Raw genomic sequence first — 55744 nt, 5'->3', positions numbered from 1 at the left:
GTGCCGCCGCGCATGGAAAGCCTGGTGCCGGAGCAGTTCAAGTCGCCGCTTCTCGCACAGCGTCTTTCGACGAAGGTGCTGATGTACAACGAGGAAGCTTATCCCAACGGCTCCCCCGTCAAGAACCTCTGGGATCTCACCAAGCCGGAGTGGAAGGGCCGCGTGATCATGGTCGATCCGCTGCAACGCGGCGACTACCTCGACCTCATGACGGAGATCGTCCTGAAGTCGGACGACATGGCCAAGGCCTATGAGGCTGCCTTCGGCAAGCCGATCGCGCTTGGCGAGGGTATCGACAATGCCGGCGAGCAGTTCATCACCGATCTCTTCGCCAACGATCTCGTCCTGGTCGGCTCGACGGACGACGTCAACAAGGCGATCGGCGCGAAGGGCCAGAAGAACCCGCCCATCGGCTTCACCAGCTATTCGGATCGCCGCGACAATGAAGACGAGGGCTGGGCCTTGCAGGTCGCCAACGATATCGTGCCGTCGAACGGCATCGTTTTTCCGGCCTTCCTTGCGCTTAACGCCACGGCCGCCAATCCTGCCGCGGCACGCCTCGCCATCGATTTCATGATGGGCGACGACAGCGACACCGGTGGCGATGGCTTCAAGCCGTTCTACGTCGCCGGCGACTGGCCGACCCGCACCGACCTTGCCCAGCATCCCGACGCCATTCCGCTTTCCGACTTCAAGAGCTGGCAGATCGATGCCGCCGAAACGGCTAAGATCCGGGCGAATGTCGCTGATTTCGTCCTCGCGCTGCAATAACCTGACGGGACAGGACGGGCGCCACTGCGTCCGTCCACTCCGGAGTTCCGCATGATACTCCCGCTTCGCCGCCTTAGGCCGCCGCTCGCCCGCTATGGCCTGACCGCTGCCATGGCCCTGATCCTCGTTGTCCTGGTCGCCGCTCCCCTTGCGACGATCCTCATCCAGACCCTTCAGCCCGGCGGCGGCGCCTGGGCGGATGTTCTCGCCAGCCGCCTGTCGCAGAACCTGTTCTGGCGCCCCGCGGCCAACACCATGATCATCGGGCTCGCCGTTGCCGGCGGCTGCGTGCTGCTCGGCGGATTCCTCGCCTGGCTGGTGGTGATGACCGATGTTCCGGGCCGCCCGCTCATCGCCTTCATGGCGACGCTTCCCTTCATGATCCCGAGCTTCGCGACCGCGCTCGCCTGGGGCAGCGTTTTCCGCAACGGCCGCGTCGGCGGCGCGGGAGGCCTCCTCGAAGGTCTCGGCTTCAGCGTGCCGGATTGGTTGTCCTGGGGCATGGTGCCGACCATCGTCGTGCTGATCGCACACTATTATGCGCTCGCCTTCACGGTGATTGCCGCCGCCCTTTCGACGGTCAACGGCGATCTCGTCGAGGCCGCACAGATGACGGGTGCGTCGCGCAAGCGCATCCTGTTCGGCATCGTGCTGCCCGTCGTCACGCCGGCCGTCATCGCCGGCGGGTCGCTCGCTTTTGCCGGCGCCGTGTCGAACTTCGCGGCTCCCGCCCTGCTCGGGCTGCCGGTCCGCATGCAGACACTGTCGACCCGGTTGTTCGGCATGATCGAGATCGGCCAGACGGAGCGCGGTTATGTTCTCGCTATTCTGCTGATCGCGATTTCCGCAATCTTCCTCGGCATCGGCAACCGCATTCTCAACAGCCGCCGCAGCTTCGCCACCATCAGCGGCAAGGGCGCGAGGCCCCGTCGCTTCGCCCTTGGCGCGATGCGGCTGCCGCTTGCGCTCCTTGCCTGGATCGTCTGCATCCTAACCACACTCCTGCCGATCCTGCTTCTTCTCGCAGCCAGCCTCGCGCCCTCGTCCCTATCGCTGTTTTCCGACTGGACGCTGCATTACTGGGTCGGCGCGGCGGACCCCGCCTTCGCCCGCGGCCAGCCCGGCATCTTCCACAATCCGCAGCTGATCTCGGCACTGACGACGACGCTGATGCTTGGGGCCGGCGTGGTGTTCGCCGCCAATGCCCTCGGCCTGCTTATCGCCGTCGCGCTGACGCGCCAGAAGGTTCCGGTGCTGAGCAATGCAGTCTCGCAATTGAGCTTCCTGCCAATGCTTCTGCCCGGCATCGCATTCGCGGCAGCCTACATTGCCCTCTATGGCGCGCCGATCGGTCCTCTGCCCGCCCTCTACGGCACCAAGCTGCTGCTTGGCCTGGCGCTGACGGCCGCGATGCTGCCGTTTGCCGTGCAGACGGGGAGGGCGACCGTGGCGCAGATTTCCGGCGATATCGACGAGGCGGCGCGTATGACCGGGGCCGGTTTCTTCCGCAGGCTCTGGGCCATCACCCTGCCGCTCGCCGCGCGCGGACTTGCCGCCGGCCTGCTGATCTCCTTCGTCAATGTCATCGGCGATCTCGCGATCACCGTGCTGCTCTACACGCCGACATCGCCGCTGCTCGCCGTCCTGTCCTACAGCTATGCCTCCGACGGGTTCCACCAGTTCGCCAATGCCGTCACCCTCGTCATTCTCGTCATCTCCATGCTGGCCACCTGCGCCGCCACGCTGTTGCGCGGCCGCCGGCGCCAGACCTTTGCGTGAGAGCCCGCCCGTGATTTCGCTCAACCAGGTCTCCAAATCCTTTGCCGGCACCCGCGTCGTCGACGATGTCAGCTTTTCGGTGCCGGAAGGTGCCTTCCTCGTGCTGCTCGGCCCGTCCGGCTGCGGCAAGAGCACCATGCTTCGCATGCTGGCGGGTCTTGAACAGCCGACCGGCGGCCAGATCCGGTTCGGCGACACGCTGGTCGCCGATGGCGGTTCCGGCTTCGCCCTGCCGCCAGCGCGACGTGACGCCGGCCTCGTCTTCCAGTCCTATGCGCTCTGGCCGCACATGACCGTAGCCGGCAATATCGACTGGCCGCTGAAGGTCGCACGGCTGCCTGCCGAAGAGCGTCGCGCACGCATCACCGAAGCCATGGAGATGCTCGGGATCACGCAACTCGCCCAGCGCTACCCGGGCGAAATCTCCGGCGGACAGCAGCAGCGCGTGGCGCTTGCCCGCATGATCGCGCCGCGCCCGAAGGTGATGCTGTTCGACGAGCCGCTCTCCAATCTCGATGCCACCTTGCGCGTCGAGATGCGGTTCGAGCTGCTGAAGGTGCATGCCGCGACCGGTGCCACCTCGGTCTATGTCACGCATGACCAGGTGGAGGCGATGACCATGGCGAGCCATGTGGCGGTCATGAATCACGGCCGGATCGAACAGTTCGATGCGCCGGAGCGCCTGCTCGCGGAACCGGCATCGGCCTTCGTCGCCGGTTTTGTCGGTACACCGGCTGCCAATCTCATCCCGATCGACGACGGCAAATGGCTCGGCACCATCGCGGACGCAGCCCTGCCGGACATCGCGGGGCACGCCATGGTCCGGGCCGAGACCATCGAGCTTGCCGACGAGGCGGGGCCGCGCACGGTGAGCGTGACGCTTGCCGAAGTCGTGCCCATGGCCGGCCGCCGGCTCGTGACGGGGGTGGTGAATGGTGTCCGTATCACCGCCATAACGGACAGTGCGGACCGGTTACCACCCAATCTCCGCTTCCGGCTGCCGCCCGCAGCCGCAGCGATTTTCGACAGTGAAGGAAAACGTATTTCATGAAACGCATTCTCCTGGTGCGACACGGCGAAAGCGAGTGGAACGCCATCCGCCGCCTGCAGGGACAGGCCGACATCGGATTATCGGCGCTTGGCGAACAACAGGCGCGCACGCTCGCTCCTATGGTTACGACCTATGCGCCGGACGTGGTGCTGACCTCCGACCTGAAACGGGCGGTCGCGACTGCAGCACTGCTTGGCTATGCGGATGCCGTGCGCGAACCGCTGCTGCGCGAGCAGAGCGTCGGGAACTGGACGGGCGCAGAGATCGCGACGCTCATGGCCGAGACGCCGGCGGCCTATGCGGGCTGGCGGGCCGGCACTTTTGCGCCGGAGAACGGAGAGATCTGGGCCGATTTTCGCGCCCGGATTAGGCAAGTAATCAAAGCTGCAATCGATATGCCTGAAGAAACGATCCTGATGGTCTGCCACGGAGGCGTGATCCGGGCGGCGCTCGACAGCACCCTCGGACTTGCACCGGCGCGGATCATCCCGGCTGGCCCGGCCAGCCTGACCATCCTCGCCTTCCCGAAGGGGGAAGCAAGGCTAGAAGTGTTCAACGCGACAACATTTTCATCCGTTCTCGACGCGCCGGATTGAGTGGAGCAACGGTTCGGGATTACTCCGGGGCTGTTTCGCGTGAGCCCGCACCGCGCATATCGCCCGGTAGCACGCCAAATTCCGCTCGGAATTGTCGCCGGAAGTGGTGCGGATTTTCGAACCCGATCGATGCGGCTATGTCTGTAATCGGCAGGCGCGTGTTGAGAATCCGGTTCTTGGCCAGGTCCATCCGCCTTGCCAGAACGTAGCGATGGGGAGCCAAGCCGGTGGTTCTGCGGAAAGCACGCGCGAAATGGAAAGGGCTGAGGCCTGCCTCCGATGCGAGATCGTCAAGGGTCAGGACCCGCGCGACGTCGCTTTCGATCTTCTCGACCACCCTGGCGAGGACGGAGGCGCGAAGCTGGCCCTTGGGGTGGGGTGCCTTCCCTGGGCCCAGCAGATGCCGGACCAGGGCATGTTCGAGGCTGCTGGCCTCGATGGGCGACAGTGTGCGCTGCCCCAGACACGCCTGTCGCAAGACGTGGGCGATGCCCAGCATGAGGGGCTCGACGGCGAATTGCTGACGTCCCTTGTGCCGTCCGAGCGTCGGTTCGAGGGGCACCTTGCGACCGATTTCCTCGGCTACCGCATCCAGCAGCGTCGTATGCGGATACATTTCCAGCGTATCGCTGTGTTCGGGCACGCTCAGGAGCGTCGTGGGTTCCTCGCCGATCACATAAAAGCCCCCGGCGGCAACCTCGACATCGTAGGTCCGTCCCGATTGTTCCAATGCGACACGGTCGTGGCAGGAGAAGACAACTTCGAGCCGATTGGCGCGCGTGCGGGATGCACCCTCGAATGGCGGCATCCAGGCATAGGTGGCCTGGAGGCGCGGCAAGGAGAGCCCATGACGTTTCTCACCCGAATAAAGCTGCCGCGCCCGCGATGGTGTCATTCCGTCCCCCGAGAAGAGCAAGAACCGAGCCTGTGAAATGGGCCGCAGCATGCCATCCTCGCGGCATGCGACCTCAATCTGGACAGCGTGCAGCGCCATTCTGTCCGTGATCCCAATAACCGAAGGAGCACCGGTATGTCACGCTTTCGCGTCCGCAACGTCTGCATCCCGCTCGATGGCCTCGGCACCGGTGAGGGGCAAGGCGTCGCCGCAATCGTCCAGCAGCGCCGTAACCGTAAAACCGCTGAGGCATAAAGATATGGTCCGCTTCAAAAATATCCTTGGCTTCATTCTCCTGCTGATCTCGGCCGCAGCAGGCAGCATTGCGATGGCACAAGGCTCGGGCGAGCGCTTCGCCGGCGAGGCGAGCCTCGGCGCGCAGCCTGCGATTCCGATCCATATCGAGTTGCACAGATCGGGCGAGACCGTGACCGGAACGGTGTCGATCCCGGGCGCCACGTTCGAACTGGTCGACGCGGCGGGCGGAAACGCGATTGCCGGGCGCTTCCAGGGCCAGGGCGGAAGCGGCGCCCTCACCTTGAACATCGCCGGAGACGACCTTACCGGTGCCTTCGATCTTGCAGGCCAGCCCGGAACAATCACGGCGCATCGGACCACCGCGGACGCTGAAAGCTTCTTCAGGCCTCCCGAGCAGCGGCTCGACCTGACGACCGCCCAATGGATGGAAGATCTCGACCGGCTGGTGACAATCCTCACCAGCGAGCATGCGTCTCCCTTCCATCGGGTGTCGCGCGCGCAGTTCGAGCAACAGGCATCGGAATTGCGCGCCGCGCTTCCCAAGCTGGACGGTCCTGCGGTCGCCGTGGCGTTTCGCAGGCTTGCGGCGCTGATCGGCGATGGACATACGTCGGTGGTTCTCCCAAATGGGCGGCCGCGCCTGCCCATTGAATTCTATTGGTTCGAGGATGGGCTGCGTGTCACGGGCATTTCCGGATCACAAAGCAGCGCGCTCGGCGCCAAGTTGGTCGCTGTCGATAATGTGGCTGTCAGCGACGTCACTGAGCGGCTTCGCGCTCACATCCCGCAGGCGGAGACCCAATGGCATTTTCGCGCAGGCGTGCCGGCTCTGCTGGCCAATCCGGACGTTCTTCGGGCGATCGGGCTGGGGGCGGGGCCTGCCTATACGTTCAACTTAGAGACTGAGGACGGCGCGCAAAAGTCTGTCGACATGACCGCGGCAACCGACACGGAGGCAGATGCCACGCTGGGTGGGAATGCGCCGCTCTGGCAACGGAACGAGGAGCAAGCCTTCTGGAGTGAGCGGCTTGCTGACGGCAGTGTCTATGTGAACTGGCGATCCTATGATGGTCTTGCCGACAATATGGCGGCGCTGCTGCGAAGGCTGGACGCGGAGCACCCGCGCAGGCTGATCATCGACCTGCGCGACAATGACGGCGGCGATTTCAATATCGGGCGTATTTTCGTCGAAGAGATAAAGCGCCGCGCCTCGCTTAACCGGCGCGGCGTTCTCTACGTGATGATCGGCCGCAAGACATTCTCTGCGGCGATGACGAATGCCGCGGATTTCCAACGCTCGACAGAGGCCGTTCTGGTCGGCGAACCCGCCGGCGCGGCGCCGAACAACTGGCAGGAGGTGCGACGGTTCACTTTGCCGAATTCGGGCCTCAGCGTCGGCGTCTCCACACGCTATTACGAATTCCTTCCCGGCAAGGCGGATCTCGTTCCCGATCTCAGCATGCCGCCCGAGCCGAGCGACTGGGGCAGCCCGGAAGATGCCGGTTTGCGGCTTGTCCTGGCCCAGCCGGTTCCGTAGGTGTTCGACATGTATTCATCCGAACATGACGTCGTCATCGCGGGAGGTGGCCCGACGGGGCTGATGCTGGCGGGTGAACTGGCATTGGCGGGCGTGGATGTCGCCATTGTCGAGCGGCGCATGAACCAGGACGTCGAGGGCTCGCGCGCAAGCGGGCTGCATCCGCGATCGATCGAACTGCTCGACCAGCGTGGTATCGCCGACCGCTTCCTCTCGCAGGGAGAAAAGCACCGCGTCGTTCTGTTTGCCGGTGCTGTTCTCGACGCCAGCGACCGGTCGACCCGTCACAACTACACGCTCGCGCTGTGGCAGGCCAAGATCGAGCGCGGCCTCGCCGACTGGGCGTCCGAGCTGGCGGTTGAGGTCTATCGCGGTTGTGAGATAACGGGCTTCGTGCAGAATGATACGTGCGTCGATGTCGCGTTGAACGATGGACGGACATTGCGATCGAAATATCTCGTCGGCTGCGACGGTGGCCGCAGCCTGGTCCGCAAGACGGCCGGCATCGACTTCCCGGGATGGGACCCGGCCATCAGCTATCTGATCTTCGAAGCCGACATGGCGGACGAACCTGCCTTGGGCATGCGGCATGGCGAAAGAGGCGTCTATGCGCTTGGAAGGCTGGAGGACGGCAAACGCGTGCGCGGCGTCGTGACCGAGCGACGGCTCGAACGGGGCGACAAACCCACGATCGATGCGCTTCGCGGGGCGCTTATCGCCGCTTACGGATCGGATTTCGGCGTCCACAACATCACCTGGCTGTCGCGATTCACCGATGCGGCGCGCCAGGCCGCTTCCTACCGGGAGGGGCGCGTGTTGCTGGCCGGTGACGCCGCCCATGTGCATTCTCCGGTCGGCGGGCAGGGCCTGAACATCGGCCTCCAGGACGCCGTCAATCTGGGTTGGAAGCTGGCACAGGTGGTCAAGGACATCTCGCCGGACAGCCTGCTCGACACCTACCATGCCGAGCGGCATCCGGTCGGAGCGGCATTACTCAAACAGACCCTGGCGCTGACGGCGCTCAATCGCGGCGACGAGCGAACGAATGCCTTGCGCGAAATGATGGCGCAAGTCATGCAAATGGACGCGCCGCGCCTCTGGTATTGCGCAGTGATGTCCGGCCTCGATATTCGCTACGACCTCGGCGAAGGCCACCCGCTGCTCGGCCGCCGCATGCCCGATCTTGATATTCTCACCGTCGACGGGCCAACGCGGGTTTTCGCGCTTTTGCACGATGCGCGGCCGGTGCTGCTCAATCTCGGAGAGCCCAACACTCTCGACATTACGGGCTGGGCAGGTCGCGTTAAGCTGATCGACGCGAAATTCGAAGGGGTGTGCGATCTTCCCGTGATCGGCGTGGTACAGACTCCCACCGCCGTGCTGATCCGGCCCGACGGGCACGTCGCCTGGGTGGGAGACGGAAGCGCTACAGGTCTCGATGACGCACTGAGAAGCTGGTTCGGCAAACCCACTATCGTTTAGAATGGGGCTGCGAGAGTGTTGGTCGGCCTGGCAGATTTATCCAGATCCCCGGCCCCGATCGTGCTTTCGGCAATGCGATGACTCGTTCGCAAGTTCATATTTTATTAAATTTGTTTGCAAACACTCATTTCGGGGATGGGTAAAAACTCGGGGGATGCGCGTTGTTGTGCGAAAGAACTCGGACTGGAGACAGCCATGCCCACCGACCAGCATACCATCCTCGTCGTGGAGGACGAGCCGCTGATCCGGCTTGTTCTGATTGAGGCATTGCAAGATGAAGGTTACCTTGTGCTCGCTGCCTCCAGTGTCTTGGAGGCGATTGGCCTTATGGGAAAATTTCCGCATATAGATGGTCTTGTGACGGATGTGGATTTGCCGGGTGGTTTGAGCGGCCTTGATTTGCTCGAGCTGTTCAGCCAGTGCCGGCCGACCGCCGCCCAAATCGTTGTCTCAGGCGGGAATGATCTGAAGGAAGGGCATATGTCGGCTCGTGCTCGGTTCTTCTCAAAGCCCTACAGCCTTGATGATATCGTTGCCGAACTCGACTGCCAGATCACAGTGACCAGCGCGATCCTGCACCGGCAGACCCGGTAGCCGCAGCTAAACGCGACCGGGCAGGTCAGCGACGATCGAAATGGGTGCGTAGTGATACGTGCGTCTGTACGGTCGCGATGCCGGGCGTTGTTGCGATCTGGCGGCGTATGGTGTCAAGTTCGGCGTTCGAGCCGCATTCGACGAGCAGCATCAAGTCTGTGGGGCCGGCGAGCGACCAGCATGTCACGACGTTCGGGATTCCGCTGAGGTGCGGCACGATATGGTCGCAGTTGCGGCCCGGCTGGAAGCCGATCGCGATGAGCGCCTCGACACCCGGTCGTTCCCTCTCCGTACCGAGTTTCACGGTGTAGCCGGCGATCACGCCGTTTGCCTCCAGCCGGCGGATGCGCTCGTGCACCGCGCTGCGGGAGAGGCCGACATGGCGCGTAAGCTCGATGAGGCTCATGCGGGCGTCGGCGCGTAGCGCCCCTAGGAGCAGCCTGTCCTTTTCGTCCAAATCGTTCATCCGGATAACTTTCCCTTAAGCCGGACGAATGTCCGGTCATCCGTCACCTTGCTGCGCGAAAGCGGACGGAAAAGCAACTAGCGTCGGTCATCGTTTGAAGGAGAGATATCGATGCCGACCATACCGCAATCCGCCGTGCTGATCCCGATCGACATGCAGCAGGCGTTTGATGAGACCGCGTGGCCGCAACGTTGGAACAGCAAGGCGGATGAGAACGGCCTTGCCTTGCTCGGCGCGTGGCGTGCCACGGGGAGGGCCATTATCCACGTTCGCCATGACAGCGTCGAACCGAATTCCACGCTGCGGCCGGAACGGCCGGGCAATGCCTTTCGCGCGGGCTTCGAGCCGCAGGCTGGCGAACCCCTGGTGACGAAAAGCGTCAATGCCGCCTTCATCGGCACCGATCTCGACCTTCGCCTGCGCCGCATGGGCACGGATACGATCGTGCTTTTCGGGATTTCGACCGATATGTGCGTGTCGACCAGCGTCCGCGTGGGCGCGAACCTGGGTTACCGGATCATTCTCATTGAAGATGCCTGCGACTGCTTCGACCTGCCGGACGGGGAGAGCGGGACGATCGCCGCCCGCGACGTGCATCGCGCTCATATCGCGACGCTGCGGCACGAGTTTGCTACGGTTTTGAGAACGGGCGATGCCCTGTCGATGGTTTTGCCATAGGTACTTTGCGACGGTCGGAACCCAGTCGAAATGGCAGGCCGGACCGCTCCCGGGAGCTGTTTCTCACGCAAGGGGATGATCCCCTTGGACGAGAACCGGGAGCGAACTGGACGTAAACGTCAGACGGCGATGCGGCGTGCAGCCTTGTCGCAGGCTTTGCGATCCGAGCCGAACTGAGCCACGATCTTCGTGGCGTCCTCGACGCTGATGCGATGCTTTTTCGCGAGTGTCTTCACGTCATAGCCCTTCGCTGACGCAGACGCGTCATTCATATTGCTCATGGATTTTCTCCTTGGGGGTTAGGAAGGCGGTAACGCCGTGCGCGACGCGCTCTGTTCCTCTTCGCATATATGGTGCCTGTGCGCCATTCCCACAAGTCCAACCGCGGCTGTCGTCGAGCTGTAATGCCGCGCCGGACTTCCCGATTGGTTTTCGACCGCGGCCTCGACTGTCCGTTTAGCCCTTGTCTTTGCCGTCAATAGTATGATTGACTTACGATAATGACGTCCGTCCAGGCGGATGGCGAAGGTCTATTGTCAGAAACGGGGAACGCCAATGAACAGGGAAAAGACAATGAACCGCATGCGTCCGCTGCTTGCCGGCGCGGCCTTCTCGCTGCTGCTCGTCTGCGGTGGCATGGCACCGGCCTTCGCGGAAACGCCGGCGGACACGCTGGTCCAGGCCTGGGCGATCGACGATACGATCACGCTCGACCCGGCCGAATCCTTCGAACTGTCGCCGGCGGAATTCATCGGCAACGCCTATGACATGCTGGTGCGCCTCGACATCGCCGACACGACCAAGGTCAAAGGCGGCATTGCCGACAGTTGGACCGTCTCCGACGACGGCCTCACCTATACGTTCAAGCTGAAGCCGGGCATCAAGTTCGCCTCCGGCAACCCGGTCACCGCCGAGGATGTCGCCTGGTCCTTCGAGCGCGTCGTCAAGCTCGACAAGAGCCCCGCCTTCATCCTCACCCAGTTCGGCCTGACGGGCGACAACGTGACGGAAAAGGCCAAGGCGGTCGACGAAAACACCTTCGTCTTCACCGTCGACAAATCCTATGCGCCGAGCTTCGTGCTGAACTGCCTGACCGCGACTGTCGGCGCCGTGCTCGACAAGAAGCTGGTTATGGAACACGCCGAGGCCAAGACGCCGAGCGACGAATACAAATACGACACCGATTTCGGCTATGGCTGGCTCAAGACCAACTATGCCGGTTCCGGACCGTTCAAGATCCGCGACTGGCGCGCCAACGAAATCGTCGTGCTGGAGCGCAACGACAATTATTACGGCGAAAAGCCCGCGCTGACCCGTGTCATCTACCGCCACGTCAAGGAAAGCGCCACCCAGCGGCTGATGCTGGAGGCCGGCGACGTCGATGTCGCCCGCAACCTGGAGCCGGGCGACCTGGAGGCCGTGTCGAAGAACGCGGATCTCACGACCGCCAGCGCGCCGAAGGGCACGGTCTATTACATCAGCCTCAACCAGAAGAACGAGAATCTCGCCAAGCCCGAGGTTCGCGAGGCCTTCAAATATCTCGTCGACTATGACGCGATCGGAGCGACGCTCATCAAGGGCATCGGCGAAATCCGCCAGACCTACCAGGCCAAGGGCGTGCTCGGTGCGCTCGATGCGAGCCCCTACAAATTCGACGTCGCGAAGGCCAAGGAACTGCTGGAGAAGGCGGGCCTGAAGGACGGCTTCTCCGTTACCTTCGACGTGCGCAACACGCAGCCGGTGACGGGCATTGCCGAATCCTTCCAGCAGACGGCCGGGCAGGCCGGCGTGAAGATCGAGATCATCCCGGGCGACGGCAAGCAGACGCTGACCAAGTATCGCGCCCGCAATCACGATCTCTATATCGGCCAGTGGGGCATGGATTACTGGGATCCGAACTCGAATGGCGAAGCCTTCACCTCGAACCCGGACAATGGCGACGATGCGTCGGTCAAGACGCTCGCCTGGCGCAACGCCTGGGATATTCCGGAGCTGACCGCCGAATCCAAGGCGGCCCTTCTGGAGCGTGACAACGCCAAGCGTGCGGCAATGTATGAAAAGCTCCAGCAGCAGGCGCTGGAGACCAGCCCCTTCGTGATGATCTTCCAGCAGATCGAAGTCGCGGGCGTGCGCGGCAAGGTCAAGGGCTATACGCTGGGGCCGAGCTTCGATTCCAATCCGCTCGCGCCTGTCTCCAAGGAATAACCTTCCTTGAGCATGGCTGAAATGCGAAAGCCGGCAGGGCGCGCCAAACGGCGCGCCTCTGCACGGCTGAAATCGGTGGCGGGCTTCCTCGTGGTGGTCGCCACCACCTATCTCGGCCTGCTCGCGGTCACCTTCTTCATCGGCCGCGTCGTGCCGATCGATCCGGTGCTGGCGATCGTCGGCGACCGTGCGCCGGCCCATGTGATCGAGCGCGTTCGGCAGGAAATGGGGCTCGACCTGCCGTATTACCAGCAGTTCTGGCTCTACATGACCGGCGTGCTCAGGGGCGATTTCGGCACCTCGGTGCTCACCACGAATCCCGTCATGGCCGACATCCGCCGCGTCTTCCCGGCAACCATGGAGCTTGCCACGGTCGGTACGCTCATCGGCGCGCTTTTCGGCATTCCGCTCGGCGTGCTTGCCGCCGTCAAGCGCGGCAGCCTCGTCGACCAGGTGGTGCGCATCGTCGGCCTCATCGGCTATTCCGTGCCGATCTTCTGGCTGGGCCTGCTGGCGCTGCTCGTCTTCTATGCCCGCCTCGGCTGGACCTCCGGCCCCGGGCGCATGGACGTGGTGTTCGAATATACGTTCACGCCCGTCACCGGCTTCTTCCTGCTCGACGCGATCATCACCGGGGACTGGGCCGCGTTGCGCGATATCGTCTCGCACATCATCCTGCCTGCCTCGCTGCTCGGCTATTTCTCCATGGCCTATATCAGCCGCATGACGCGCTCCTTCATGCTGAACGAGCTTGGCCAGGAATATATCGTCGCCGCGCGCGCCAAGGGCCTGTCGGAGACGCGGATCATCTGGGGCCATGCGCTGCGCAATGCGGCGGTGCCGCTCGTCACCGTCATCGCGCTCTCCTATGCCGGTCTGCTGGAGGGGTCTGTCTTGACAGAAACCGTCTTCGCCTGGCCGGGGCTCGGCCTCTACATCACCAATTCGCTGCAAAATGCCGACATGAACGCGGTGCTCGGCGGCACCATCGTGATCGGCTCCGTCTTCATCGCCATCAACCTTTTGTCCGACGTGCTTTACCGCATGCTCGACCCGAGAACGAGGACACGATGAGCGAGACCGCAATGACCCGCCGCGAATGGCTCCTGACCGACCGGCCGCAATCGCGCCTGCAAGCCCGGCTCGGCCGCACCTATGTCGCCTGGCGGCGTTTCACCGCCAACCGGCTCGCCGTCGTCGGCCTGCTGATCATCCTCGGCATGGTCTTTCTCGCCATCTTTGCGCCGCTGCTCGCCCCCCATTCGCCCTATGTCGGCGATCTCGCCAAGTCCCGCCTGATGACGCCGGGGCCGGCGCATTGGCTCGGCACGGACGACCAGGGGCGCGACATCCTCTCGCGCCTCATCTACGGTTCGCGCCTCACCTTGCAGGTCGTGCTGCTCGTGGCGGTCATCGCGGCACCCATCGGCCTTCTGGTCGGCACGGTCGCCGGCTATGCCGGCGGCTGGGTGGATGCGGTGCTGATGCGCATCACCGATATCTTCCTCGCCTTTCCCAAGCTCGTGCTGGCGCTCGCCTTCGTCGCCGCACTCGGGCCGGGCATCGGCAATGCGATCATCGCCATCGCCATCACCTCCTGGCCGCCCTATGCGCGCATCGCGCGGGCGGAGGCCCTGACGGTGCGCAACTCGGACTACATTCTGGCGGTGCAGCTGATGGGCGCCTCGCCCTGGCGCATCGTGCTGCGCCATATCATGCCGCTCTGCATTTCCTCGCTCATCGTGCGCGTGACGCTCGATATGGCGGGCATCATCCTCACCGCCGCCGGCCTTGGCTTCCTCGGTCTCGGCGCGCAGCCGCCGCTGCCCGAATGGGGCGCGATGATCGCCTCCGGCCGCCGCTTCATCCTGGACCAATGGTGGGTCGCCGCCGCACCGGGCTTCGCCATCCTCGTCGTCAGCCTGGGCTTCAATCTGCTCGGCGACGGCCTTCGCGATGCGCTCGATCCGCGTGGGAGCGGCCAATGAGTGCGTTGCTCGAGGTTGAGGATCTGCGCGTTTCCTTTCCCACCCGCACCGGCGTCATCGAGGCCGTGCGCGGCGTCTCCTTCACGCTCGGCCGCGAGCGGCTCGGCATCGTCGGCGAATCCGGCTCCGGCAAGTCGCAAACCGGCCGCGCCATCATGGGGCTCACCGCCGAGCACGGCGTGATTGATGCGAAGCGCCTGGAATTCAGCGGCATCGACCTTCTCAAGGCCTCGAAAGCCGAGCGACGGGCGCTGCGCGGCAAGCGCATCGCGATGATCTTGCAGGATCCGAAATATTCGCTGAACCCGGTCATGACCATCGGCCGGCAGATCGTCGAGACGCTCCGCACGCACGAGCGGGTCGGGAGGGCGGAGGCACGCAAGCGCGCACTCGACATGCTCGCAGCCGTGCAGATCCGCGATCCCGAGCGCGTCTTCGATCTTTATCCGCATGAGGTTTCCGGCGGCATGGGCCAGCGCGCGATGATCGCCATGATGCTGATCGCCGGTCCCGAACTCTTGATCGCCGACGAGCCGACCTCGGCGCTCGACGTGACGGTGCAGCTCGACGTGCTCGCGATCCTCAACCGGCTGGTTGCCGATCGGGGCATGGGCCTGATCTTCATCTCGCATGACCTGCGGCTCGTCTCCTCCTTCTGCGACCGCGTCATCGTGATGTATGCCGGCCGCATCGTGGAGGAGTTGCCGGCGGCAAGGCTTTCCGAAGCCCAGCACCCCTATACCCGCGGCCTGCTCAACTGCATGCCCGAGATCGGCGCCGACCGGCACCCGCTGCCGGTGCTCGACCGAAGGCCGGAGTGGAGAACATGACGGCGGCTCTTTCTATCGACGCGCTTGCCGTTGCCTTCGACGATTTCGTGGCACTGGAGGATGTAAGCCTGTCCGTTGCGCCCGGTGGCTCCTTCGGGCTGGTGGGTGAATCCGGTTCCGGCAAGTCGACGCTGCTGCGCGCTGTCGCCGGCCTTGCGCCCGCTTCCGCCGGCACCATCGCGGTCGACGGCAAGGTCCTCAGCGCCAAACGCGACAAGGCCTTCTATCGCAAGGTCCAGATGGTCTTTCAGGACCCCTATGGCTCGCTGCACCCGCGCCAGACGGTGGACCGGCTGCTGCTCGAACCGCTTGCAATCCACGGCTTCGACGATGCCGAAGGCCGCATCGTGCGGGCGCTGGACGAGGTGGGGCTCGGCTCCGGTTTCCGCTTCCGCTATTCGCATCAGCTTTCCGGCGGCCAGCGCCAGCGCGTGGCGATCGCCCGCGCGCTGATCCTCGAACCCTCCATCCTGCTGCTGGACGAACCGACGTCGGCGCTCGATGCCTCGGTGCAGGCCGAAGTGCTGAACCTGCTGGAACAGCTGCGCGCTGCCCGCAATCTCACCTTCGTCATGGTCAGCCACGACCTCGCTGTCATTACCCACATGTGCGACCGCCTGATGGTCATGCAGAACGGCCGCACGGTGGAACAGCTCACCGCCGCGGATCTCGCGGCGCGCAGGGTGACGCAGGATTACACCCGCGGCCTGCTCGCCGCCAGCGAAGGTTTCCGGCGCGACGTTTGAAGGGCCTGCCGGGCGTACCGGCAGGCCGTTGGTTATGCCGCCTGGCGGACGATAACGCCGAGCGCTGTTGTGATCAGGCGGGCAAAGGTCAGCGCGCCGATGCCGTCGACGTCCCGTTCCGGCATGAACTCGACGAAGTCCATGGCGGCGATCCGACCGCGCCCGGCGGCGCCCTTGATGAGATCGACGGCCTGGTAATAGCTGAGGCCGCCCGGCGCGCGGCCGATGACGCCGGGAACGATCGACGGGTCGAGCGCGTCGGCGTCGATGCAGATGATGATGTTGCTGCCTTCCGGGATGAGATCGAGCACGGCGCCGACGCCCTGCCGGTGCAGCTCGTAGGCGGTCACGAATGTGACGCCCCAGGCGAGCGCATCCTCGTAGTCGCTGGTTGCCGCCGAGCCGATGCCGCGCGCGCCGACCTGGATGATCCGCTCGACATGCGGCATTTCCGATGCCCGTCGCATGGTAGAGGACAGGCCCAGGCGCTCGCCCATGTGGATTTCGCGCCAGTCGATATGGGCGTCGATCTGCAGGATCGTGAATTTCTCCCCGCCCGCCGAAGCGCCGATCGCCTCGATCATCGGTATCGGAATGGAATCGTCGCCACCGATGAGCACCGGCACGGCGCCGCGCGCCCGCACCTTGCTGACGGCCTCGGCAATCCGCGCGCGGTTGCCGGGAGTGTCGGCCTCGTCGAAGGGCAGGTTGCCGCAGTCGACGGGCCGCAGATGCGGAGCGGGGAAGACGGGGCCGCCGTGATCGAAGTCGTGGCGGTCGACATTGGCGGTCAGCGCACCCGTCGCCTTGCGCAAGGCGTCCGGCGCGTTGCGGCAGTAGGCGCCGACCGAGGCATAGGGTGTCGCGCAGGGCGCGCCGATCAGCGCCACGGGCGCGGAAAGCGCATCGAGGTTGTCGCAGGCCGCGTGGCCTAGGAAGGTCGCGGTTTCGGCTGCCGCGCCGAAGAGTGCGCCGAGATCGGGCTTTTCATTCATGGATGGTCCTCCTGTGTTGCGGCGTTCAGCCGGAAAATGCTCTGGATGGATGGGGGTGGCGGCGATCAGCCGATCCGGCTTTCGAGATAGCCGGCCCAGCGCCGCTGGATGAGCTGGAAGCCGGAGACCAGCACGAATGTCAGCGTGAGGTAGATCGCGGCGGCCGTCACATAGGGCTCGAACTGGATGTAATAGTTGAGGGTAATCCTGCGCGCGACGCCGGTCGTCTCAAGCAGCGTCACGGTGCTGGCGAGCGCGGTTGCGTGCAGCATCATGATCATCTCGTTGCCGTAGAGCGGCAGCGACCGGGTCAGCATACCGGGAATGAGGATGCGAAAAGCCTGCGCCCGGCGCGACATGCCATAGGCCCGCGCCGCCTCGATCTCGCCCACCGGAATGTGACGCAGCCCCCCGGCGAAGATCTCCGTGCTGTAGGCGGTCGTGTTGAGCACGAAGGTGAGCAGCACGCAGACCATGGGGCTCGAAAGCCACGGCCAGAACACGCTGGCGCGGATGAGCTCGAACTGGGCGAGGCCGAAATAGACGAGGAAGAGCTGCACGAGCAGCGGCGTGCCGCGGAAGACCAGCGTGTAGCTCAGGATTGCATAGCGCACCGCCGGAACCCGGCTGTTGCGTAGGAAGGCCAGCGGCACGGCGAGCACGAAGGACAGGGCCAGCGAAACGACCGCGAGAAGCAGCGTCAGCTTTGCCCCTTCGGCGTAAAGGGTGAGGTTTTCGGTGATGACGTCCCAGTTCATGGCGCAAGCTCCCGAAGGCCGATCTCGAAGCGGCGCGCCAGCAGCGCCAGAAGGATGAGGGAGAAGACGGTCACGAACAGATAGAACCCGGCGGCGATGAGATAGAAGGTGAAGGGCATGCCGGTCGCCTCCGCGGCGCCCTTCGCGCGAAACATGACGTCCTGCAGCCCGATCAGCGAAACCAGCGCCGTCGCCTTGGCGAGCACCAGCCAGTTGTTGGTGAAGCCGGGCAGGGCGAGACGGATGAGCTGCGGCAGGATGATGCAGACGAACATGCGCCGCCGCGTCAGGCCATAGGCGACCGCCGCTTCGATCTGCCCCTTGGGAATGTTCTGCAACGCCGTCTTGAACGTCTCCGTCATATAGGCGCCGAAGATCAGCCCGAGCGTGGCGATGCCGGCGACGATCGGTGGAAACTCGATGCGCGCGTCGATACCCATCGCGTCGAGCCACTGGTTGAGCAGGGCCGGCAGGCTGTAATAGATCAGCAGCATGACGACGAGGTCCGGAATACCGCGCACCACGAAGGTGTAGGCCGAAGCGATCGCCCTGAGCAGCCGGTTGCCGGAAAGCTTGGCGAAGGCGGCCCCCATGCCGAGCACCGTCGCCACGATGAGCGAGGCCACGGCCAGCAGCAGGGTCGTCGACCCCGCTGCCAGGATCGTCGCGGTGAATGCGGCGACCATGCCGGTCATTGACCGAAATATTTGGCGTTGATGGCGTCGAGCTTGCCGTTCTCGCGGATGATGGCGAGCCCCTTGTTGACGTTCTCGACGAGGGCCTCGTTCTTCTTGTTGATGGCGATCGCCACCCCTTCGCCGAACTCCTTGGCGTCCGCACCGGTCAGCTGCGGCCCGACGAGTTCGAAATCCTTGCCCGCATCGCTGTTCAGGAAGCCATGGATGACCTGGGCCTGGTAGCTGATATGCAGGTCGGCGCGGCCGGCCGTAAGCTCCAGATAGGGCGCGCTGCCGGTGTCGTAGCGCGTGATGGTCGCCGTCGGATAGTGGCTGGTGACATAGGCGTCCATCGGCGTGCCGGTCTGCACGGCGATCGTCTTGCCGGCAAGCCCCTCGGGCGTGATGTCGAGCGCAGCACCCTTCTTGGCGACGAAACGGAAGATTGGGCGGTCGTAGATGTCGCTGAACGCGATGACCTGGCGGCGCTTTTCGGTCACGGTGAGCTGGGAGATCAGCGCATCGTACTTGCCGTCGATCAGGCCGGGGATCATGCCGTCCCAGGCGGCGTTGAAGATGTTGCAGTCAAGTTTCGCTGCCTCGCAGACGGCCTGCATCAGCTCGATGTCGTAGCCGACGAGCTTGCCTTCGGAATCGATATATTCGAACGGCGGGAACGTGGCGTCGGTCGCGATGTCGAGCGTTTCGGCGGCCTTTGCCGTCGTCAGGCTCGCGGCCACGATCATGGTGGCGCACAGGGATTTGAGCATAGCCTTCATTGTTCCGTCCTCTCGGGTTTGGTTATTGTCTGGATTTTGGGGATCGCCGGCGTTTAGTGCTGGAGCCGGCCGGCCAGGAACTGCTGCAACCGCGGGCTTTTCGCCTCGGTGAAGATGACGTCCGGCGTGCCCTCTTCCTCCACCCGTCCCTGGTGGAGGTAGACGACGCGGCTGGAGGCATGGCGCGCAAAGCCCATCTCATGTGTGACGACGATCATCGTGCGCCCTTCCTCCGCAAGCGCCTGCATGACGCGCAGGACCTCGCTGACGAGCTCCGGATCGAGCGCCGAGGTCGGCTCGTCGAAAAGCATGACGTCCGGGTTCATGCTGAGGGCGCGCGCGATTGCCACGCGCTGCTGCTGGCCGCCGGAAAGATGGGAGGGGTATTTCTCCAGGACCTCATGGTTGAGGCCGACCTTCGCCAGGTTGGCCTTCGCCCGCTCGATCGCGTCCTTGCGCGAAAGGCCGAGCACGCTGACCGGCGCCTCGGCGACATTCGACAGCACCGACATGTGCGACCACAGGCAGAAATTCTGGAAGACCATGGCAAGCCGGCTGCGCATGCGGCGCAACTGGTGCCGGTCATTCGCCCGCAGCATGCCGTCGCGATCCTTGACCGTCGCCAGCACCTCGCCGTCGATGGCCACGGTGCCGGCACTCGGGCGCTCCAAAAAATTGATGCAGCGCAGGAACGTGCTCTTGCCGGAGCCACTGGCACCGACGACGCTGATGACGTCGCCGGCCTTCGCCTGGAGCGAAACACCCTTCAGCACCTCATGCGCCCCATAGGACTTGTGAATGTCTGTCGCGCTGAGTTTCAGCATCGGATCCCTCTTGGCGAGGCGGCTCGAACCGCTCTTCTGCTCAATTCTTTTGCCATCTAGGGACATGGATGCATTTTGCGCAAATGACGATTCTTCACCCGATACATGATGTGAAATCATGTATCCCTAAGCCGTGTCGGGCGCAGCCCAGAAGTCGGTGGAATAATTTATGATTTCCCGTCAGCTTTTGCGTGGGCGAGACCCGTCAGGGAAGAGTTTCCCAGGAGGCATCGCGACCGAAGCGTGCAAGCAGCCAGCGCAGGAAAAGCCGTGTGACGGAGCGGCCGAGGCTCGCATTGTTGCAGACCACATGCCAGCCGCCAAAGGCGTCGATGGAAAAGGAGAAGGGTTTGATCAGCACGCCGCGCTTGAGGTCCGACGCCGATAGCGTGTCGCTCACCAGCGCAACGCCGGTGCCGTGGATGGCAAGGTCGATCGCCATGCCGAGGTCGCTGCAATAGAGATGACGGGCCTGTTGGGCGAGATCGGGCTCGCCGGCTTCGGAAAACCACCGCCGCCACTCCGACCCGTCGTCCCAGTGCAGCAGCAGGCAGTGGCGAAGATCGGCAGGCTGCGTGATCGATCCGCCAATGCGCTCGAACAGCAGCGGGCTGCAAACCGGCGTGACATTGACATGCGCAAGAAGCGCGGACCAGCGATCCGCCCACCCGCCCGGGCCGAAGGAGATGCCGACATCGATGTCGCCGAGCTCGTGCACGCGTTGGTTCTCGACCAGGCGGATATGGCATTCGATCGAGGGATGGTCCTGGCAGAAATCGCTGATGTGTCGGGCAAGCCATGTGTTGGCGAACATGGGCGGGCAGGCGACGTCGAGCCGCCCGCCGACCTGGCTGGCATCGGAGAGGCGCATCGTGGCGGCGAGGATTTCCTGAAGCGCCCCAGACACCGTCTTTGCGAGGATGCGGCCAGCATCCGTCAGCGCCACGCCGCGTCCGGCCTTGGCGAAGAGATCACAGCCAAGCGCCTCTTCGAGACGGCGGATCTGATGGCTGACCGCACTGTCGGTCAGGTGAAGCTCGGCCGCCGCCTTGGCAAGGCTCTGATGGCGCGCGGCCGCCTCGAAGGTTCGCAGCGTCGGCAGGGGAAGGTTGCGCAGGTCGGCCAACGGAATCAACGAACATGTGAAGGAGGATATTGCGCGCGACGATACGCGCAGTTCTAAGACCGCGCAACGCGCTTCACGGCAACACCAAGTCAGGCGCGATGAAGGAGCGCCGCCGCCTCATTTCACCATGAAGCGTGAGCTGAACGGCAGGCTTGCCGCGCCGACCGCCTTGGGGGCAGCATAGGTCTTGCCGACGATTTCGTCGATGGTGGGATTTCTTCTCGGACGGGATCGTACAGCGCCGTGCAGATGCTGGCCGGGATGAAGGAGGAGAAGCAGCAGACGGCATAGGCAAACTCGTGGTCGGCGTCGGCGCGCCCTATCCGGCACCCCATCGCCGCTTGCCCCATGCCGGACCTCTGGTTCGAGGGCATGTTCGGCGACGGCTATGAAAAGTCTAAGGCGCTCGCCGATTTCATGAAGGTCGAGTACCTGTCGGCCGGAGACCACGTCTCGACCGACGGCGTGGATGGCATCGACTTCTCCGCCGAGACCAACATCACGCTCGGACACGCGATCGCCGACAAGGTCGCGGCGTTGTTCTGAGCAAAGCCATTCCGGCACCTCCCCTGCCGGAGTGGCTTACATTTCCAGCCACTTGCCGAAGAAATACGCGATCTGCTTATGCCACCAGGGCCAGTCGTGGCTCGCGTCCGGCCCCCAGAAATCGACCCAGGCGGGAATGCCCTTCTCGCGCAACACGGCCTCCAGGTGACGGGTGTCCTCGATCATCTGCTCCTCCCAGGCGCCCTGGCCGCAGCAGAAGAAGAGGCGGCGCGAGCGGATCCGGTTAAGGAGATCGCCTTCGGGCATTCCTGCGAGATAGTTCACCGGCGAGTTGAAGTAGATCTGGCCGTCCAGTGCATCGCCGAAGAAATGCCGGGTCGAGTAGACGCCGCTCAGTGCGATCACGCCGGCGGCGCGGTCGGGGAAGCGGAACAGGAAGTTGCTGGCGTGGAAAGCGCCCATCGAACAGCCAGACAGAATCGGCAAGCCGCCGCCAGCGGCAAGGATTTCCGGCAGCAATTCGTCGTTGATATAACGGAAATAGGATTCGTGGCGGGCGATGCGGGCCGCAAGGTCGTGGCCGTTGGAAAAGAAGCTCTCGCCGTCGATGCCGTCGGCGGTCCAGAGCCTGATTTCGCCGGCCTCGATGCGGTCGGCCAGCGCATTGACGCCGCCGGAATCCTCGTATTGGTAGAAGCGTCCGTTGGACGTGGGGAAGACCAGCACCGGCCGGCCGGCATGGCCGTAGGTCTTGAACTCCATCTCCCGCGCGAGGTGATGGCTGAAGCGCTTGTGATAGTGGACCTGCACCGTATTAACGCTCCACATCCTGGATGAAGCGCACGATGGCTTTCACCTCTTCAAAATCTTCCGAACGGAACTGATAGGCGAAATTGCCCATAGCCCGGCTGAACACATCCTCGATCGGCGCGCAATGCACGATCTTCTTGCCATGGGCCGCCATAATCGCCCCGTGGTCGTTGACGTAGCGAATGTGATTCTTGCGGCTGGCATAGCCGGTATAGTAGCGCCCCGTGAAGGGGCCGGCGACCTTGTTGTTGACGACCATGCCAGCCCATTCGCGATAGACGTCCATATCGTAGGAGTAGTTGATGGCATCGGTCATCCAGGCGCCGGGCGGGCGCATGTTGACCTCCAGCGCCACGATGCGCTCGTCCGACCGAGTCTGGAAGAACTCGATATGGAAGAACTTTTCGCGGATGCCGAAGGCCTTGACGGCGGCGCGGCCGGCATTTTCCACCGCGGGATCGACAAAGGGCAGGCAATAGTAGTTGAGATGGGAATCGGCGTTGACCACGCCCATGATGCTCTGTTCGAAACGGTGGCTGGCGGCGAAGACGATCTCGCCGTCGCGGTTCACCAGCCCGTCATAGGTCAGGATGATGCCGTCGATGAACTGTTCGGCGACATAACGCACACCGGGCTTTTTCGCCGCCTCGAACGCATCGAGGTCCGCCTTGTCGCTGATCTTCAGCGTGTTGCTGGCGCCCGACCCCTGGTCCGGCTTGATCACGATGGGATAGCCGACCTCGGCGATGAAGGCCTCCACGCCGGCCCGGTCGACATAGCCGTGCTGGCGGATCGTCTCGACGCCTGCCTTCTTGAAGAAGGCGCTCATCTTCGACTTGTGCTTAAGGTTCTCTATGAAATCGCTGCGGATGCCGGGAATGTTGAAATCAGTGCGAATCGCCGCGTCCTGCTCCAGCCAGTGCTCGTTGAGCGATTCGAACCGTTCGATGCGGCCCCAGCGATGGATGAAATGGCCCATGGCGCGCAGCACCTGGTCGGCATTCTCCATGTCCGCGATGCGGTAATATTCGCTGAGGGCGTTCTTGAGCTTCGGGGCGAGGCGGTCGAAGGGCGCGTCGCCGATCCCCAGGATCGTGGCGCCGGCCTGCCGGAGGCGATCGCAGAAGTCGGCATTGTTGGCGGGAAAGTGCGGAGAGAAGAACACGAATTTCACGAGGAACTGCTCCGGGAGGTGAAAGGGAATATTAGTCGAGGTCGAAATGAGAGAAAAGTGGGGCTTGGCGCCACAATCGCAGCGCAAAACCGTTTTGTCCGGCCCGCCTAGAGGCAACCGATCGCCGCGTTGACGGCCTCGATCCGGCGCGGGCGGGCGCGTCCTTCGGCGCCGGCGCGAAGGCTCGCGTGCACCATGATGCGGTGGCAGACGGCCGGCACGGCGGCGTGGTTGAACTTCGGGCTGCGGGCGTGGGCTGGGCGGGCGTCGCGCTCGTCATGACGGCGATCGCCTCTTTCTGCCGCACGCTGGTCGGCATCCCGGCCCGCGCATCGTCGAGGAGCATCTGGGCCTCTTCTGTGGCCTCCTGGTGGTCAGCTTCCTCATCGGCAATGTCTTCCTGCTGGAGCTGAACATTCCGCTGATCGGCCTCTGGGTGCGGCTCTACCGTTTCGAGCCCGCGCCGCAGCTCATCGGTTTCGTACTCGGGCCAATGATGGAGGAGTATTTTCGCCGCACCATGCTTTTGTCGCGCCGTGATGCGCTGGTGCTGTTGGAGCGGCCGGGTTTGGCGCTGCTGCTCGCTGCCGCGCTCCTGTTGTTTGTCGCAGCTTTGGTGCCGGTTTCACGCTGGAGGGCGATTATCCACCGCCAAACGCATGGGAAGACGGCCTGAACTGATTTTTTCCAGGCTGCGTCCTGCCCCTCGGCGGGTTGCGCCTATACTGTCGGCACGGTTCCGCCATCGATGACGTATTCCGTCCCCGTTATCGCCGAAGCTCGGTCGGAGGCAAGGAAGGCGATGAGGTTGGCGACTTCGTGCGGCTTTGCCGGCCGGCCCATCGGAATGCCGCCGAGCGCATCCATGATGATCTTCTTGCCGCCCTCATAGTCGGTGCCGGCTTGCTCTGCCAGGCGTTCGGCCAGACGCACCGCCGCCTCGGTCTCGATCCAGCCCGGCGACACCCGCGCCACGCGCACGCCCTTGGGAGACACCTCTTTCGACAGGGCCTTGCTGTAGGTCGAAAGCGCGGCCTTCGCCGCCGCATAGGCAGTCGTCGACTCCGGCAGGGGGAGAACCCTCTGGATGGAAGAGACATGGATCACGACGCCACGTCCCTGAGCGACCATTTCCGGAACAAGCTGCCGATCAAGCCGGATGGCAGGGAAGAGATTGAGATACAGCTCCTTGTGCCACTCGGCATCGGTCAGCGCTGAAAATCCGCCGCCCGGCGCCGAGGAGCCGCCAAGCATATGCACGATGATGTCGACGCCGCCAAGCCGCTCACGCACGGCGTGGGCCACGGCGGCACAACCTTCCTCGGTGGTGAGATCGGCAGCAATGAAGAGCTCTTCAGGCAGGGCCTCGGGCCGGGCGCGGGCGGTCGTGAGCACCTGCGCACCGAGCTCCCGGAACAGTTCGACGGTCGCGGCGCCAGCGCCCTTCGTTCCAGCGGTGATGAGGGCGCGTTTGCCTTTCAACGTGAGAAATTCGGTCATCAGCCAATCTCCAGTCCGACGATCCTGTCGTCCTTGACGGTGAAGGAAAAATCGAGCGTCACGGGGTTGTTGGGAAATTGCCCCGTCACCGTCGCACGGACGGAAACGTTGTCACCCGCACCTTTCGTCTCGATGGGCTCGGCGACGTGACGGTACTTTTCCTTTGCTGCCACCCACCAGCTACGGATCGCGCCCACACCTTCATGGCGGGAGCCCTCGTCCTTAACCACGGCGCTCGCGGAGAACACCGCAGCCAGGGCATCCGGGTCGTTGCGCCTGTCGGCGTCGAAATAGGCTTTCACAACGTCAGGCATATCCATCGCTTCTTCCTCATCTGTATGTTCCTCCTAGATAAGGCTCGACGATTGTATGAATAAGTGGGATAAACCGGGATGACGAATTGAACGGATCGGGACAATGGAGCGTGCTGGCCTGAACGACCTGAATGCCGTCATCGCAATTGCGCGCAGCAGAACGTTTCGAGCGGCCGCCATCGATCTCGGGATGTCCACGACCGCGCTGAGCCATGCCATCGGAAAGCTCGAGGCAAATCTTGGCGTGCGCCTGTTCAATCGCACGACGCGCAGCGTCTCGCTGACCGATGCCGGCAGGCTGTTCGTGGAACGGGTGGGGCCTGCACTTCAGGATATCCATGGCGCATTGGATATGGTGCGATCCCAACGGGAGACGCCCTCGGGGACGATACGGATCAATGCCGCCCCGTTTGCCGCGCGCGAAATCATCTCGCCGCTCGTCATTGAATTTCTTCGCCGCTATCCGGACATGAATGTCGACCTGGTGACCGAAGGGCGGTTGATCGATATCGTTGCCGATGGTTTTGATCTGGGCGTGCGGGTTGCCGGCCTGGTTCCCAGCGACATGATCACCGTTCCGCTCGGCCGCCCGCAGCGATATGCTATCGTCGGGTCTCCCGACTATTTCAGGCACAACGGAAAACCGCGTGTCCCACCGGACCTTCTCGGCCACAAATGCATCCGTGTGCGCTTGCCGGACGGCGCGCTTTTCCGATGGCGTTTCGAGAAGGACGGGGAGACGGTTCAGATCGACGTGCGGGGGCCTATCATGCTCGACGAAGTAAGCCTCGCGCGAACCGCCGTCATGGAGAATATCGGCATTGGTTGCTTCATGGAGCAAGGCGTCCTCGCCGATATAGAGGCAGGCCGTCTGGTCCGCGTGCTGGAGGATTGGACGCCGCCCTTTCCAGGGCTCTGCCTGTATTATCCCGGCCGCCGAAATCTATCCGCCGGCGTTAAGGCTTTTCTCGCCTTAGCGCGTGAGGTGGCGGGGAAAAGTGTCGCAAAGCGCCGGAACAGGCGTATGCAATAACCTTAAGACTGCAAAGCGTGGTGATCAGTTGCCGTTGCCGGCAGATGCGAAGATGCAGAGCGGACCTGCCCGTTTTAAAGCCGGGCCTTGCAAAAGAATGGCCCGGTAAAAGGGATTATCCGCCATTATAATAGACCGATGTGGCGTGCTTTATTTCGTATTTTTTGTTCATAATCCGCACGGTGCGATATAGCGTTCCGGCATGGCTTCGCACCCATTTTGCCGCAGAGGCTTCCCCGGTTCGACACGGCCATGGCAAGGGCGACCCGATCTCTAGCAAGCGGGTCGACGAACCCATCGGTCATGCCGGAATCAGGCGCTCCATGAGGGCTTTCAGATCGCGCGCCACGGCAAAGCTGTTGTCCTGATGCTGCCGATTGCAGAAGAGTTCGCAACTCCACCAGCCGGCATAGCCTGTCGATTTCACGGCATCTACCCAGCTTTGAAGGTCGAGCACGCCCTGTCCGGTGGGGACGTCGCGCAGCACCGGTTCGTTCGGTATGCCGCCGGTATAGGGCAGGGAATCGCAGAGGTGCACACCGTATATCAGGTCCTTGTCCAGTCGTGCGATCCGCTCCGGCGTATCACCCGAGGTATAGGAGTGCCAAAAGTCGATGACGATCCGCACATTGTCCCGCTTGCACAAGTCGAGGATCCGCTGTTGCGCATCCAAGGTGTTGAGCGGCGTCCACGACAGGGCTTCGAGATAGACGATCAGTCCGTGGGAGGCGGCGATGTCGGCCACGGCCTGAAGGTTGGCGGCCGTCTGTTCGGTCTGGATATCCGTTGGTAGGTCGATCAGGCCGCGGTAGAGATGTGGATAGCGCTCCGCGGCGCCCGGCTCGAAAACGCAGATATCCAAAGGGCCGGTGATGGCTTCGATCCCTCTCGCGCCCGCCGCGGATGCCAACACGCAAAGTTGTTCGGCTTCGCGCAGCATCTGCCGACGGGCGTCGCCCTGTCGTTCCAGATCGATCAGAAAGCCGATGCCGGGGAGGAAAAGGCCGTCGAGGCGCGCCTTCAACTCCGGCACGGTGAAGCCGGCATCGAGAAACGCGCCGATCTTGTTGCCGGAGGTTTCAAGGCCATCGAACCCGATAGTACGGGCGATTTCGATGTCGATGGCCAAGGTGTTCGATTTGGATGCCATCGAATGAAAGATGAGTTGGTTCTGGGTTCTGGTCATGGCCGCCGGCCTCCTCTGTTTGTTCATTACGGGCTGCTGACAGAAATGTGGCGCCTGCGTGCCGCTGCCTGGACGGCTTCGGCGGCGCGCAGAGCGATGACGTTGTCGTCGGCAAGAGACATCCATGTGCCTGAGCCTTGGGGCAGGGCGAGGAACGCTTCGATCGTGGTCATGTGCTGGTCGCGTTCGCGCACCGGAATAAGCTCGTTCCGGCCGTTCAGGCGGCGCACCAGGGCGCCGGACCCTCTGCCGCTGAGGGTTCCGTGCGCAGTGAGCGTGCCGCGGTCACCGGCGAGCATAACGATACTTTCGAACTCCGCGGTCGTGAAACTCTCGTAGGATTGAAAGAGCGCGCCACTGGACAGACGGATCGCGTAGGATACCTGGTCGCCGTCGGGACTGGCCGGCACGGAAGAAAGGGCAGTCACCGCCGCCGGTTCCTGACCGGTGAGAAATCGTGCCAGATCGATGCTGTCGACGGACATTTCAAGAAGGGCGGCGCCGCGATCCATCGTCTCGTCGATGTGACGGTTGGGCGGAAGCTGAAATGGTGCGCCTCGCGCGATGAGAAGCGACTGCAACGTGCCGATCTCGCCATCCTGCAGCAGCCGGCGCATGGTCTGGTGGGGCGAGAGGGTGCGGAAAGGCTGGTTGAGGGCCAGGAGGATGCCGGCCTTCCTGCATTCTTCGGCTAAGTTTGCCGCGATGCGGCTGTTGCCGGCAATCGGGCCGTCGCACAGGACGTGTTTTCGTGCCGCCGCCGCAGCCAGGATATAGTGCTTGCGGCGGTCCCGGGCGGCGCTGACATAAGCAAATTGGACGCGCGGATCGCGAAGGGCCGGCCGCGCATCGACGGCGATGCCGGCTATCTGCATGTCCTGCGAGAAGTGTGTCGCATACTGCCGGTTCCGACTGACGACCCACAGGGGCTGATGCCCAACCGAACGGATCGCCGCCACCATGTGCTCGGTTGCAATGGTGCCGGTGCCCATGACCGACCATCCAAGTTCTTCCCCGGAATGCACCGCACGTCCTCCTCTTCATCATCCGGAGATTGACCGGTCGGCAGGCGCGCTACAACTTCGCAGACAATTGATGTCTTTAGCGATATGAAGTACAATCAGCGTCACAGTGCGTCATGTCGGGGGCTTTAATGGAACAGCTGGGAAGAGATGGGGCCGCCTTGGCGGCGAACCTGAGAACGCTGTGCGAGCAGCACGGCTCCGTGGCCGCCGTCTGCCGCAAGATCAATGTCAACCGGCAGCAGTTCAACAAGTACCTGTCGGGCGCGCATGTGCCGTCGGCGGCCAATCTGAGGATCATCGCGAACTATTTCGGCCTCAGCGTCGCCATGCTCTTTGCCGACCCGGAGGAGTTCCGCACGCTGGTGGAAGGCAACTTCTTCCATGCGATGGCGACCGCCCGCCAACTGCCGGAGTTCTCGCGCTTCGTGTCGGAGATGATCGTGGAGAACAATGCCGATCACAACGACATCGTCGGGATCTACGACCGCTATCAGTTCTCCTCGATCTACAAGGGCTTCGTGCTGCGCTCGGCCTTCTGCATCTATCGCAACAAGGAATTCCTCCAGCACTATTATGTCGAGCGTTTCCCGAGCTTCGACGACCCGAAGAAGACGGAATATGTTTTCAAATATTACGGCTTCTGCTTCCCCGTCGCTGACCGCCTCTTCACAGCGGATTTCGAGGGCATCCAGTCGAACGAATTGACCTTTGGCGTCTATGCGCAGGTCAAGCGGAACGCCAAACGCTTCATGTTCGGAATTTCCAGCGGCATTGCCGCGACCGTCTTCCGCCAGCCCTATTCCACGAAGGTCGCGCTGCACTACCGGGGGCCGGGCCTGCTGCGCCGCGAGCATCTCAAGGAGCTGACGGTCATGGACCGCAACGATCCCAGCATTCCGCGCGAGGCGCTGCAATATCTCGGCGACGGCTCCGACATGATCCAGATGAGTTGAAGGCCATCCGTCAGGGGTGCAGTTCGACGGCGAGCCAGACGCTGTCGGTATCCGCATAGTAGCGGTGCCAGGGATAGGTCCACTGGTTCTCGCCGGTCACCCGGCAGAAGGGATCGTGCGAATAGCCGATCGGCATCACCACGTCCTCGTAGAGCGTCGTCGCGTCGCGCGCCTTGAATTTCTGCATGCGGCCCGATCCATGGATCTGCGTATGCGTTTCCAGGAATGGGTGCTCGTTATGGATGAAGCAATCCGTGTCGCCGGGCGACCACCAAAGATTGAGCTTCAGCGTGAAGGTCTGCGGCGCTTCGGCTGTCGCGCATTCATTGGTGAAGACGCGGGGGTCGAGGGTGACGGTGCCGATCTCGTCCTGCGCCGAGATGTAGAGCGGCGTGTCGCGGGGAAAGCTGCGGATGCGGTTGCCCAGCCAGTCCCAGCCACGAAACATGCAGCCACCGAGATTGGTCGGCCTGACGACCTTGATGATCGCGGCGCGATCCGCCGAGCGGATGCGGCCGCCCTTCAGCCAGGTCGACTTCCACGCCGGTACGATGGCTGGATGCTCGTCGCCGGTGACCATCGTGGAGGGGCTGATATTGACCACTATGGCGTCCGTCACGTCATAGTCCGCGACGTTCTCGACAAGCGTGGCGGAAATGAAGTCGTCTGCGAAAGCCAGGTCTCTGCTCAGGTTCTGCACGGCGGTGCCTCTTTTGTCTGTCCGTGTTCTGAGAAAGCCATAGCGCGCGCCGCGAAAAAAGTGCGCGCCGGAATTAATTTATTCGCATGATGGCGCGGCTCCAGCTTCACTTTGCGAAGGATGGCACTGTTCGGGATCGCCTGCCGCTCGCCACCGGGATGCCAGCGGACCGCTGCAAATTGACCGCGTCGGCGGCGGCGCGGCCGTCGCGATCATGAACCCTGACGCAAAACTGCTTTTGAAGTGCGTCATCTCGCGTCAGTGTTTCGATGGCTGCGAACTTGCGAGTTTGCCCCGCTCGGCGGAAGAATAAGCCTATCGCTGGAGGGCGTCCCCGTCCTGCTCACAAGATAACGAGATTTCAGAGGGTCGATCAATGATGCTGACAGGTGGCCAAGTCGTCGCGAAAGCGTTGAAGGAATATGGCGTCGAATATGTGGCGGGCGTGCCCGGCCATGGCATCTGGTCACTGTTCGACGCGTTCCTGCAGGAGGGATCGGAAATCCCCTTCATCCAGGTGATGCACGAGCAGAGCGCGGTTCACATGGCCGACGGCTACTACCGCGCCTGCGGCAAGCCGATGGCTTGCTCCACCTCGGTCGGTCCGGGCGCGGCCAACACGATCATTGGCCTTGCAACCGCCTATTGCGATTCCACTTCGCTCTTCTACGTTTCCGGCTCGCCCCAGACCTATATGCATGGCCACGGCACTATGCAGGAGCTGGAGCGCCAGCAGGACAATGCCTTCCCGCGCATCACCGAGCAGGTGACCAAGCGCGCCTGGCAGGCCAATTCGGTGCAGGTCCTCCCAAGCATTATGCACCGTGCCTTCAGCGAGTTGCTGACGGGCCGCCCGGGTCCGGTTCACGTCGAGGTCCCGATGGACGTTCAGGTCGAGGCGGCGGATGTCACCATCCATCCGCTCGGCAAGCGCCTGCCGGTCGGCGTCGCCTATCCGGATCCGAAGGCCATTGAAGCCGCGCTGAAGGTTCTTCTCTCCGCCGAGCGCCCGGTCATCGTTGCCGGCGGCGGCGCGATCACGGCCAATGCATCGGCAGAACTGACGCGCCTTGCCGAAAAGCTCGGTGCCGCCGTCTCGATCACTTGGAACGGCAAGGGCGCCATTTCCGAAGATCACCAGTTGTTCATCGGCGCCGTCGGCCAGACGGGCACGACCTGCGGCAACAAGATCACCGCATCGGCCGACGTCGTCGTTTCGGTCGGCTGCCGCTTCACCGACTGGTCGGCCTCCTCCTATGCCAAGGGCGTCTCCTTCTCGATCCCCTCGGCCAAACTCATCCATATCGACCTCGACCCGCGCGAGATCGGCAAGAACTACGAGACGGAAGTCGGCATCGTCGCCGATGCCAAGGTGACGCTGGAGGCGATTCTCTCGCTGATTTCCGATGCGGACTCGCAGAAGATGCTTTCGCGTCGCGAGACCTTCCTCGCCGACGTGCAGAAGGCCAAGGCCGAATGGCGCGCCCAGGTCGAGCCGCGCGAAAACAGCCGCGAGACGCCCTTCACCTCGCAGCGCCCGTTGATGGCGCTTCGCAAGGTGCTCGATCGAAACGGCATCGTCGTCGTCGGCTCGGGCAATACGCAGGGCTCGGTCAAGCAGAGCTTCCCGATCTACGAACCCCGCACGCATCTCACCTCCGGTTCCTATTCGCCGATGGGCTGGGCGGTGCCGGCAGCGCTTGGCGCCAAGCTTGCCTGCCCGGACCGGCAGGTGGTCGCCATCGTCGGCGACGGCGACTTCATGATGTCGCTGCCGGAAATGGGCACGGCCGTCATGAACGGCATCAACGTCGTGTTCCTCGTGCTGAACAACCAGGGCTACATGTCGATCCGCGGCGGGCAGCGCAAGTTCATGGGCCGCCACATCGCCTCCGAGTTCAACCACCACGCCGGTAACGGCGCGCCCTATTCTGCCGACATCACGGCCTCTGCCAAGGCCTTCGGCCTTCAGGCGTGGAAGGTGGAAAAGGACGAAGACCTCGAAAGCAGCCTGAAGGCGGCGCTCGAATGCGGCGGTCCGGCCCTCGTCGAAGTTATCGTCTCGCGCGATGCCGCCGGTCCCTTCGCCACCGGCTGGTGGGACTTCCCGTCGCCGGCCTATTACGAAAAGGAGCAGGCCGCACACGCAGAGATGCGCGCCCGCGAACAGCACCTCTAGACATATCGAGCAGGGGAGGCCTGAGCCTCCCTTGCCCTCCCAAGCCCTTGATAACGCGGCGCCCATGGCGGCCGTGAACGAAGAGACTTTGTCATGATCCGGCACATCAAAACAGCCAAGGCCCCCATCGAAGACGGCGGAACCGACAGCGCGGTCACCAAGGCGGTCGAGGCACTTCTCGCAAAAGTCAGGGAAGGCGGCGACAAGGCGGTTCGCGAACTGTCCGTGCAGTTCGACAAGTTCGATCGCGAATCCTACCGGCTGACGAAGGATGAGATCGCGGGCTGCATCAACGCGCTCACGGCCCGGGAACGCGAAGACCTCGATTTTGCGCAGCATCAGATTCGCCGGTTCGCAGAGGTCCAGAAGGCCGCGCTGAAGGACGTTGAGGTCGAGACCCTGCCGGGCGTCGTGCTCGGCCACAAGAACGTGCCGATCCAGAATGTCGGCTGCTACGTGCCGGGCGGCAAATATCCGCTGCTGGCATCCGCCCACATGACCGTGCTGACGGCGCGTGTCGCCGGCTGCCAGCGGGTGATCACCTGCGCGCCGCCCTTCCAGGGCAAGGTTGCCGAAAAGATCGTGGCGGCGCAGGCGCTTGCCGGCGCCGACGAGATCTACTGCATCGGCGGCGTCCAGGCGATTGCCGCGATGGCCTACGGCACGGAAACGATCGATCCGGTCGACATGCTGGCCGGCCCCGGCAATGCCTATGTCGCGGAAGCCAAGCGGCTGCTCTTCGGCCGAGTGGGGATCGACCTTTTCGCCGGCCCGACGGAAACGCTGATCATCGCCGACGACAGCGTCGACGGCGAACTGGTGGCGACCGACCTCCTTGGCCAGGCCGAGCATGGCGTCAATTCGCCGGCGATTCTCATCACCAATTCGGAAAAGCTGGCGCGCGATACGCTTTCCGAGATCGAGCGCTTGCTCGCAATCCTCCCGACCGCCGAGGTCGCCCGCAAGGCCTGGGAGGACTTCGGCGAGATCATCCTTTGCGACACGATCGAGGAGATGCTGGCGGAAGGCGATCGCGTGGCGTCGGAACATGTGCAGGTCATGACCCGTGATCCGGACTACTTCCTCGCCAACATGACGAACTACGGCGCGCTGTTCCTGGGTGCGCGCACGAATGTCGCTTTCGGCGACAAGGTGATCGGCACCAACCATACGCTGCCGACCAACAAGGCGGCCCGCTACACCGGCGGCCTCTGGGTCGGAAAATTCCTGAAGACCTGCACCTACCAGAAGGTCCTGACCGACGAAGCGTCCGCGATGATCGGCGCCTACGGCTCGCGGCTCTGCCTGATGGAAGGCTTCGCCGGTCACGCCGAGCAGGCAAACATCCGTGTCCGCCGCTACGGCGGCCGGAACGTCGGCTACGCGATGCCCGCAGACCCCGTTTAACGACCACGCACAAGAGCCCGACAGGGGCCGCGCTCAAAAAACTCAACCAGAGAGGACCAACGTCATGTCGAAGTTTATTGCCACTGTTCTTGCCGCCACCATGCTCGTACCCGTTGCGGCGCGTGCGGAAGGCGAGATCGAAGTTCTGCACCATTGGGTCTCGCAAAGCGAGGTCGACGCGCTCAACGTCATTCGCAAGGAGCTCGAGGCCAAGGGGTTTACGTGGAAGGATTCCGCCGTGGGCGGCATGAGCGGCGCGAATGCGCAGCAGGCGCTGCGCTCGCGCCTCACGGCGGGCAACCCGCCGGGCGCCATGCAGTTTCTCGGCTGGGAAGGCGTGCAGTGGGCGGAGCAGGGCGTCGTTCGCGACCTGAACGACCTCGCCAAGGCCGGCGGCTGGCGCGAAGCGCTGGCGCCCCAGCTCCTGCCGTTCGTGACGTCGGGTGATGCCTTCATCGCGGCACCCATCAACATGCACCGCCAGAACTGGGTCTGGGCCAACAAGAAGATCTTCGACGATGCCGGCATCGCCGTTCCCAAGTCCTGGGCGGACCTGATCGCGGCCGGCAAGACGCTTCAGGAGAAGGGTATTGTTCCCGTCGCGATGGGTGACGAGCCGTGGCAGATCGGGATCATTTTCGACGCCCTCCTGTCGGACGTCAACGGACCGGAATTCTACCAGAAGACGGCGATCGACCTCGATCCGGCAGCGCTCGGCAGTGCCGAGATGGTCAAGGTGTTCGACACGCTGCGCGAGGTGCGCGGCCTTGTCGACAAAAACTTCGTCGGCCGCGACTGGGCGGTTGCCACGGGCATGGTCATCAACGGCGAAGCCGCGATGCAGTTCATGGGCGACTGGGCGAAGGGCGAGTTCCTGGCGAAGGGGCTGAAGCCCAATCAGGACTTCTACTGCTTCGCCACGCCCGGCCAGGTGACCTCCTTCCAGTACCTGATCGACAGCTTCGGCATGTTCACCGTACAGGACGAGAACGTGCAGAACGCGCAGACGGCCCTTGCCGAGACCATCATGGATCCGAAGGTCCAGAAGGGCTTCAACCTGATCAAGGGTTCGATCCCGGCCCGCAGCGACGTCTCGGTTGATGACTTCGATGATTGTGCCAAGCTCGGCTACCAAGAGCGCGCTGCCGCCATCGAAAAGGGCAGCATGCAGGGCGCCATGACGCACGGCTTTGCCGCCAAGCCGGAATTCGCCTCCGTCTTCAGCGACGTCGCCGCGCAGTTCTTCGTCGGCAACATGAGCTCGGAAGACGCCGTCAAGATGCTGGTCTCCGGCATCGACAACGCGCGCTAAAGCCCCACTGCCAACCGGAGGAGCCGCGCCTGTCGGCTCCTCCACCATACCCGCAATCGGAGCTGACCCATGAGCGCCTCTACGCGCATGTCATCGCGATTGGCAGCCTGGCTTCCGCGCATCGTCGTCGCTCCCAGCCTGCTCGTCGTCATCGTCACCGTCTACCTGTTCATCCTGTGGACGGGGCTGATTTCCGTCACCTCGTCGAAATTCGTGCCGACCTACGATTTCGTCGGGCTTGAACAATATGTGCGCCTCTGGGCCACGCCCCGCTGGCACACAGCCGTCGCGAACCTCTTCATCTTCTCCGCGCTCTTCCTGGCGCTGTCCACGGGCCTGGGCCTGCTGATGGCGATCCTCCTGGACCAGAACATCCGGGCCGAGGGGGCTCTGCGGGCGATCTATCTCTATCCGATGGCGCTGTCGTTCATCGTGACGGGAACGGCCTGGAAGTGGATCATGAATCCCGGTCTCGGCATCCAGCGGGTGGTGAACGATCTCGGCTGGACGGACTTCCGCTTCGACTGGATCACCGACCCGCAGATGGCGATCTACACCGTCGTGGTGGCCGGCGTCTGGCAGTCCTCGGGTTTTGCCATGGCGATCTTCCTTGCGGGGCTCAGGGGCATCGACAACTCCGTCATCAAGGCGGCGCAGATCGAGGGTGCCACGCTGCCGCTGATCTACCGGCAGATCATCATTCCCATGCTGCGCCCGGCCATGCTGAGCGTGATTGTCCTGCTGAGCTACATCGCCATCAAGAGCTTCGACCTGGTGCTGGCGCTGACGAACGGCGGTCCCGGCACGGCGACCGAACTGCCCTCAACCTTCATGTTCTCCGCCACCTTCCGGCGAAACCAGATGGGGGTCGGTGCGGCCAGTGCCGTGATGATGCTCATGACCGTCGCGGCGATCATCATTCCCTACCTCTATTCCGAGCTGCGGGAGAAGAACAATGGCTGAAGCACTCTCGCAATCCGGCAAGGCGCGGCTCGGCCGCATCGTCATCTACACCTGCCTGGTGATCGTGGCACTGCTCTACCTGATGCCGCTCTGGGTCATGGTCTCGACCTCGCTGAAGCCGCTCGACGAGATCTATGGTGGTTCCTTCATCGGCCTGCCCAAGGTGGTGACGCTCGATGCGTGGCGGGCGGCCTGGTCGCAGGCCTGCATCGGAACCGAATGCACCGGGCTGAAACCCTATTTCGTCAACTCGCTGCTGATGGTCATCCCGGCTGTCGCACTGTCGACTGGGATCGGCGCGATCAACGGCTACATCCTCACGAAATGGAAGTTTCCCGGCGCCAACTTCGTCTTCGGCCTCATGCTCTTCGGCTGCTTCCTGCCGTACCAAGCGATCCTCATTCCCATGGCGCGCACGCTCGGGCTGCTGGGTCTCGCCGGTTCCATTCCCGGTCTGGTGGCCGTCCATGTCTCCTACGGCATCTGCTTCACGACGCTGTTCTTCCGCAACTACTTCGTGTCGCTGCCGGATGAACTCACGAAGGCGGCGATGGTCGATGGTGCCGGCTTCTTCCGCATTTTCTGGAGCGTCATCCTGCCGACCTCCATTCCGATCATCGTCGTGTCCTGCATCTGGCAGTTCACGCAGATCTGGAACGACTTTCTCTTCGGCGTGTCCTTCACCTCCGGTTCGAGCAGCCCGATCACGGTCGCGCTCAACAACATCGTCAACGTGACCACCGGTCGCAAGCAGTACAATGTCGACATGGCTGCCGCCATGATCGCCGCCATCCCAACTTTGGTCGTCTACATCGTCGCTGGCCGATATTTCGTCCGCGGGCTGACGGCCGGTGCCGTGAAAGGCTGATCCCCATGTCCACTCTTGAAATCGATCGCGTCCGCAAATCCTACGGCCATTTCGAGGTTTTGAAGGAGGTTTCGATCTCCATCGGAACCGGCTATTTCCTCGTGCTGCTCGGCCCCTCCGGCTGCGGCAAGTCCACGCTTCTCAACATGATCGCCGGCCTGGAGACGATCTCGGGCGGCGAGATTCGCATCGCGGGAAAGACCGTCAACGAGCTTTCGCCGAAGGATCGGGACATCGCGATGGTGTTTCAGTCCTACGCGCTCTACCCGACGATGACCGTGCGGCAGAACATCGAGTTCGGCATGAAGATCCGAAAGGTCACCCAGGCCGACCGCGCCAAGGCCGTCAAGACGGCGTCCGACCTGCTGCAGATCGATCATCTGCTCGATCGCAAGCCGTCGCAGCTCTCCGGCGGCCAGCGCCAGCGTGTGGCCATGGGGCGTGCCATCGTGCGCGAGCCGAAGCTGTTCCTGTTCGACGAGCCTCTGTCGAACCTCGATGCCAAGCTGCGCGTCGACATGCGCACGGAGATCAAGCGCCTCCATGCCCGCCTCGGCACGACGATCGTCTATGTCACGCATGACCAGATCGAGGCCATGACGCTTGCCACCCGCGTGGCGGTCATGAAGGACGGCGTCGTGCAGCAGCTTGACGAGCCGCAAGCGGTCTATGACCGGCCGGCCAATGTCTACGTCGCACGCTTCGTCGGTTCGCCGGCCATGAACATCGTGCCGGCGGTCCTGGAGGTGCAAGGTTCGACAGCGACCGCCGTCATCGACATCGCCAGGCGGCCGGCCGCACGCATCGCCGGCATCAGCCTGTCGCCAGAGGCCCTGCGACGCTACGCGGGCAAGAAGGTGCTTGTCGGCATCCGCCCGGAAAACTTCTCGATTGCCACGGGCGCTGCCCCGCCATCGCTCACCATCGACTTCGACGTGGTCGAGCCGACCGGACCTGACACCCTGGCCGTCTTCCAGCTTGGCGGCGTCGAGGTGACGGCTCGTCTTCCGCCCAAGCAGGCCCATGCAGGGCAGGAAGCGGCCCTATCCGTCGACACATCGAAGACCGTGCTGTTCGACATCGAATCCGAAACCCGCATCGACTGAAAGGCATCATGACCCAGACCGCAGACATCGTCATCATCGGCTCCGGCATCGGCGGCGCGTCCCTGGCACACAGCCTTGCCCCCTCCGGCCTGCGGATCGTTATCCTCGAGCGTGGCGATTACCTGAAGGACAGCCCGGAGGCGCGCGATGACCGTGCGATCTTCCAGAAAGGCTTCTACCGCTCTTCGGAGGAATGGCTGGGCACGGATGGCGAGAGCTTCCTTCCGGGCAACTACTATTATGTGGGTGGCAATTCGAAGTTCTTCGGTGCCGTCATGTATCGTTACCGCCGCGAGGATTTTGCGCCGCGGCCACATATGGACGGCGCATCTCCGGGCTGGCCGATGTCCTACGAGGCACTTTCCCCCTGGTACGATGCGGCCGAAAGCATTTTCCGAGTGCGCGGTTCCGTTTCCGAGGATCCAACGGAGCCGCCGCACGACACGCCCTATGCCTATCCGAAGGTTCCTGACGAACCGGCGATCGCGGCCGTCCGCCGCCGGCTGGAAAAGGCCGGCATTCATCCGGCGGCCCTGCCGCTCTCGATCGATATCGACGCCTGGCTGAAACGGGCGAAGACGGGCTGGGATGCGTTTCCGAACACGGGCGCCGGCAAGATCGATGCGGAAGTGGGGCCGCTCACAAGTGCGCTCGCCCACCCGAATGTCAGCCTCCTGACCGGCGCCAGCGTGACACGCCTTGAGACCGACGAGACGGGCCACCGGGTCATTGCCGCCGTCTATGTGAAGGATGGGATTGAGCACCGCATTTCCGCCGATCGCTTCGCCGTGGCTGCGGGTGCGGTGCAGACGGCAGCACTGCTCCTGCGCTCCGCCAGCAAGGCGCATCCGACCGGTCTCGCCAACAATTCGGACCAGGTGGGCCGCAACTTCATGAACCACAACACGACGGCGATGCTGACGATCGATCCATTCGCGGCCAATACCTCGGTCTACCAGAAGACCATCGCTTTCAACGATTTCTACAACGCGGACAACGAATACGGCGCGCCGCTCGGCAACGTCCAGCTTCTCGGGCACATTACCGGCAACATCCTCAAGGCCAATCTTCCATTTCCGGCGCCAACGTGGATTGCAAAACTCATCGCGCGCTACGCCTATGGCTGGTTCCTGACGAGCGAGGACCTGCCCAATCCGGAAAGTCGCGTGATGGTGCGCGACAACCGCATCGTCATGCACTGGATCCGCTCGAACATGCGCGCACATGAGGCGCTGATTGCCAGGACCAGCGCGGTCATGCGCAAAGCTGGTTTCCCGATCGTGCTGACACACACATTCGGCCGCAAGACGACGTCGCACCAATGCGGAACCGCCCGCATGGGCAGCGATCCGCAAACCTCGGTCGTCGATCTCGATTGCCGCAGCCATGATGTCGAAAACCTCTACGTCACGGATGCCTCCGTGCTGCCGACATCGGCCGCCGTCAATCCGGCTCTGACCATTGCTGCCCTCGCGATCAAGGCCGGCAGCGCCATTTCAAGGGGGCGATGATGGGACTTCGGGATATGGGATCGGCGCGCTACGGCATTTCGCCCCGGCATCCGGACGAGATCACCACATTCGACTATATCGTGGTCGGTGGCGGCTCGACGGGTTGCGTCATCGCCGCGCGCCTATCGGAAGACCCCGCCGTCAACGTGCTCCTGCTCGAGGAGGGACCACGCGACCGCAGCCCGTACATCCACATTCCCGGCGCCTATTACAAGACTGCGCAAGGCGACCTCCTGAAGCGCATTCCCTGGGAGCCGATGGCCGAGCAGGAGCGCACGGAGACGCCGACCATGGTGCAGGCCCGGGTTCTGGGCGGCGGCAGCTCCGTCAATGCCATGATCTACATTCGCGGCGTGCCGGCCGACTATGAGCAATGGGTCGAGCTGGGAGCCGAAGGCTGGGGATATGCCGATGTTCTGCCCTTCTTCAAGCGCGCCGAGGACAACAACCGTTTCTGCAACGCGGCGCACGGTGTCGGCGGCCCGCTCGGCGTTTCCGATATCGACTATATCCATCCGCTGACCCGCGCCTGGCTCCAGGCATGCCAGCAGGCGGGCCTGCCCTACAATCCGGATTTCAACTCCGGCGATCCGGAAGGCTGTGGCCTCTATCAGATCACGGCCCGCAACGGTCGCCGTAGCTCCGCTGCCGTGGCCTATCTCAACCCGGCACGCAAGCGGCGCAATCTGCGTGTGGAAACCGGCGCCATGGTCACGCGCGTGCTCATCGAGAACGGGCGTGCGGTGGGTGTCGAGTGTGTCAAGGGCAAGCGCACGGTCGTGTACCGCGCCGACCAGGAGGTCGTCCTCTCGACGGGGGCGATCGCCACGCCCAAGCTCCTGATGCTGTCGGGCGTCGGCCCGGCGGACCAGATCCGGCGCCAGGGCCTCGACGTGCACGCCGACCTGCCGGGTGTCGGCCAGAACCTGCAGGACCACATCGAGATTTCGCTCGTCTACCAGCTCAACGGCCCGCACAGCTACGACAAGTACAAGAAGCCGCATTGGAAGGCGCTTGCCGGGCTGAACTATGCGCTGTTCCGCAACGGCCCCGCATCTTCCAACCTCATCGAAGGCGGCGCCTTCTGGTGGGGCAACAGGGGCGAGGCGAGCCCGGACATCCAGTATTTCATGGTCGTCGGCGCGGGCATCGAGGAGGGTGTCGATGCGGTTCCCGGCGGCAATGGCTGCACGGTCAATCTCGGACAGATCCGGCCGCGCTCCAGGGGGGAGGTCACGCTCCTGAGCGCCGACCCGGCGGCAAACCCGCGCGTGGCGCCGCGCTATTTCTCCGATCCCTACGATCTCGACGCCATGACCGAAGGTGCGATGGCCGCCATCGACATCATGGCGCAGCCGGCAATCTCGAAATTCGTGGCAGCACGGCACGCGCCATCGCCGGCGCTGAAGACGCGGGAGGATATCAGGGCCTTCTGCGTCAAGGATGCGCATGCAGCCCTTCATCCTGCCGGAACGTGCCGGATGGGTAGCGACGACATGGCGGTCGTCGATCCGAAACTGCGCGTGCATGGCATCGAGCGGCTGCGCGTCGCCGATGCGTCGGTCATGCCGACGTTGATCTCCGGCAACCCGAATTCGGTCTGCATCATGATCGGCGAGCGCGCGGCCGAATTTCTGCGGTCGTAGGACATGACGAGAAGCGCCAAAATCTTTCGTGCTCTTTATTGCGTTTATCTGCCTATTCGTGCATTGTATGAACAAATACATGCATAAAGAGGCAAAAATGAATCCGACTGTTGTTGTGTTCGATATCGGTGGCGTCCTGATCGACTGGAATCCCGCCTATCTCTATCGCAAGCTGCTCCCCGACGAGGCGGCGGTGTCCGCTTTCCTCAGCGAGGTCTGCACATCGGCCTGGAACGAGCAGTTCGATGCGGGCCGGCCTTTTGCCGAGGGCATCGCCGCGCTTGGCGAGCGTCATCCCGAGCGGGTCGCCTTGATCGAGGCCTACTGGCTGCGCTGGCACGAAATGCTGGGAGGCGAGGTTGCCGGGACGGCCGAGATTCTCCGACGCCTGAAGACGGCCGGTGTTCCGGTGCACGCGATTTCGAACTGGTCGGCCGAGACCTTCCCGCGGGCGAAGGACATCTATCCGTTCCTCGGCCTGTTCGACGTTCTCGTCGTTTCCGGCACGGAGAAGCTGGTGAAGCCGGATGCCGCGATCTTCAACCGCTTCCTGGAGCGGGCGGGCGTCCGCGCCGAGGAGTGCATCTTCATCGATGACAACGCGGCGAACATTGCCGCAGCGGCAGCCCTTGGTTTCCACACCGAACACTTCCGCACGGCCGCGGCCCTTGAGGCTCGGCTGACCGCGCTCGGACTTCTTACCCATGTGGAAGAGCCGGCGGCATGAGCGCGGACAAGGCGGAACTGGCCGCACTTTCTCCGGAGGAGCGGCAGGCCGTCATCCTCGACAAGGTGAATGCGGCGGGACGTGTCCTCGCGGCCGGGCTCGCGCAGGAATTCGGCGTTTCGGAAGATTCGATCCGTCGCGACCTGCGCGATCTTTCGGATGCAGGCCTCGTGCAGCGGTTTCACGGCGGCGCGGCACGGCTTGTCACGCCTGCGCTCGATTTTCATCGTCGCGAAACGCTGCATGCCGGAGAGAAGCAGCGGATCGGGCTTGCCGCCGCCGCGACCATCCCGGACGGCGCGACGCTGCTGGTGGATTCCAGCACGACCGTCGTCCAGTTCGTGCGCAGTCTTTCACCGGCGCTCTCCATCCGCATCATCACGACGGCCGTCGATGTAGCCGCCGCCGCGCTCGACCATCCGCTCGCCGAAGTGATCATGCTCGGCGGCCGCCTGGGCAGGCTGACCCGCAGCGCGACCGGTGCCGGAGCGATCGATGCCGTGCGGGCGGTTCGGGCCGACTACTGCATCCTCGGTACGTGCGGCGTCGATCACGACCTGCTGCTGCGCAGCGACGACTTCGAGGATGCACACCTCAAATCCACGATGATCCGAGCCGCGAACAAGACCCTTCTTCTGGCGACCGCCGACAAGCTTGGTCAGGCCGCAACCCATCAGGTCGCTCGGATTTCCGCCGTTTCGGCACTTTTCACAGACAGCAAGGACACCATCATCCTCACCGCCATCGGCGAGGCCGGCGTCGATGTCACGATTGTCTGACACCTCTCAACATCCTGCATTACGGAGATGACGATGACGTTTTCACCTGACGAGGACGCCCGGGCGATCCTGCTGCCAGCATTCGATACGCTCGATGTGCTGGATGTCATGGTGCCCTTCCTGGAAAAGGGCGGCTGTTCCGTTCTGATCGGCGAGACGCGGGCGGAATATGTCGCACGCGCCATGTCCGCAGAAAGGCTCGCCGGCGAAACGCCGGCCGTCTTCCAGGCCCGTATCGCAGAGTTGAAATCCGTCGCGCCCCATTTGATCGTTGCGGTGGATCAGGAACTGGGTGGCATCCAGCGGCTCACGGGGCTGGTCCCACCGCTCCCCTCGCTGGACGAGGCCCACGCGCTGGACGATGCATCGCTTGCCGAGCGGTGCCGCATCACGGCTTCGGCGGCCCGCGAACTCGGGGTGTCGATGTTCCTGGCACCGATCGCCGATGTCATCGACGGACAGAACCAATGGCTGCGGGGCCGCACGATGGCCAGCTATCGGGAGGCTGTGGCAAGGCTGGTTTCCGCTTTCGTCACGGGCGTCCAGAGCGCCGGCATTACCGCCGTGACCAAGCATTTTCCGGGTTTCAACGATCTGGCGGGCGACCCGGCACTTGTCGACGTTTCCCTGCTCACGCCGCGGGAGCGCATTCTGCACAATGCCCTGCCGTTCAGGGCGGCGATCGAAGCTGGAACCAAGGCGATCATGACAGGCCCCGCGCCTGTTGCCGCGTTCGACGGGCAAAATGCCGCGAGCACGTCGCCTGCAATCATGGCGATGCTGCGCGACGATTTCGGCTTCAGGGGCCTGATCGTCAGCGACGATCTGGATGCGCCAGCCACCATGCGCGGCCGCTCGCTGCTCGAGACTGCCATCGCCTCGGTCAATGCGGGAGCCGATCTGCTGTTGGTCGGGGGAGGGCCGCACCTTGATGCCTTGTGCGACGGCATTGCCGCGGCGGCGCGATCCGGACGGATATCTCTGGATCGTCTGTCGGAAGCAGCCGCCGGCGTGCGGCGGAATGCGGCCGCCTCGTAAGAGGAAAACATCGCGGTCGATGCCGAACAGGGTATCGTCGCCGCCGCCGTCGATGGCGAAATGGGTGCGCTGCAGGAGATCAACCGCGCCGGCAGCAACTTTGGTGCGACGCTCCGACCAGATCGGCCGTGCCGGCGTCTTGCCGGCGGCTCCGATGCAGCAACGCGTCGCCCAAGGTGCTCGTCATCCTGGGCGAGGCTGATGTATGGGAGAGAGGTGGGAAAATCTCCGCGACGAGCTTAAGTCGCGCTGCAAAGTTTCGGTCTTAGCGGTCGAAACCCCAAACGTCCGGGTTTTGGGCGAAATACTCGATCAGCATTTCGATAAGCACCCGGACTTTCCGCGCAGGGTGCTTACCCGGCGGTCGGACGACATAGGCCCCTGCCGACGGTGGGGGGTAGCCTGTCATCACCGGAACGAGCGCGCCGGAGACCACATAGTCGTGTGTGATGCAATCGGGGAGCCAGGCGATGCCGAGCCCCGCGGCCGCGGCGGAGGCAAGCGCAGTCGCATTGTCGGCCTTGAACCTGCCCTGCGGCTGAACCGTGACAACCTTTTCGCCATCCATGAACTGCCAGGCCTCCGTTCCCTGCATGAGGGCCTGATGGTCGGCGAGCTGTTCCACCGTATCCGGTGAACCGTGCGTTTTGATGTAAGTCGGGCTTGCGACGAGCTTTCCATAGATCGGCCCGACGCGCTTCGCGATCAAGTTGGAGTCCTGAAGGTAACCGACCCGGATCGCGCAATCGAAACCTTCGGCGACCAGATCGACAAATCGATCGCTGTAGGCGGCATGGATGTGGAGCTGCGGGTGGCGCTGCGCCATTTCTGCAAGCACGGGGGCGAAATGGGTCGGTCCGAACGAGAGCGGCATCGCCACTCTCAGGCGGCCGCGCAGCTCGCCGGTCGGCAGGATCGCTTCTCTCGCCGTATCGATCTCGGCGCTGGCCCTGGCCGCGTGGTCCCTGAAGGTCATTCCCGCCTCTGTGAGCGCCGCCCCGCGGGTCGTGCGTGCCAGAAGCTGAACGCCTAGCTCCGCCTCAATGCGAAAGAGCCGTCGACTGACGATCGACTTGGAGACGCCGAGCCGGCGCGCGGCGGCCGATACACCCCCTGCATCGGCTACGGCAACGAATGTCTGCAGGTCTTCGATGTCCATTCCGCGTTCCTCATTTCGCTCCACAGATTGCCTGACTATGGCACTACCGCATCACGAAAAGGAACAGCAAATTGCGTTCCGGCGACGTCACTCATTGGCGAATGTCCCCCGTGAACCCATTGCCGCCATGGCGGCAGAGAAAGGAAATCTTGATGACCCTTCGTAACGGCCTCGATTCGCTTCTTCGCCCGGAAAACTCGGTCCTCGTTCTGATCGACCATCAACCCTACCAACTCGCGAACCTCAACAGCCACGACCCGCAAGCTGTGGTTAACAGCACGACAGCGCTGGCAAAGCTCGCAAAAGCCTTCAATGTTCCGACCGTTCTCACCAGCGTGATCGCGGCGCGCGGTGGACTTCTCTTTAAGCAGATCACCGACGTGTTCCCGGGCCAGGAGGTCATTGATCGCACATGGGTGAACACCTGGCAGGATGAGAATGTGGTGAACGTCGTCAAGGCGACCGGCCGCAAGCAATTGATCATCGCCGGCCTGTGGACCGAGGTTTGCGTCGCAATGCCAGTGATCCAGGCCGCCGGCGAAGGCTGGGACGTGACCGTGATTACCGATGCGTCGGGCGGGATTTCGAAGGAGTCTCACGAGGTTGCCATCCAGCGGATGATCACGGCCGGCGCGAATGTGATGACGGTGATGGCGCTCGCCGGCGAATGGCAACGGGATTGGGCGCGCACAGAGCATGTCGAGGCGCTGACCGAGATTCTCATCCAGCACTTTGGCGGCAGCGGCATCGCCTACTTGTGGGAACAACAGCTGCTCAACACGCCGGTGCCCAGCGCCGCCGGCTGATCTCTGTCGCGGATGACCAGGATTTCGAGCAACCGACCGCTCGTCGACCTGCGTCATCCGCTTGGCCTTGCTCCTATTGATGTCGATCGCGTCAGACGTCAGGCCTTCTTCACGGAATAATCCATCTGCCGCAGGTCTTCGATCAGGCTCGGGCCTGTCGGCACCCAATCCAATTTCTCCCGCGTCTGGGCACTGGATGCGACGATATCCGCCCCGGCGAACATCGCGAACCAACCAAAATGCGGTGCCGCCTCGTCCGGCGAAAGGGAGACAACCGGAAGATCGAGGCCCGCAGCGACCACCTCGGCTATGTCCCGCGCCGCCACGCCTTCTTCGGCGACAGCATGGTAACGGGCACCTGCCTCGGCGCGATCAAGGGCAAGCACGTAGAGCTTGGCCACATCGCGTACGTGGCCGGCCGCCCAACGGTTGGCGCCTTGCCCGACATAGGCGACCACGCCCTTCTCCCGCGCCATCCCGATATAGGGGGAGATCAAGCCCTGCTTGAAGGTATCGTGTACCTGCGGCAGCCGCACGACGGACAGGTTGACGCCTGCTTCGAGCAAGGCCTGCCCCGCCAGTTCCGACGCGATGCGCGGATTGAAATGATGTGCATCAAAAACATCTTCCCTGGCAGGCCGACCATCGCCCGGGTCCCCGATGCCGACGCCCGACGTGATGAGCAGCGGCCGATCCGACCCCTTCAGCACAGACCCGAGTGCGGCAATGACACCGCGATCCTTTTCGCAATTGGCGACGAAATTCGTGAAATCATGATCAAAGGCAGTATGGATGATGGCGTCTGCGCTCCGTGCTCCATCCGCAAGGCCGTTAGGGTCCTCCAGCGTTCCGAGATGAGCGCTTGCGCCTGCCGCTGCCAAAGCGTCCGCACCGGCCTTGGAGCGGGTGAGGCCGATGACTTCATGGCCGGCGGCCAGCAATTCGGGAAGAATCCGGGATCCGATGAAGCCTGTGGCACCCGTTAGGAAAACACGCATGGGAAAGTCTCCGATATTGACGTAGCGCCTGATCCCATGAAAAATTGTCCTGTTAAAGTAGTGACTTTATCATGGTATAATCACCAACAGGATCATCAGCGTGAGCGATTTCGAAAATATCCTGGGCACGTTCTTGCGCGACCGGCGCATGCGGCTTGATCCCGCGACATTCGGCTTCCAGGTTGGACGCCGCCGCACGCCGGGCTTGCGTCGCGAAGAGGTGGCCCAGCGCTCGAACATAAGCCCGACCTGGTACACTTGGCTGGAGCAGGGGCGCGGCGGAGCACCCTCAGCCCATGTGCTTGATCGGATCGCCAGCGGGCTCATGCTGACCGAGCCCGAACGCGACCATCTTCACATTCTCGCTTTCGGCCATCCGCCGGAGGCGCGATACCGCCAGCCCGAAGGCATTACCCCGCGGCTTCAACGCGTCCTCGATGCCATGCCTTTCAGCCCTGCCATTATCAGGACAGCCACATGGGAGGTGGTGGCATGGAATAGAGCAGCAACCGTGATCCTCACGGACTATGCCAAGCTCCCCAAGGATAAGCGCAACATCCTTCGCATGATGTTCTCTGACGAACGGGTTCGCGCGGCGCAGGACGATTGGCAGAGTGTCGCGCGCTATGTCGTTGCCGCTTTCCGGGCCGATGCCACGCGTGCAGGTGCCGGCGCGGAAATTCAGCAGTTGGTGGATGAACTTTCAGCCAGCAGCCCGGAATTCAAGGCGCTCTGGGAGGACAATGAAATCGCGGGTTTCCGAGACGGCGTCAAGCGCCTCCACCACCCCGTCCTGGGGCCGATAGAACTTGAATTCTCGAATTTTGCGGTCGAGGGCCGATCTGACCTCAACATGATGGTTTACAGTCCAGCGAACCCTGAGGTGATGGAGCAGTTTCGCTCGCTGATTTCGGGGACGTGTCGCTGAGGCAGCGTGCCTGATACCACCGAACCCAGGATAAATCGGGCCTTATCGGCAGGCATGACTGATCTTGCCCAAAAATCAGGCTTGAATCTGCTTTGCTCCTTGCGAGGAATCGCAAATCGTTAAGTCGTCACCACGGCCCAGGAAGAGGTTTCAACCCATCTTCGTAGATATCCCAAAGCCGTGCCGACACCGTTGCCGGAATGATATTCAGGATCACCGCTCACCAAAATCGTAGGCGCCGACGCCTACGAGGTCTCCGACTATATCCCGTTGAGAGCGAGCTTGCCTCCGGCTTTCGGTCCTGGGCGAGGTGAAGCGTGATGCTCTTCGGGTGAACTAGGATAGCACCGCCCCAGGCAGTTCCAAGCTGCGGAAATGCTCTTTTGCCTGATCATAGAAGACGGCAGGGGCGAAGTGCAGGTCTGCACCGGTTCGGACCATCAGCCCGAAGCGATTGGTCGAAAGCCCAGGATCGGTGAGAGGGAGAAAAATCAATGCTCCGCTGCCGATCTCGTTGTGTGCACCAATTGGTGTCATGATGGAAATATGATGCCCGGCTTGTGCCAACTCCACGAGCATGCGGATCGATCCGACCTCCAGTAATGGCGGCCGTGCCGTTGCTGCCGCTTCGAGATTGGGCTGGATTGCCCGGCGGATGGAGAGCTCGCGCGTTCCAATGGCAACAGGGTGGGCAAAGCAGTCCGCGAGGGTAAGGCTTTGCTGAGAGGCAAGCGGGTGATCCGGTCGCATGAGCGCGCCGACACGCACGTCGCGGCGCACCGCCATTTCGATCTCACGAGGCGGTGCCGTCACAAAGCCGAAACCGACGTCGATTGTTTCGTCGATGAGGCGGGAGACGACGTCGGACGAGGACGTGACTTCGACATTTAGATGCAATGTCGGGTGACGCTGCGAAAACGCCGTCAGAAGGGCCGGCAGGAAGGACAGACCGACGCTTTCGACCGTGGCGATACGGACGGAACCGGTCTTGAGCCCGCGCAGCATGTCGAGCTCCGATACTGCCGCTTCAAGCGGCGAGGCGACACGACGGACGTGCCTATAGAGAATTTCGCCGGCGGCGGTCATCTTGATGCGGCGGCCTTCGCGCTGAAATAATGCCATGCCCAATGCGTCCTCGAGCTGGGTGATTTGCCTGGATACGGCAGACGAGGCGACGTTGAGGCGGCGCGCGCATTCCCGGATGGACAACAGTTCCGCGGCGGTCTGGAAATAGATCATGGCCGGCTGGTGAAATATACGGGCGAGCAGCATAGGGGACAGTGCGCGCTCACGTGGCGGAGATGGCCGAATGGGGGCAGCTTCTGGCGTGCGCATGAGACGTTCCGTTCGTTGATGCCTTTTAGGCAACAATTCGCTCTTAAATTGGAAATGGCAAGATCAATCCGGATGAAGGACATTCACGATGCCAATGTTCACCGGAGGTCTTCGCCTTGGATATCAACACGATCAACGCCGTCAGCAGGCCGCAGAGCCGCGCCGAACTTTGGCCATTTCAGGAGGGTGATGCATGGCTTGGCGGTGGGACATGGTTGTTTTCCGAGCCGCAACCCAAACTCCAGAGGCTCGTGGATCTGTCTTTGCTCGACTGGCAGCCTCTTACAACGACCGATGCCGGTCTATCGATCAGCGCGACCTGCAAGGTAGCGACGCTCGATGCTTTCGAGCCACCTGTCGCATGGCCTGCAGCGCGACTGATCGGCAAATGCTGCCGCTCATTCCTCGCCTCGTTCAAGATCTGGAACATGGCTACTGTCGGCGGCAACCTGTGCATGTCCCTGCCGGCCGGCCCCATGATCTCGTTGACCGCAGCGCTCGAAGGGGTTTGCACGATATGGTCATCGGATGGTTCAGCACGAAAAGTCCCGGTCGTCGATTTCGTAAAAGGGCCACTGAGCAATGATCTGCGGCCTGGCGAAATTCTGCGCGGTATCAACCTGCCGTGGGAGGCGCTTTCACGCAGGACGGCATTTCGCCGGGCGAGCCTTACCCCGCTAGGTCGCTCGGGCGTGCTTCTCATCGGTACGCTCTCGGCCAAGGGCGGCTTCGTGCTCACGGTCACCGCTTCGACGCGCCGACCGGTGCAGTTCGCATTCCCGCACTGCCCAAGCTCCCGCGAACTGGAGCGCAGCCTCGAAAACGATATTCCGGACGCGCTCTATTATGACGACATTCATGGCCTGCCCGACTGGCGCCAACATATGACGCACCTTTTCGCGGAGGAAATCCGTAAAGAGCTTGGAGAATGGACATGACCTATCTCGTTGACGGCAAGACGCATGAGGCGATCCCGCGGCCGGGCCAGTGTTTGCGCACGTTCCTGCGGGATCTTGGCTGCTTCGGCGTGAAGAAGGGCTGCGACGCGGGCGACTGTGGCGCCTGTACGGTTCACATCGACGGACGGCCCGTGCACAGCTGCCTCGTGCCGGCCTTTCGGGCAGAGAACCAGGAAGTCACGACGATCGAAGGGCTCGGCTCTCCGGACGACCTTCACCCGGTTCAGCAGTCTTTCCTCGATGCGCAGGGTTTCCAGTGCGGGTTCTGCACGGCAGGTGCGATTATGACCGCGGCGGCGCTCGACCAGGCCCAGCGGCGCAATCTTCCCGCGGCGCTGAAGGGCAATCTTTGCCGTTGCACCGGCTATCGCGCAATCGCGGATGCCATTGAGGGCGTCAAGCATGTCGAGCGTGTCGGTGCGGGTCAGGCGTGCGGGCGAAACCTCGCCGCGCCCGCTGGACCCGGCGTGGTAACAGGTCGCGTGCGCTATACGATGGATGTCGCACCGGTTGGCGATCTTGCTGGCCTCACGCATATGAAAATCCTGCGCTCGCCGCATCCATCCGCTCGTATTCTTTCCATCGATACAAGCAATGCACTTGCCCTGCCGGGCGTTGTGGCCGTGCTGACCCACGCAGATGCGCCGGATCACTATTTTTCGACCGCACGTCACGAAATGTACACCGACGATCCAGACGATACGCTGGTGCTGGATCCAGTCATTCGCCATATCGGGCAGCGTGTCGCGGCGGTCGTCGCTGACAGCGAGGGTATTGCGGAAGCAGCATGCAAGCTGATCGCTGTCGAATATGAGTTGCTGCCTGCGGTCTTCGATCCCGAAGAAGCCCTACGGCCGGGTGCGCATGTCGTTCATGACAAGCCGCTTTCCTCACGCATCGCCCATCCACAGCGTAATATCGTCGCCGAGCTGCATGGGCATCTGGGCGATGTCGACAAAGGTTTTGCGAAGGCGGATGCCATCCACGAGGGCACCTATTACATCCAACGGGTGCAACATGCTCATCTGGAAACGCATGGAGCTATCGGTTGGCTCGATGGTGACGGGCGGCTCAATATGCGAACGAGCACGCAGGTGCCGTTCCTGACACGCGATGCCCTTTGCACGCTCTTCGATCTTCCGCAGGAGAAAGTTCGCGTCTTTGCGGAGCGCGTCGGCGGGGGCTTTGGCGGCAAGCAGGAAATGATCACCGAGGATATCGTGGCACTTGCGGTCTTCAAGACCGGTCGACCGGTAAAACTCGAGTACACACGAACGGAGCAGTTCTCCGCCTCCACCAGCCGTCACCCTATGAAGATCACGGTGAAGGTCGGTGCGACGAACGACGGTCTGCTGACCGCCATCTCCATGCGCATGCTTTCCAATACAGGCGCTTATGGCAATCACGGGCCGGGTGTGATGTATCACGGCTCTGGCGAATGCATAGCGCTCTACCGCTGCCCGAACAAGAAAGTCGATTCCGTCGCGGTCTACACCAACGAAATGCCGAGCGGCGCCTTTCGCGGATACGGGCTGAGCCAGAGCAATTTTGCGGTTGAATCCGCGATGGATGAGATCGCGCGCCAGATCGGCATGGACCCGATCGAGTTCCGCAGGCGAAATGTGGTTGTGCCCGGTGACCCGATGACATCGGCTGACGATGGGCCTCATGATGTGGAGTACGGTAGTTACGGCCTGGACCAGTGCCTCGACATGGTAGAAGCCGCACTTGCCCGCAGCCCAGCCCCTAATCTTTCGGACGATTGGCTTGTCGGGCGCGGTGTCGCTGCCGGCATGATCGACACGATCCCGCCGCGCGGGCACCGGGCCGAAAGCCGGGTCACGCTCCTGCCTGATGGTACCTACGAATTGAAGACCGGCACGGCGGAATTCGGCAATGGTACCACGACCGTACATTGCCAGATTGTCGCCTCCTTGCTTGGAACGACGCTGGCCCACGTCCGCATCAAGCAGTCGGATACGGATCATATTTCGCACGATACCGGCGCTTTCGGCAGCACCGGAACGGTGGTCGCGGGATCGGCAACCCGGGAGGCCGCGGAAGATCTTGCCAGCATTATCCTGGATTTTGCAGCGTCCTTGGCCAATGTCGGGCGATCGGAATGCAAGCTTGGCGAAGGTGCCGTTATAGCCGGCAGCCGTCGCATCGCTCTCCCTGTCTTGGCTGTCGCTGCTGCGGAGGCAGGCGTAAAATTGTCGGGGCAGGGGCGCAGCGGTGGTACGCCGCGGTCGGTCGCCTTCAATGTCCAGGGTTTCGAGGTGGCAATCCACCGTCGTTATGGCGAAATCCGCATCTTGCGCTCGATCCACGCGGCGGACGCCGGGACGGTGATGAATCCGATGCAGTGCCGCGGGCAAGTGGAAGGAGGTGTCGCGCAGGCGATCGGCGCGGCCCTCTATGAAGACCTGAACATCGATGGAGAGGGAAAGGTCACCAATCCGACGTTCCGCGGCTATCACATTCCGGCTTTCGCCGACATCCCCCGTGCCGAGGTCTATTTCGCCGACACGTACGATCGCATAGGTCCGCTTGGCGCCAAATCCATGAGCGAGAGCCCTTACAATCCGGTCGCCGCTGCTCTCGGCAACGCTATTCGAGACGCCATCGGCGTGCGGCTCTACGCAACGCCCTTCAAGGCGGATCGGCTTTACAAGCTCGCCGCAGAGGCGCGGCCTTCGCAAGCGAGCGCCGCGACCGCCTATGAACCTGCCTGAAAAAAGGAGTGCGTGATGAAAATGCCGGCCGGATCATGGGATCAATTCGATGACTATGTCATCGATTTCGCCGTTGACCGAAAACGCCGCGGCGAGCGGATCGCAATCGTCACGCTTGTCCAGATCGAAGGATCGTCGCCACGCCCTCTTGGCGCGCAGATGGCCGTCTCGGAAAGCGGGCGTTGGACGGGCTATCTTTCGGGAGGCTGTATCGAGCGCGCCGTGGTGAGCGAAGCCATCGCCGCCATTCAGGACGGCGAAAACAGACGCGTGCGTTATGGTCGCGGATCGAAGTACTTCGACATCCAACTCCCCTGCGGCAGTGCGATCGAACTCGTCTTTGACGTCAACATTGCTGATGACGATCTCGTCGCGATCGACGCGCGCCTGCACCGCCGTCTGCCGGCCATCATGCATGTACCATCACTTGCGGGCGACGAGAGCGAAACGCTGACCCGGATCTACGCTCCGCGCACGCGCATCATCATCGCCGGCATCGGTCCCTCCGCGGTCCAGCTCTCAAGGCTCGGTCTTGTTACCGGTTTCGAAGTGGTGCTTTATTCGCCCGATGCGGAAACACGCGAGGAGATCCTGAAAACGCCCGGCGTCGAGGTTGTGCCGATTTCAAGCGCGGCAAGCCTGCCCATCGTTCACGCCGACCGCCACACGGCGGTCGCGGTGATGTTTCACGATCATGAATGGGAAACGAACCTGCTGCCGCTGATCCTGGAGACCGATGCTTTCTATGTCGGCGCCATGGGCAGTCGAAAGACCCACAAGCGCCGGCTCGACATCCTTGCGCGCTTCGGTGTGGAAAAAGAGAAGCTCGGTCGCATCCGCGGGCCGGCGGGCTTGTTTGAAAGCGGCAAGAGTGCATCCTCTATCGCGCTCTCCATCCTGGCGGAGATCATGCAGGCGAATGTCAGCGCTAGCGCAGGCGTCGGTCTCTTGTCCGATGGGAGAAAGATATCTCCACTGCCGATCTGGGAACCCATCAGCCAACCGCTGGCGGTGGGTTGCCGCTCCGGCAATGCCGCGGCCGTTCGTTGAGAAGCTTTGCGCCGGCTTGAGCCGCCAATACGTGCAGGACCGGCGAGGAAGCTCGCACGCCTGATGGAGTTCGCTTGCATGGATCCATCATCACACGATTTCGAGATGCGCTTATCCCAGTTGAGACTCGACTGGCATCTTTGCATCATTATATTCCAAAAAATATATCGGATTCGGAAGAGCGGATGTCTTGGTCCCTATGCTAGCTTTGCCACGGCGCGCTCTCGAGTAATCGAGCGAACTGGGCGTGGAAAGATCAATGAGCGATCGCGAAGTAAGGAGCCTTGACGATGCGCTGGCCTTTATCGCCAGCTACATAGAAGCGGCAATACCACCCATGCGGGTTTCCGTTTCTGCGGCCTATGATCATCTTCTGGCGGAAGATATAGTCGCCTCTGTCTCGCTGCCGCGTTTCGACAATGCGGCGATGGACGGCTTTGCCATCCGAACAGATGATGTGCGGCCGGATGGAACCGCCTGCCTTAAAATCACTCAGACAATTACGGCGGGGCAGGAAGCCTTGAGCGCGCTCTGCGCTGGTGAGGCGGCGCGAATAACGACGGGTGCTCCGGTGCCACCCGGCGCCGATCGTGTCGTCGTGCAGGAAGCCGCCCGGCTTGATGGCGATCAGGTTCATCTCAGAGCTCCCGCCGGTGGCAAGCTGCATATCCGCAAAAAGGGGGAAGACGTTGCCCAGGGCACGGTCGTGATGGTGGCCGGCACCCGCATCGGGCCTGGCCAAATCGCGCTTCTCTCATCGCTTGGGCTTAGATCCGTTTTGGTTGCGGCACGACCGAAGGTGGCGCTTCTGTCAACAGGTGACGAACTTGTTGACAATCCCGGTCTCCTCGAGCCGGGTAAAATATTCGATACGAACCGGCCCATGCTCCTTCGGATGCTCCAAGCCGCCGGAGCCGCCGTCACGGATCTCGGCATTGCCCGCGACGACCCAGAACTCATTCTTGAACGGCTTGTCGCCGCGGCAGCCGACCACGATCTCCTGGTTTCCACTGGCGGCGCGTCTGCTGGTTTTGCCGATCACCTGACACGGATCATCGTCCGGCGTGGTTACCTTGAGTTCTGGAAGCTCGACATGCGGCCGGGAAAGCCCGTCGGCTTTGGCGATATCGACGATTGCCCCATTCTGCTCCTCCCCGGAAATCCTTTGGCGGCGGCAGCGAGCTTCGCCCTTCTGGGGCGTGCCATCATCGCCCGCCTTGGTGGGAAGGGATCAAATGAGCGGCACGCCTGGCATTTGCCAGTCACCAGTAAGATCGCCAAACCGCCGGGGCGGACGCAGGTTCTTTTGGGGCGATTGCGTCAAGGTTTGCTTGGCCGAGCCACGGCGGTCGAACCCTTGCCGGACCAAGGCTCGGCGAGGCTCCGTTACCTTGCCGTCGCTGACGTCATGATCGTCCTCCACTCTGAACAAACCGAGATACTAGAGGGAGATGTCGTCGAGGTTTTACCATTCTGACAAGGGTGCCAGCCTGATGTCCTCGCCGGAAGAGGGACTGCTGTTGTCACGGGGCAGTGAAATTAGGATATATGCGCGGGAACATATGTAGGACGAGGCGCTTGCCGCGTTCTATGTTGCGGCAAGCGACTTTTAGCCCGGTTTAATCGACGGCGACCATCACGTCCGACGCCTTGACGACGGCGTAGGCTTCTCCGCCAACGGCGAGGCCGAGTTCATCGACGGATTCATTGGTGATGGATGCGGTGACGACCGCGCCGCCGGCAACCTCGATGCGTACATGAGCCGTGGTCGCGCCTTTGGTTACTTCGATGATCTTGCCCTTGAGGCGGTTGCGTGCGCTGATCTTCATGGGAGTCTCCTGTTTTGGCGAGTACGCGATAGCATGCCATGTTGCAAAGCTACTACGGTCCAGACAGAGAGACCAGCTCTAGGCTCAGGACTCATTGATTAAAGCCAGAAGATGACGGTTGCTGCGATGCAGATGGCTGAGAAGAAAGTATGCGCGCACCGGTCGTATCGGG

At 62.8% G+C, this 55744-nt stretch carries 54 protein-coding genes (1 of these 54 cut by a window edge); 34 read left to right on the top strand and 20 right to left on the bottom strand.

Going from position 1 to position 55744, the window contains the following annotated elements:
• The 4 genes in view from J2Y63_RS28245 to J2Y63_RS28230 are tightly spaced (at most 51 nt apart) and all read left to right on the top strand, a layout consistent with a single transcriptional unit that may run on beyond the window.
• Positions 1-771: the 3' portion of an ABC transporter substrate-binding protein gene (locus J2Y63_RS28245; protein ID WP_435268833.1), read on the top strand. It extends 342 nt beyond the left edge of the window; only the last 771 of its 1113 coding nucleotides appear in the window; its start codon lies beyond the left edge, outside the window; its stop codon occupies positions 769-771.
• A 51-nt stretch (positions 772-822) separates the two neighbouring features.
• Positions 823-2550 carry an ABC transporter permease gene (locus tag J2Y63_RS28240; protein ID WP_435268832.1) on the top strand — a complete coding sequence of 576 codons (1728 nt, stop codon included), beginning with the start codon at positions 823-825 and terminating at the stop codon, positions 2548-2550.
• 10 nt (positions 2551-2560) lie between these two features.
• On the top strand, positions 2561-3601 hold the full coding sequence (locus tag J2Y63_RS28235; protein WP_435268831.1) for an ABC transporter ATP-binding protein: 1041 nt from the start codon (positions 2561-2563) through the stop codon (positions 3599-3601).
• Positions 3598-4197, top strand: a complete 600-nt coding sequence (locus J2Y63_RS28230; protein WP_435268830.1) for a histidine phosphatase family protein — start codon at positions 3598-3600, stop codon at positions 4195-4197. Before J2Y63_RS28235 ends, J2Y63_RS28230 begins: the two co-directional genes overlap by 4 nt.
• A gap of 19 nt (positions 4198-4216) precedes the next feature.
• On the opposite strand, the gene J2Y63_RS28225 is transcribed toward J2Y63_RS28230, so the two are convergent.
• Positions 4217-5191, bottom strand: a complete 975-nt coding sequence (locus J2Y63_RS28225; RefSeq protein WP_435268829.1) for a helix-turn-helix domain-containing protein — start codon at positions 5189-5191, stop codon at positions 4217-4219.
• 160 nt (positions 5192-5351) lie between these two features.
• On the opposite strand from J2Y63_RS28225, the gene J2Y63_RS28220 reads away from it, so the two are divergent.
• From J2Y63_RS28220 to J2Y63_RS28210, 3 genes are all read left to right on the top strand, one after another.
• The gene (locus J2Y63_RS28220; RefSeq protein WP_435268828.1) at positions 5352-6887 is read left to right on the top strand and encodes a hypothetical protein; all 1536 of its coding nucleotides are present in this window, start codon (positions 5352-5354) and stop codon (positions 6885-6887) included.
• 9 nt (positions 6888-6896) lie between these two features.
• The gene (locus J2Y63_RS28215; protein ID WP_435268827.1) at positions 6897-8369 is read left to right on the top strand and encodes an FAD-dependent monooxygenase; all 1473 of its coding nucleotides are present in this window, start codon (positions 6897-6899) and stop codon (positions 8367-8369) included.
• A 195-nt stretch (positions 8370-8564) separates the two neighbouring features.
• Entirely contained in the window at positions 8565-8963 is a 399-nt protein-coding gene (locus J2Y63_RS28210) for a response regulator (protein ID WP_435268826.1), read from the top strand.
• Between the two features lie 25 nt (positions 8964-8988).
• On the opposite strand, the gene J2Y63_RS28205 is transcribed toward J2Y63_RS28210, so the two are convergent.
• Positions 8989-9429, bottom strand: coding sequence for an Lrp/AsnC family transcriptional regulator (locus J2Y63_RS28205; RefSeq protein ID WP_435268825.1), 441 nt, complete (start codon positions 9427-9429; stop codon positions 8989-8991).
• A 111-nt stretch (positions 9430-9540) separates the two neighbouring features.
• Between J2Y63_RS28205 and J2Y63_RS28200 the strand changes: the two genes are divergently transcribed.
• Positions 9541-10107, top strand: a complete 567-nt coding sequence (locus tag J2Y63_RS28200) for a cysteine hydrolase family protein (protein ID WP_435268824.1) — start codon at positions 9541-9543, stop codon at positions 10105-10107.
• 119 nt (positions 10108-10226) lie between these two features.
• On the opposite strand, the gene J2Y63_RS28195 is transcribed toward J2Y63_RS28200, so the two are convergent.
• Positions 10227-10388 carry a hypothetical protein gene (locus J2Y63_RS28195; RefSeq protein ID WP_256120183.1) on the bottom strand — a complete coding sequence of 54 codons (162 nt, stop codon included), beginning with the start codon at positions 10386-10388 and terminating at the stop codon, positions 10227-10229.
• Between the two features lie 292 nt (positions 10389-10680).
• Here J2Y63_RS28195 and J2Y63_RS28190 point away from each other — a divergent pair, with 292 nt between their 5' ends.
• The 5 genes from J2Y63_RS28190 to J2Y63_RS28170 are packed head-to-tail and all read left to right on the top strand — an operon-like array spanning position 10681 to position 15876.
• Positions 10681-12312 (top strand): ABC transporter substrate-binding protein, encoded by a 1632-nt coding sequence (locus J2Y63_RS28190; RefSeq protein ID WP_435268823.1) that lies wholly within the window; start codon positions 10681-10683, stop codon positions 12310-12312.
• Between the two features lie 12 nt (positions 12313-12324).
• Entirely contained in the window at positions 12325-13386 is a 1062-nt protein-coding gene (locus tag J2Y63_RS28185) for an ABC transporter permease (RefSeq protein WP_435268915.1), read from the top strand.
• Entirely contained in the window at positions 13383-14300 is a 918-nt protein-coding gene (nikC, locus tag J2Y63_RS28180; RefSeq protein WP_435268822.1) for a nickel transporter permease, read from the top strand. Before J2Y63_RS28185 ends, nikC begins: the two co-directional genes overlap by 4 nt.
• The gene (locus J2Y63_RS28175) at positions 14297-15130 is read left to right on the top strand and encodes an ABC transporter ATP-binding protein (RefSeq protein WP_256120187.1); all 834 of its coding nucleotides are present in this window, start codon (positions 14297-14299) and stop codon (positions 15128-15130) included. Before nikC ends, J2Y63_RS28175 begins: the two co-directional genes overlap by 4 nt.
• Positions 15127-15876: an ABC transporter ATP-binding protein gene (locus J2Y63_RS28170; RefSeq protein WP_435268821.1), complete on the top strand. Its 750-nt coding sequence runs from the start codon at positions 15127-15129 to the stop codon at positions 15874-15876. Before J2Y63_RS28175 ends, J2Y63_RS28170 begins: the two co-directional genes overlap by 4 nt.
• 32 nt (positions 15877-15908) lie before the next feature.
• Here J2Y63_RS28170 and J2Y63_RS28165 read toward each other — a convergent pair whose 3' ends face one another.
• From J2Y63_RS28165 to J2Y63_RS28140, 6 genes are all read right to left on the bottom strand, one after another.
• On the bottom strand, positions 15909-16871 hold the full coding sequence (locus tag J2Y63_RS28165) for an arginase family protein (protein ID WP_435268820.1): 963 nt from the start codon (positions 16869-16871) through the stop codon (positions 15909-15911).
• Between the two features lie 65 nt (positions 16872-16936).
• The gene (locus J2Y63_RS28160) at positions 16937-17629 is read right to left on the bottom strand and encodes an ABC transporter permease (protein WP_435268819.1); all 693 of its coding nucleotides are present in this window, start codon (positions 17627-17629) and stop codon (positions 16937-16939) included.
• On the bottom strand, positions 17626-18315 hold the full coding sequence (locus J2Y63_RS28155; RefSeq protein ID WP_435268818.1) for an ABC transporter permease: 690 nt from the start codon (positions 18313-18315) through the stop codon (positions 17626-17628). The genes J2Y63_RS28160 and J2Y63_RS28155 overlap by 4 nt, the downstream gene beginning before the upstream one ends.
• Positions 18316-18320: 5 nt before the next feature.
• Positions 18321-19085: a transporter substrate-binding domain-containing protein gene (locus tag J2Y63_RS28150; RefSeq protein ID WP_435268817.1), complete on the bottom strand. Its 765-nt coding sequence runs from the start codon at positions 19083-19085 to the stop codon at positions 18321-18323.
• A 53-nt stretch (positions 19086-19138) separates the two neighbouring features.
• Positions 19139-19909, bottom strand: a complete 771-nt coding sequence (locus J2Y63_RS28145; RefSeq protein ID WP_435268816.1) for an ABC transporter ATP-binding protein — start codon at positions 19907-19909, stop codon at positions 19139-19141.
• A 205-nt stretch (positions 19910-20114) separates the two neighbouring features.
• On the bottom strand, positions 20115-21035 hold the full coding sequence (locus tag J2Y63_RS28140) for a LysR substrate-binding domain-containing protein (RefSeq protein WP_435268815.1): 921 nt from the start codon (positions 21033-21035) through the stop codon (positions 20115-20117).
• 348 nt (positions 21036-21383) lie between these two features.
• On the opposite strand from J2Y63_RS28140, the gene J2Y63_RS28135 reads away from it, so the two are divergent.
• Positions 21384-21581, top strand: a complete 198-nt coding sequence (locus J2Y63_RS28135; RefSeq protein ID WP_435268814.1) for a hypothetical protein — start codon at positions 21384-21386, stop codon at positions 21579-21581.
• 36 nt (positions 21582-21617) lie between these two features.
• Here the strand turns inward: J2Y63_RS28135 and J2Y63_RS28130 are convergent, their stop codons facing one another.
• The gene (locus J2Y63_RS28130; protein WP_435268813.1) at positions 21618-22352 is read right to left on the bottom strand and encodes an esterase family protein; all 735 of its coding nucleotides are present in this window, start codon (positions 22350-22352) and stop codon (positions 21618-21620) included.
• A 4-nt stretch (positions 22353-22356) separates the two neighbouring features.
• A complete protein-coding gene (locus J2Y63_RS28125) occupies positions 22357-23526 on the bottom strand; it encodes an ATP-grasp domain-containing protein (protein ID WP_435268812.1) in 1170 nt (389 codons plus the stop codon).
• A gap of 370 nt (positions 23527-23896) precedes the next feature.
• Here J2Y63_RS28125 and J2Y63_RS28120 point away from each other — a divergent pair, with 370 nt between their 5' ends.
• On the top strand, positions 23897-24202 hold the full coding sequence (locus J2Y63_RS28120) for a hypothetical protein (protein WP_435268811.1): 306 nt from the start codon (positions 23897-23899) through the stop codon (positions 24200-24202).
• A 44-nt stretch (positions 24203-24246) separates the two neighbouring features.
• Here J2Y63_RS28120 and J2Y63_RS28115 read toward each other — a convergent pair whose 3' ends face one another.
• Positions 24247-25026, bottom strand: coding sequence for an SDR family oxidoreductase (locus J2Y63_RS28115; protein WP_435268810.1), 780 nt, complete (start codon positions 25024-25026; stop codon positions 24247-24249).
• Entirely contained in the window at positions 25026-25346 is a 321-nt protein-coding gene (locus tag J2Y63_RS28110) for a nuclear transport factor 2 family protein (RefSeq protein ID WP_435268809.1), read from the bottom strand. The genes J2Y63_RS28115 and J2Y63_RS28110 overlap by 1 nt, the downstream gene beginning before the upstream one ends.
• Before the next feature lie 97 nt (positions 25347-25443).
• Here J2Y63_RS28110 and J2Y63_RS28105 point away from each other — a divergent pair, with 97 nt between their 5' ends.
• Positions 25444-26373, top strand: coding sequence for a LysR family transcriptional regulator (locus J2Y63_RS28105; protein ID WP_435268808.1), 930 nt, complete (start codon positions 25444-25446; stop codon positions 26371-26373).
• A 301-nt stretch (positions 26374-26674) separates the two neighbouring features.
• On the opposite strand, the gene J2Y63_RS28100 is transcribed toward J2Y63_RS28105, so the two are convergent.
• The gene (locus tag J2Y63_RS28100; protein ID WP_435268807.1) at positions 26675-27559 is read right to left on the bottom strand and encodes a sugar phosphate isomerase/epimerase family protein; all 885 of its coding nucleotides are present in this window, start codon (positions 27557-27559) and stop codon (positions 26675-26677) included.
• Between the two features lie 26 nt (positions 27560-27585).
• On the bottom strand, positions 27586-28551 hold the full coding sequence (locus tag J2Y63_RS28095; protein WP_435268806.1) for a Gfo/Idh/MocA family protein: 966 nt from the start codon (positions 28549-28551) through the stop codon (positions 27586-27588).
• A gap of 161 nt (positions 28552-28712) precedes the next feature.
• On the opposite strand from J2Y63_RS28095, the gene J2Y63_RS28090 reads away from it, so the two are divergent.
• Complete coding sequence (locus J2Y63_RS28090) at positions 28713-29537, top strand: helix-turn-helix domain-containing protein (RefSeq protein ID WP_256120203.1); 825 nt, start codon at positions 28713-28715, stop codon at positions 29535-29537.
• 10 nt (positions 29538-29547) lie between these two features.
• On the opposite strand, the gene J2Y63_RS28085 is transcribed toward J2Y63_RS28090, so the two are convergent.
• Positions 29548-30237, bottom strand: a complete 690-nt coding sequence (locus J2Y63_RS28085; protein WP_435268805.1) for a hypothetical protein — start codon at positions 30235-30237, stop codon at positions 29548-29550.
• Between the two features lie 376 nt (positions 30238-30613).
• Here J2Y63_RS28085 and J2Y63_RS28080 point away from each other — a divergent pair, with 376 nt between their 5' ends.
• The 11 genes from J2Y63_RS28080 to J2Y63_RS28030 all read left to right on the top strand — a co-directional run bounded on the left by J2Y63_RS28080 (position 30614) and on the right by J2Y63_RS28030 (position 43773).
• Complete coding sequence (locus J2Y63_RS28080) at positions 30614-32416, top strand: thiamine pyrophosphate-binding protein (RefSeq protein ID WP_435268804.1); 1803 nt, start codon at positions 30614-30616, stop codon at positions 32414-32416.
• 93 nt (positions 32417-32509) lie between these two features.
• A complete protein-coding gene (gene hisD / locus J2Y63_RS28075; RefSeq protein ID WP_435268803.1) occupies positions 32510-33823 on the top strand; it encodes a histidinol dehydrogenase in 1314 nt (437 codons plus the stop codon).
• Between the two features lie 64 nt (positions 33824-33887).
• On the top strand, positions 33888-35135 hold the full coding sequence (locus J2Y63_RS28070; RefSeq protein WP_435268802.1) for an ABC transporter substrate-binding protein: 1248 nt from the start codon (positions 33888-33890) through the stop codon (positions 35133-35135).
• Between the two features lie 69 nt (positions 35136-35204).
• Complete coding sequence (locus tag J2Y63_RS28065; protein ID WP_256120208.1) at positions 35205-36098, top strand: carbohydrate ABC transporter permease; 894 nt, start codon at positions 35205-35207, stop codon at positions 36096-36098.
• Positions 36091-36966 (top strand): carbohydrate ABC transporter permease, encoded by an 876-nt coding sequence (locus tag J2Y63_RS28060; protein WP_435268801.1) that lies wholly within the window; start codon positions 36091-36093, stop codon positions 36964-36966. The genes J2Y63_RS28065 and J2Y63_RS28060 overlap by 8 nt, the downstream gene beginning before the upstream one ends.
• A 5-nt stretch (positions 36967-36971) precedes the next feature.
• A complete protein-coding gene (locus J2Y63_RS28055) occupies positions 36972-38072 on the top strand; it encodes an ABC transporter ATP-binding protein (protein ID WP_435268800.1) in 1101 nt (366 codons plus the stop codon).
• 8 nt (positions 38073-38080) lie between these two features.
• Positions 38081-39583 (top strand): GMC oxidoreductase, encoded by a 1503-nt coding sequence (locus J2Y63_RS28050; protein WP_435268799.1) that lies wholly within the window; start codon positions 38081-38083, stop codon positions 39581-39583.
• 14 nt (positions 39584-39597) lie between these two features.
• Positions 39598-41229, top strand: coding sequence for a GMC family oxidoreductase (locus J2Y63_RS28045; RefSeq protein ID WP_435268914.1), 1632 nt, complete (start codon positions 39598-39600; stop codon positions 41227-41229).
• A 97-nt stretch (positions 41230-41326) separates the two neighbouring features.
• On the top strand, positions 41327-41956 hold the full coding sequence (locus J2Y63_RS28040; RefSeq protein WP_435268798.1) for an HAD family hydrolase: 630 nt from the start codon (positions 41327-41329) through the stop codon (positions 41954-41956).
• Positions 41953-42735 (top strand): DeoR/GlpR family DNA-binding transcription regulator, encoded by a 783-nt coding sequence (locus J2Y63_RS28035; RefSeq protein WP_435268797.1) that lies wholly within the window; start codon positions 41953-41955, stop codon positions 42733-42735. The genes J2Y63_RS28040 and J2Y63_RS28035 overlap by 4 nt, the downstream gene beginning before the upstream one ends.
• A 27-nt stretch (positions 42736-42762) precedes the next feature.
• Positions 42763-43773, top strand: coding sequence for a glycoside hydrolase family 3 N-terminal domain-containing protein (locus tag J2Y63_RS28030; protein ID WP_435268796.1), 1011 nt, complete (start codon positions 42763-42765; stop codon positions 43771-43773).
• Positions 43774-44038: 265 nt separating this feature from the next.
• Here J2Y63_RS28030 and J2Y63_RS28025 read toward each other — a convergent pair whose 3' ends face one another.
• Complete coding sequence (locus J2Y63_RS28025) at positions 44039-44932, bottom strand: LysR family transcriptional regulator (protein WP_435268795.1); 894 nt, start codon at positions 44930-44932, stop codon at positions 44039-44041.
• Positions 44933-45084: 152 nt separating this feature from the next.
• Here J2Y63_RS28025 and J2Y63_RS28020 point away from each other — a divergent pair, with 152 nt between their 5' ends.
• A complete protein-coding gene (locus tag J2Y63_RS28020; protein ID WP_435268794.1) occupies positions 45085-45738 on the top strand; it encodes a hydrolase in 654 nt (217 codons plus the stop codon).
• 98 nt (positions 45739-45836) lie between these two features.
• On the opposite strand, the gene J2Y63_RS28015 is transcribed toward J2Y63_RS28020, so the two are convergent.
• Positions 45837-46736: an SDR family oxidoreductase gene (locus J2Y63_RS28015; protein WP_435268793.1), complete on the bottom strand. Its 900-nt coding sequence runs from the start codon at positions 46734-46736 to the stop codon at positions 45837-45839.
• A gap of 100 nt (positions 46737-46836) precedes the next feature.
• Here J2Y63_RS28015 and J2Y63_RS28010 point away from each other — a divergent pair, with 100 nt between their 5' ends.
• Entirely contained in the window at positions 46837-47664 is an 828-nt protein-coding gene (locus J2Y63_RS28010) for a helix-turn-helix transcriptional regulator (RefSeq protein ID WP_435268792.1), read from the top strand.
• A 336-nt stretch (positions 47665-48000) separates the two neighbouring features.
• On the opposite strand, the gene J2Y63_RS28005 is transcribed toward J2Y63_RS28010, so the two are convergent.
• Positions 48001-48903: a LysR family transcriptional regulator gene (locus J2Y63_RS28005; protein WP_256120219.1), complete on the bottom strand. Its 903-nt coding sequence runs from the start codon at positions 48901-48903 to the stop codon at positions 48001-48003.
• A 212-nt stretch (positions 48904-49115) separates the two neighbouring features.
• Here J2Y63_RS28005 and J2Y63_RS28000 point away from each other — a divergent pair, with 212 nt between their 5' ends.
• The 4 genes from J2Y63_RS28000 to J2Y63_RS27985 all read left to right on the top strand — a co-directional run bounded on the left by J2Y63_RS28000 (position 49116) and on the right by J2Y63_RS27985 (position 55220).
• On the top strand, positions 49116-49937 hold the full coding sequence (locus tag J2Y63_RS28000; RefSeq protein ID WP_435268791.1) for an FAD binding domain-containing protein: 822 nt from the start codon (positions 49116-49118) through the stop codon (positions 49935-49937).
• Positions 49934-52693, top strand: a complete 2760-nt coding sequence (locus J2Y63_RS27995) for a molybdopterin-dependent oxidoreductase (protein WP_435268790.1) — start codon at positions 49934-49936, stop codon at positions 52691-52693. Before J2Y63_RS28000 ends, J2Y63_RS27995 begins: the two co-directional genes overlap by 4 nt.
• 15 nt (positions 52694-52708) lie before the next feature.
• The gene (locus J2Y63_RS27990) at positions 52709-53743 is read left to right on the top strand and encodes an XdhC family protein (RefSeq protein ID WP_435268789.1); all 1035 of its coding nucleotides are present in this window, start codon (positions 52709-52711) and stop codon (positions 53741-53743) included.
• Positions 53744-54002: 259 nt separating this feature from the next.
• The gene (locus J2Y63_RS27985; RefSeq protein ID WP_435268788.1) at positions 54003-55220 is read left to right on the top strand and encodes a molybdopterin molybdotransferase MoeA; all 1218 of its coding nucleotides are present in this window, start codon (positions 54003-54005) and stop codon (positions 55218-55220) included.
• 142 nt (positions 55221-55362) lie between these two features.
• Here J2Y63_RS27985 and J2Y63_RS27980 read toward each other — a convergent pair whose 3' ends face one another.
• Positions 55363-55572, bottom strand: a complete 210-nt coding sequence (locus J2Y63_RS27980) for a TOBE domain-containing protein (protein WP_023511854.1) — start codon at positions 55570-55572, stop codon at positions 55363-55365.
• Positions 55573-55744 lie beyond the last annotated feature (172 nt).

The organism is Shinella sp. BE166, assembly GCF_051201095.1.
Classification (GTDB): Bacteria; Pseudomonadota; Alphaproteobacteria; order Rhizobiales; family Rhizobiaceae; genus Shinella; species Shinella lacus.
The sequence above is the reverse complement of the archived record's forward strand: the minus strand, read 5'-3'. Positions and strand labels throughout refer to the sequence as shown.

What these genes read in the sequence shown, in the direction of transcription:
- J2Y63_RS28240 (WP_435268832.1), top strand. Translation starts at nt 823, where the DNA reads ATGATACTCCCGCTTCGCCGCCTTAGGCCGCCGCTCGCCCGCTATGGC.
- J2Y63_RS28230 (WP_435268830.1), top strand. Translation starts at nt 3,598, where the DNA reads ATGAAACGCATTCTCCTGGTGCGACACGGCGAAAGCGAGTGGAACGCC.
- J2Y63_RS28225 (WP_435268829.1), bottom strand. Translation starts at nt 5,191, where the DNA reads ATGGCGCTGCACGCTGTCCAGATTGAGGTCGCATGCCGCGAGGATGGC.
- J2Y63_RS28220 (WP_435268828.1), top strand. Translation starts at nt 5,352, where the DNA reads ATGGTCCGCTTCAAAAATATCCTTGGCTTCATTCTCCTGCTGATCTCG.
- J2Y63_RS28215 (WP_435268827.1), top strand. Translation starts at nt 6,897, where the DNA reads ATGTATTCATCCGAACATGACGTCGTCATCGCGGGAGGTGGCCCGACG.
- J2Y63_RS28210 (WP_435268826.1), top strand. Translation starts at nt 8,565, where the DNA reads ATGCCCACCGACCAGCATACCATCCTCGTCGTGGAGGACGAGCCGCTG.
- J2Y63_RS28205 (WP_435268825.1), bottom strand. Translation starts at nt 9,429, where the DNA reads ATGAACGATTTGGACGAAAAGGACAGGCTGCTCCTAGGGGCGCTACGC.
- J2Y63_RS28200 (WP_435268824.1), top strand. Translation starts at nt 9,541, where the DNA reads ATGCCGACCATACCGCAATCCGCCGTGCTGATCCCGATCGACATGCAG.
- J2Y63_RS28195 (WP_256120183.1), bottom strand. Translation starts at nt 10,388, where the DNA reads ATGAGCAATATGAATGACGCGTCTGCGTCAGCGAAGGGCTATGACGTG.
- J2Y63_RS28190 (WP_435268823.1), top strand. Translation starts at nt 10,681, where the DNA reads ATGAACCGCATGCGTCCGCTGCTTGCCGGCGCGGCCTTCTCGCTGCTG.
- J2Y63_RS28185 (WP_435268915.1), top strand. Translation starts at nt 12,325, where the DNA reads ATGGCTGAAATGCGAAAGCCGGCAGGGCGCGCCAAACGGCGCGCCTCT.
- nikC (WP_435268822.1), top strand. Translation starts at nt 13,383, where the DNA reads ATGAGCGAGACCGCAATGACCCGCCGCGAATGGCTCCTGACCGACCGG.
- J2Y63_RS28175 (WP_256120187.1), top strand. Translation starts at nt 14,297, where the DNA reads ATGAGTGCGTTGCTCGAGGTTGAGGATCTGCGCGTTTCCTTTCCCACC.
- J2Y63_RS28170 (WP_435268821.1), top strand. Translation starts at nt 15,127, where the DNA reads ATGACGGCGGCTCTTTCTATCGACGCGCTTGCCGTTGCCTTCGACGAT.
- J2Y63_RS28165 (WP_435268820.1), bottom strand. Translation starts at nt 16,871, where the DNA reads ATGAATGAAAAGCCCGATCTCGGCGCACTCTTCGGCGCGGCAGCCGAA.
- J2Y63_RS28160 (WP_435268819.1), bottom strand. Translation starts at nt 17,629, where the DNA reads ATGAACTGGGACGTCATCACCGAAAACCTCACCCTTTACGCCGAAGGG.
- J2Y63_RS28155 (WP_435268818.1), bottom strand. Translation starts at nt 18,315, where the DNA reads ATGGTCGCCGCATTCACCGCGACGATCCTGGCAGCGGGGTCGACGACC.
- J2Y63_RS28150 (WP_435268817.1), bottom strand. Translation starts at nt 19,085, where the DNA reads ATGAAGGCTATGCTCAAATCCCTGTGCGCCACCATGATCGTGGCCGCG.
- J2Y63_RS28145 (WP_435268816.1), bottom strand. Translation starts at nt 19,909, where the DNA reads ATGCTGAAACTCAGCGCGACAGACATTCACAAGTCCTATGGGGCGCAT.
- J2Y63_RS28135 (WP_435268814.1), top strand. Translation starts at nt 21,384, where the DNA reads ATGCCGGACCTCTGGTTCGAGGGCATGTTCGGCGACGGCTATGAAAAG.
- J2Y63_RS28115 (WP_435268810.1), bottom strand. Translation starts at nt 25,026, where the DNA reads ATGACCGAATTTCTCACGTTGAAAGGCAAACGCGCCCTCATCACCGCT.
- J2Y63_RS28110 (WP_435268809.1), bottom strand. Translation starts at nt 25,346, where the DNA reads ATGGATATGCCTGACGTTGTGAAAGCCTATTTCGACGCCGACAGGCGC.
- J2Y63_RS28105 (WP_435268808.1), top strand. Translation starts at nt 25,444, where the DNA reads ATGGAGCGTGCTGGCCTGAACGACCTGAATGCCGTCATCGCAATTGCG.
- J2Y63_RS28100 (WP_435268807.1), bottom strand. Translation starts at nt 27,559, where the DNA reads ATGACCAGAACCCAGAACCAACTCATCTTTCATTCGATGGCATCCAAA.
- J2Y63_RS28095 (WP_435268806.1), bottom strand. Translation starts at nt 28,551, where the DNA reads ATGGGCACCGGCACCATTGCAACCGAGCACATGGTGGCGGCGATCCGT.
- J2Y63_RS28090 (WP_256120203.1), top strand. Translation starts at nt 28,713, where the DNA reads ATGGAACAGCTGGGAAGAGATGGGGCCGCCTTGGCGGCGAACCTGAGA.
- J2Y63_RS28080 (WP_435268804.1), top strand. Translation starts at nt 30,614, where the DNA reads ATGATGCTGACAGGTGGCCAAGTCGTCGCGAAAGCGTTGAAGGAATAT.
- hisD (WP_435268803.1), top strand. Translation starts at nt 32,510, where the DNA reads ATGATCCGGCACATCAAAACAGCCAAGGCCCCCATCGAAGACGGCGGA.
- J2Y63_RS28070 (WP_435268802.1), top strand. Translation starts at nt 33,888, where the DNA reads ATGTCGAAGTTTATTGCCACTGTTCTTGCCGCCACCATGCTCGTACCC.
- J2Y63_RS28065 (WP_256120208.1), top strand. Translation starts at nt 35,205, where the DNA reads ATGAGCGCCTCTACGCGCATGTCATCGCGATTGGCAGCCTGGCTTCCG.
- J2Y63_RS28060 (WP_435268801.1), top strand. Translation starts at nt 36,091, where the DNA reads ATGGCTGAAGCACTCTCGCAATCCGGCAAGGCGCGGCTCGGCCGCATC.
- J2Y63_RS28055 (WP_435268800.1), top strand. Translation starts at nt 36,972, where the DNA reads ATGTCCACTCTTGAAATCGATCGCGTCCGCAAATCCTACGGCCATTTC.
- J2Y63_RS28050 (WP_435268799.1), top strand. Translation starts at nt 38,081, where the DNA reads ATGACCCAGACCGCAGACATCGTCATCATCGGCTCCGGCATCGGCGGC.
- J2Y63_RS28045 (WP_435268914.1), top strand. Translation starts at nt 39,598, where the DNA reads ATGGGATCGGCGCGCTACGGCATTTCGCCCCGGCATCCGGACGAGATC.
- J2Y63_RS28040 (WP_435268798.1), top strand. Translation starts at nt 41,327, where the DNA reads ATGAATCCGACTGTTGTTGTGTTCGATATCGGTGGCGTCCTGATCGAC.
- J2Y63_RS28035 (WP_435268797.1), top strand. Translation starts at nt 41,953, where the DNA reads ATGAGCGCGGACAAGGCGGAACTGGCCGCACTTTCTCCGGAGGAGCGG.
- J2Y63_RS28030 (WP_435268796.1), top strand. Translation starts at nt 42,763, where the DNA reads ATGACGATGACGTTTTCACCTGACGAGGACGCCCGGGCGATCCTGCTG.
- J2Y63_RS28025 (WP_435268795.1), bottom strand. Translation starts at nt 44,932, where the DNA reads ATGGACATCGAAGACCTGCAGACATTCGTTGCCGTAGCCGATGCAGGG.
- J2Y63_RS28020 (WP_435268794.1), top strand. Translation starts at nt 45,085, where the DNA reads ATGACCCTTCGTAACGGCCTCGATTCGCTTCTTCGCCCGGAAAACTCG.
- J2Y63_RS28015 (WP_435268793.1), bottom strand. Translation starts at nt 46,736, where the DNA reads ATGCGTGTTTTCCTAACGGGTGCCACAGGCTTCATCGGATCCCGGATT.
- J2Y63_RS28005 (WP_256120219.1), bottom strand. Translation starts at nt 48,903, where the DNA reads ATGATCTATTTCCAGACCGCCGCGGAACTGTTGTCCATCCGGGAATGC.
- J2Y63_RS27995 (WP_435268790.1), top strand. Translation starts at nt 49,934, where the DNA reads ATGACCTATCTCGTTGACGGCAAGACGCATGAGGCGATCCCGCGGCCG.
- J2Y63_RS27990 (WP_435268789.1), top strand. Translation starts at nt 52,709, where the DNA reads ATGAAAATGCCGGCCGGATCATGGGATCAATTCGATGACTATGTCATC.
- J2Y63_RS27985 (WP_435268788.1), top strand. Translation starts at nt 54,003, where the DNA reads ATGAGCGATCGCGAAGTAAGGAGCCTTGACGATGCGCTGGCCTTTATC.
- J2Y63_RS27980 (WP_023511854.1), bottom strand. Translation starts at nt 55,572, where the DNA reads ATGAAGATCAGCGCACGCAACCGCCTCAAGGGCAAGATCATCGAAGTA.